The sequence below is a fragment of the Kribbella sp. WER1 genome, assembly GCF_054189145.1.
The window spans coordinates 1-54,670 of sequence record NZ_JBSZTA010000002.1 but is presented as its reverse complement, the minus strand read 5'-3'; the positions used below and the strand labels follow the sequence as shown (position 1 = coordinate 54,670).

The following is a 54,670-nucleotide window of genomic DNA, read 5'->3' as shown; positions in this document are numbered from 1 at the left end:
GCAACGGTCCGCCAGTTCGGCAACCACCAGCAGAAGGTCCAGATCAAGCACGTCGAGTGGTCGCCGCCGGTCGAGCTGTACGCGTGGCTGCGGACCGACGGCGAGTGGTACGGCCTGGTGTGTGACGCCGCCGGCCGAATGACCTTCGTGCCAGGCAGCGAGCTGCGACCAAACGAGTCCTAGCCCGTCGTCCGCCTGTCCCCCACTCCCTCGTGCGCCGGCCCGCCGTACCTGACGAGACGACCCGCCGCGGCCGCCGGAGACTGTCGCCGGGAGCGACTACGGTTCGACCTGAAGCGATTACAGGGAGGGATGAGCGTGACGGTACGTGAAGACGTTGTGGTGTCGGCCGCGGTCCGCGCCAAGCTCGGGTCGGTTGTGGAGCAGGTCCTCGACAGCCTGTGGGTCATCGACTGTCAGACCTGCAACCAGCCGCTGCCCGGCCGCAGGCCTGCGCTCAGCGTCGACGACCTGATCAGCTTCGCCAGCGCGAGCCTGCACCACCAGCACTGCCGACCGTCGACCTGGAACGACGATCACCAGATCAGTGCGGCCCAAGGCGCGACGCTGACGCATCACACCGAATGCGTCCTCCTCCCGGTGACGGTCGGCGACGACTCCGAAGAGATCAAGCCGTTCGTGCTGATCAACCCCGGGCTGGAGATGATCTACCTCATGCGCGGCCCGATCGGGCAATGGAAGGTCGAGCCCAACGGGGCGTTCACGGGAGCGGGCTTCGCTCCCCCGCCGTTCACCTGGTCGCCGGTGGCCGGCGCAGTTGCCCAGCTTCGGGGCAACCAGCTGAGCGTCATCTTCAAGAGTCAGTTGATCGGTCCGTACGACGTGACCTTGAACGACCGGGCACGGAAGCTGGTCGAGGCCGACGGCGGCCTGGTGGTCGTGATGACCCATGCGGTCGATCCGCACGAGGTGGCGGCCGATCCCGCACAGCTGGAGCCGGTGCTGCTCGGCGACCGGACCGTGATGGGCTACACCCAGCTCGACCGGCGGGTCGGATAGCCCGGCGGCCGGGAGATCGCGATGACGTACCAGCTGAACCGCTGGCAGGAGTACGGGCACGACCGGCTCTACGTGAACTCCGGTTCACGCAAGGTCGGGTGGATCGACCTGAAGACAGGCCGCTCGACGTCGACCACGGACACCGGCTGGCCCCACCCCGTCGAGGGGATGGTGAAGCACTGGCTGGCGAACAACGGCCTCGAGGACCTGCAGGTCCAGCTCGCGCCGCGAAGGTTCGGTGACGAAGTCACCACGCAGGAGTTCCTGGCGCGCCTGGATCAATCCCGCAACCCCGCGCCGGCGGACAACGTACGCGGACGGGCCACGTCGTCGGGTGCCCGGGGCACCGAAGGTACTCAGCAACCCGATCCCGCCGGCCAGGGATGGGATCTGGCGAAGAATCGGCCGGGCAGCTCGGCTCAGGCCGCCGCCCGCAAGCACACGACCTGGTGGCGCCAGCTCGGACGTGCGCTGGGCTTTCGGACCAAGGACCAGGCCTGGCGGATCGGCGCCGAGGGTGAACAGCTCGTCGCCCAGACTCTTCGCTGGGCACGGCTGCGCGGCTGGCGGATCTTGCACGCCGTACCGGTCGGGACGCGGGGCGCGGACATCGACCACGTGCTCATCGGCCCAGGCGGCGTGATCACGATCAACACCAAGCACCACCCTGGCAAGAAGGTCCGGGCCAAACCCGACGTCGTGTTCGTCGGCAAGGACGCGAAGAAGTACGGGCAGATCTCCCAGCACGAGGCGACCCGTGCAGCCCGGCTGCTGACCGCTGCCGCCGACCGGCCGGTATCGGTTCGGGCTGCTGTGGTGGTCGTGGGTGCGAAGAGTGTCCGGGGATCTCGCAGCGCCGGCACCGAGGTCATGCCGAGGTCGCATCTGCTGGTGTGGCTGCTGTTCCAGCGCCGGGTCCTCGGTCGGACCGAGGTCGCCCGGCTGTACGAGATCGCCCGCCGCAGCACGACCTGGACGCCCGGCTGACGCCGTGCGTCTGACCGTTGCTCTCGGCTACCAGTCCTCGGACGTGATGTCGCTGTTCAGCGACTCCCAGACCGCGTCGTCGATCTCGGGGTCGTCGCTGAACAGGTGCTCGGCCGCGGTGTCCTCGCTGCTCGCGGGCTCGTCGGCAGGTTGGCTCATGCGTCCCATTGCACCGCGGAACCCCGGGTGCCGCACCTCTGCGCCAGGTTCAACGCGGCGTGCGATCCCCGCGGCCGGGCCACGGCGACCTGCGCGAGGCTGTACCCGGTGGTCCGTCGGATCTGGAACGGGGTCAGCACCCCTTCGTCGTACGCGGCCCGCGCCGCCGCGATCAGCTGACGGCGGGCAGCCTCGAAGCCGTCGTAGCTCGGCGGGAAGTTGGCCGGGGAGAACGTCAACGCCCGGACCCTGCGGTACTCAGCCATCACCGCCTCCAGCTCGACGAGCTGCGGCGCCGGCGTACCGGCCGGATCAGTGGGACCGAGGTGCCAGGCCCGGGGCTCCGCGAGCTGAAGGTGCACAGGGAGCGCGTCGGCGGTGAGCACGTAGCACTCCTGCAACCAGTCGTCGCTGTGATCGTGGACCTCGTGGGGATCCTCGCCGGGCATCACCCGGACCCCGTACAGACGATCTGGATCGAGCTGGTCCCGGGCAACGAACAAGTGAGTTGCTCCATCCTGCTGGGCCGACAGCACCATGTTGGTGATCGCGTGGCGCTTGATCATGACGAGAACCTCCGGCGTGGGTTTGTGGTGGCCGTTTAGGGGTCGGCAGGCGTTGTGTGCCTGCCGGCAACTGCCGGGGGTTTGTGCCGCTGGAGGCTCGGGGTCAAGGGCGGCCGCTCGCGGACGTCGCCGAAGGCGATGCGGAGCTTGCGGAGCACCCTTGACGTCGAGTGGCGGCATGGTACCCAGGTCACCACCCGGCGCCGGAGGCGCCGATTGCAGGGCGGCGGAGCCGCTCGATTCAGTCCCTTGCGGCCCTCGGGCCTTGGTGTCGACGATGATGTGGGCATGCCCTACCCCGAACGGCCACGGCACCAGCCGCTGCCGCAGTTCAAGGGCACAGCCGGCCAGTGGCTGCCACCAGGCCGGGCCGCCGAACTGAGGGAGTTCGTCGTCGCGAAGTACGACGAAGGGCTCTCGCTGCGCGAGCTCGGCGAGCTCACGGACCGGTCCTGGCGCGAGATCAAGAACGTCCTGGACGAGGCCGGCGTACCGCTACGGCCGCGCGGGGCGCCCGTCGTGCCGGGTAGCAGACGGCACCCGGCGAACTGATCCGCGCGCTCCCGGTCACGCACTGGGGCAGGCCTCTCGCCGGCGCTGGATTCATGTGCACAGCCGCGCCGCCAGCGGCGGCCGCCGTAGATTGTCGGAGGCCGTGTCCACAATGGATGCGCCTGGGGACGACATCGAACAAAGGGGGCCCGTGGCTACCGAGATCGAAACCCACGCCAGCAACCTGCTCGAGGCGCTCTACGAGGCCCATCGAGCCAACGCCGACCAGGACGCCGCGACCGCCAGCTACCTCGAATCGGCCGGCCTCGACCCCGTCCAGGACGGGTTCGCACTGGTCGACTTCCTCGCCGAGCGTGGCCTGGTCGATGCGAACCACACGGCTGGGACCCCGCGGGGTTGGATCACTCCTGAAGGGATGCACGCTGTTCAAGGTTTGTACGCCAAGCGCGCGGATCCTAAGGCCCGGGCTGCGCTGCTGCGGACCGAGATGCTTCGGTGGCTCGACAGGCAGGAGGACGAAGGCCTCCAGCCGGCTAGCTTCGACGAGTTCGTCGACGCCCTCACTGAAGACAGCGAGGTGTTCAGTGAGCGCGAGCTGCGAGGCGCTGCGGAGTACCTTCACCGCAACGAACTTGTCGAAGCAGTGCACGTCGAGGAGTCAACCGATGGATGGATCCATCCTCGCCTGACTCCCGAGGGCCGCGAATGCATTACGGACCATGGTGGTGATGTGGCCGAGTTCCTCCGGGAGCGGCGCGGCGGACCATCGACCACTCATCACAGCACGACCGTTCACGTCAGCGACAACAACGGCAACCTCGTCATCCACGGTGAGAAGTTCACGCAGAACTACAACGCCGGCATCAACGTCGAAGACTTGGTCACGTTCGCCGGTGGCGTCCGCCAGATGCTTCCAGTGCTCGGGGTCGACCCGGCGGCGCAGGACGAACTTGCCGAGGTCGCCGACGACCTGCACGCCGAAGCGACCGCGCCTGTCCCCGACCGAGGTCGGCTTCGCCAGCTGGTCAATCGACTGCTGGCGGGTGTCAACGCCGCCGCCGAAACGGTCGCCAAGACCATGCTGCTCGCAGCTGGCGAAGCTGCTCGAAAGGCAATCACGGGTGGCTGACCGCGTGCGCCCGGCCAGCCAGGAGGTAGTGCGAGCGCACGAGGCGCTCGCCCAGATCGCGGCCGCCGCAGGCGGCGAAATCCCTCGGCTGAAGGTTCCGCGCCGGGGCGTCGACCGACATGTACGAGCCCGAGTCGAGCGAAACTTCGACGGAACCTTGCAGGTCGTCATCGCAGCTAACCAGATCCGGCAGGCGAGCGACAAGCAGCTGCTCGGCGTACTCGCGCACGAGTATGCCCACGTCGAGTACGACGACCCGGAACCAACCGGGCCACGGTGGCGAGCAGTGCTCTTTGTCGCCGTGCAGGTGGGCTTCCTCTTCCTCGTGATGATTGCCGGCGCCGGTGTCGGCGGCATCCTTTTCGGCTCGGCCGGGAAGCTGGTCGGGCTGCTGTTCGGCGTTGTCTTCGGGATCAGTGGATTCCTGCTGACCGAGTCCTACAGCAGGCGGAACCGGTACGAACGCACCGGTCGTGACGGCCCTCTGCGCGAGTTACGCGCCGATCTGCGCGCTGTGCAGCTGGTCGGCCGCGACGCGGTACTGGCCATGCTCGACGGTCATCCCGTCGCGAATCAGCTCGATCAGCGACTCCACGACATCGCACCGACTCACCCCACGCCCCGGCTGCGGCGCGCGGTCACGAGCAACTACGAGCCGACCGATGCCCCCCTCGAGGCCGCCCGGGCTCTGCGTCAGCAGTACAGCGCCTCGTAGACCATCCTGTCGGGGTCGACGGCGGAGCCGCATCCCCTTACCGACATGATCCGGCCGGCCTGCGGCCGATGAAGGAGCCGACTTCGTCGGCGCTGTGAAATGCGTTGTTCTCCCCCTCCTGGCGCTCCATTCTGACCCGACACGCCTGCTCCGCAACCTCCAGCTGCCCGGGCGCGTGTTCTCCGCTGCGCTCCGCCCACGCGCGCAGCTGGAGGTTGCTCCGCAGTCGCTTACGGGTCCGAAGTTCCGTCGCCAGGAGGGGGCGAACGACAGTCGGCCAAACCAAGAGCTGACCGCCCACCACCCGGCAGAACGGAGCTCCAGCATGACCATCGAGCAGACCGCTTCCAGCGCCGACGAGACCACCTTGCGCAACCAGGACCTCCGGAGCCTGGTGACGATGCTGCAGCATCAGCAGGTGCAGAAGTCCGACTTCATCGCACCCGCTGGGGCCATTCGTGCCGAGGAGGGAACGATCGTGGTCACCGGCGTCGAGGCCAAGCTCTCGGAGGACGGGGTCACCCAGGTCGACGGCGAGTACCGCCCGACCTACACATTCCTGGCCGGCTTGGCCAACAAGCTCGACATCCCGGTGGGCTACCTGAAGCGCATGCACCAGCAGCGCCCGGACCTGTTCGACGCCAACGTCAACGGGTGGCTGCACGGCCGCCCGGCCTTCGACCGGACCGCGGACGGCCGGATCGAGTTGAACCACGGCGAGGTACCGGGCATGCAGCGGTCGTTCATGATGCGGACGTTCCGCGGCGAGGACGGTCCCGGTCTCGGGCGGGCGCTGCTGTCGGACAAGTACAAGCGGATCGACAACCTCGACGCGCTGTTCGCGACCCTCGACGGCATCAAGGCCGCCGACGTACCGATCGACGTCCGAGGCTGCGACCTGACCGAGTCGCGCATGTATGTGCGGATCCAGGCCGAAGGCATCAAGGCCTATGCGCCGCAGCTTCTGAAGGACTACCGCAGCCCGTTCAGCGGCAAGACCGGCACCGAGAACCCGACCGTCTTCGCCGGGGTGCTGGTGTCCAACAGCGAGGTCGGAGCCGGCGCGTTCACGATCACCCCGCAGCTCGTCGTCGAGGTCTGCGACAACGGCATGACGATCAACCTCGATGTCGTGAAGGCCGTGCACGTCGGCAGCCGGATCGCGGACGGCGTCATCGACTGGTCCGATGAGGCCCGCCAGAAGGAGGTCGAGCTGATGCGGGTCAAGGCGCGGGACGCCGTTCGGACCTTCCTGAACGTCGACTACGTCAACCGGACGATCGCGCGCCTGGAGGTCGCCGCCGGCGCGCCGGTCAGCCGCGCAGACAAGGTCGTGCGGTCGGTCGGGAAAAAGCTCTCCTTCTCGGAGGAGCAGATCGAGGGCATCCTTGACCACTTCATCAAGGGTGGTCAGACCACGGCCGGGGGCGTCATGCAGGCGGTGACCTCGTACGCGCAGACGATCCCGAACGCCGACGTCGCCAACGAGGTCGAGTCGCAGGGCGTCGAGGCCATGATGCTGGCTGCCGCCGCGAAGTAACCAGTAGGCGTCACATGCAAGACAGCGGGCCGGGACATCCGAAGTGTCCCGGCCCGCGATCTGTAGCGCTGGGAACGGCGGTGCCGCGTTCTCGGGCATCGAGCCCTCGACCGCGGTGCTGTCGCGCGTGGGTCCGGGTGGCCTGATGATCTACCGGCCTGTCGTAGGAGCCGGGCCGGATGATCTACCGGTAGTTGGGGTTGCCGGTCAGCTGCGGGTTCAGGGACATGATCCGAGCCGGCCTGCGGCCGATGAAGGAGCCGACTTCGTCGGCGCTGTGAAATGCGTTGTTCTCCCCCTCCTGGCGCTCCATTCTGACCCGACACGCCTGCTCCGCAACCTCCAGCTGCCCGGGCGCGTGTTCTCCGCTGCGCTCCGCCCACGCGCGCAGCTGGAGGTTGCTCCGCAGTCGCTTACGGGTCCGAAGTTCCGTCGCCAGGAGGGGGCGAACAACGGTCGGCCGGACGAGGCTGACGGCCCCTGAGCTGGCGGAACGGAGCACGTTTTCATGACCTCGGCCGAAATTGCCCAGATCGCCCCGCTGTCCCGCGATCAATCCACCAGACTGGTGGACCTCAGCCTTGCGGCTGCGTTCACCTACGGACTCAACGTCAGCTATGACGGAGGTGTCGCACTCGTATCGGCCGACAGCTCGGGCGCTCGCCTAGGCCTGAGCAATCTGGCCCGGACCGTGGCCCGGTACGACATGAACGAATGGCCCGGGATGATCAGCGATCACTTCGCCCACCTGATCGGGCAACTGCGTCAAGGGCCGCCCGCGCGCCCGGCTGACCCGGCCAACCAGCTGGTCCAACGGCTCGTCCCCCGCGACGCACTCCCCGCCGACTGGACCGCCGATCGCCCCGACTTCCTGCCCGGGCTGGTGTCGGTCCCGGCGACCATCAACAACGGCATCGTGACGATGTACCTGGAACCGGCTGACCTCGGTCTCACCTGGTCGGCCGCCGAGAGCTTCGGACTGGCCAACCTGCGGAAACTCTCCGCCGAGGTCGACCACGACGACTACGACGGCGTACGGATCTCGTTCGTCACCGCGCAAGGCTTCGCCGCATCCAAGGCGCTCGTGCTGGACACGGTCCTTCGCGACTGCCTGCACGTCGACGCCACGGAGCACGGCGTCCTCGTGGCTCTGCCCGCCCGTGATGTTCTGGTGCTCCACGTCGTCGAGGACCTGTCCGTCATCCCCGCCTTGGGGCGTCTGCTGAACCTCGCGGCCAGATTCCACGCAACCGGTCAAGGCCCGCTGACCCCGACCGTCTTCTGGGTCGCCCCGGACCAGACATGGCACCCGGCGACCGCCGCTGCCGACTGGCCGACGCTCCGCCTGTCCGCGCACGTCGAGGCCCTCACCCGGGACCTCGCCGCGCGTGAGGAGAGCAGCAGGTGACCCCGGCCCTCGACACGCTCCGCAAGTCGGTGCTCAGGGGATCGGCCCTCGCGAACATGGTCAAGAACCCGCGGGGGTACCCGGCATGGGTCCTGCGCCTAGCCCTGGAAGAACTGACCGACAGGCGGGCGGCCGCCCAGAAGGCCGCCGCCGCGCCGCCGGAAGTGCTGATCATGGTCAACGAGGACCCGGACACCGTGCTGCTGGTGTGCCCTCGGCCGGAATGCCTGGCCGAGAACGAGATCTGCGAACTGGCCACGGGCGTCCAGTGGAACGAGCTGACCTGGTACGCCGACACCGACGAGGTCGGCGCTGCAGTACACAAGGGAGTCGACTTCCACCGCTCAGGATTCGCCTGCCGCAACTGCCGCTGGAACGTGTCAGTGCCCAGCTGGCTCACGATCGTCGGGTACGACTGACCGCCAAGAGATAGACCCAGAGGGCCGGGACATCCGAAGTGTTCCGGCCCCTTGTGGGTTGTCGCCGGCGGGTTCGCGGCCGAGGGGGCATCGAGCCCCTCGACCGCGCCGTGTCGAATCTTCGGGGCATTGAGCCCCTCAGCTTCGATGCTGTCGCGCGGGGGCCGGCCTGGTTGGACAACCAGCCCCTCGAAGAAGGTCGGCGAAACATTGAAGGGCTGTTGCCCGATACAACCAGCTGGGGGAGGAGCTGGTGGAGATATGTGAGACCCATCTGCGGTTGCTGGCACTGTGCCGGATGCTCGAGGGACCGGCCGCGCCGTTCGGCACGACCGGTACCGATGCAGCACTAGACGCCTGGTTCGGCGCGCGCTCGCCGATCTTTCCCGGCCTGCCTCGCGCCGGACACAACACACAGCCCTGCCGCCAGCGCGGCGAGGTGAGCTGAGTACGGCGTACGGATCCGTACCCGAGTCGACCGCGGTCGACGTGTGGCTGTCGTCACGCTCGTACCGTCCAGTTCCGGACGGTACGGCGATGCGGATCCCGACACGCTGGACTGACCGAGCTCGTCCCCGTCGACCTGGAGGTCCACGCCGTGCACACCGACCGCTCCTACTCCCCCATCTGGGCGCTTGCTCTCTTCGGAGCCCTGCACGCGGTGTGGTCCGACGTACACCCGGTCTGCGACCAGATCGTCCAGCGCGGCCACGACGCGCAGACTAAGGGCGAACCGGGCCCGGCAGGCCGCGCGGCCGCGGCACGGCACGTCGCCAGCTACACGCTCGTCCAGGCAATCGCGGCCGAACTGGTCACCCGCGGACTCGGCTACCGAGTCCCCGCACGGGCGATGCTCGTCGGGCACGCAATCAATGCCGTCACGCACTACGTGATCGACCGCCGCAGGCCCCTGCTGAAGGTTCTGCGAACCAGGCTCCTCGACAAGACCGACTACCTAGAGCACGCCACCGTGCAACGCCGACCCGGCGTCATCGACGCTGGCGGCCCCGGCACCGCGCTCTACGAAATCGACCAAGCCGCCCACCGAATCGTCGGGGTCACCGCCTCAGCGGTCACGACATGGCTCGCCGTACGTACGCAGTCGCAGATCTGAGGCGAACGGAGACACCGGACGCGCCCGGGCGCATCCTGGTAGCTGTGACCGGGCACTGGCACTGCGGCAAATGCGAAGGGGCGGACGTCCCCGAGCATCACCGGTTCTGCCCGCAGCGCGACCCGGCGCTGAAGGTCGAGAAGGTGGTCGTGGTGGTCTGGCCGCCGTTCGGCCACCGCCGGCACCTGCGACCGCGGGGACAGGATGAGCCCGGCAGGCCGGCGTACTGACGGCCCAGTAGCGATCCCGGCCGGCCTGCGAGGCCCGGTCGATGTCGCCCTGGCCAAGACCGCCGAGCAGATCCCTGGCCCGCACGACCTGGTCGGCGGCACCCGGTACGAGCCCAAGTGGGACGGATTCCGCGCCGTCCTGGTCCGCACCGGAGACGAGGCCCGGCTGTGGTCCCGCAACGGCAATGACCTCACCACCAGCTTCACCGACGTCGCCGCAGCCGCCGTACAGCAGGTGCCCGAAGGCGTCGTACTGGACGGCGAGCTCGTCGTCTACGTCGACGGCCGGCTCAGCTTCGACGAGCTGCAGCACCGCCTCGCGACAGGCCGCCGCACGGGGCGGCGGGGGGTCGCCGGACGGCCGGCGTCGTACGTCGCGTTCGACGTCCTCGCGGTCGCAGGCGTCGACCTGCGGACCCAGCGCTGGACGGTACGACGGCAACGCCTCGAGCAGCTCGCCACCAGCTGGCGGCCACCGCTGCAACTAACTCCCGTCACCGCGGACCCAGACGAAGCGCGACTGTGGTTCGACACCCTCGCCACGATGGGCATCGAAGGACTCGTGGCGAAGGGCGCCGGCACCAGGTACGTCGGCGGCCGCCGCGACTGGCAAAAGACCCGACACCGCCACAGCAGGGAGATTGTCGTGGGGGGCGTAGTCGGCCCGATCACGCAACCGGAGGTAGTGATCGCCGGCCAGTACGACGAGGACGGCGAGCTGATCATCGTCGGCCGCACAGGAGCCCTCTCCCCCGCCCAATCGGCCCAGCTCGCGCCGCACCTCTCTCCCGCTGGCGCAGACCACCCCTGGCCTGACGAGATCTCGGCGTACCCGTGGGGCGGCCGCGACGCGGCCAAGCCCCTCACGAAAGTCGAGCCGGACATCGTGGCGGAGGTAGCCGTCGACACCGCAACCCAGGGACGTCAGTCACGTCACCTGATGCGATTCCTCCGCATCCGATCCGACCTCTCTCCCGACGACGTCGACCAGCTCCAACAGAGAAGTCCGCACTAGCCGGCGCGCGGAGCAAAGAGGATGCCCGCACCCCCGGAGTCTTGGGAGTGCGGGCATCGGTGACGGACCTCCGCGGCGAGCGACAGCTCGGTGGGAACGTCAGGAGCACCGAGCTTGCACCCACTGGGCCTGATCGCTGAGGCGATCAGGCATCAGGGGCGGTAGGCCCGTCGCTCCGCGCCGGTTCGCCCCGACGCCGACGCGTCAGGAGACTGGCCATGCGGCGCCAGGCGGCGCGGAAAGCGCGGAACGTGGTTCGTCGCTGGCGGCTGTCGAACTCGCCGAGTTTGACGCCGGCGATGAACGCTTCCCACTCAGTCATCGTGTACTGCAGGACTGGCCCGGTGCCGCCCTGCTTGCTGTCGCGGACCGCGAACCCGCCGTTGGATAGATGGGCGACCTCGACGCAGTTCTGTGTGTTGTTGCTGCGGGAAGACTTGCGCCAGACGGCTTTGGCGAGGTCAGTCATCGGTTTCCTTTCGCTCACGCTCTGCTCCATGGCCTGATCGGCGGGCTGTCAGGCCGTAGGTCGTCCCCCACTCCCCTGGCGGTGTGGGGGACGACGTGGCCCCTCGGCGGGATCCCGCCCGATCCCGGGGTGGAACGGCGGACGACCGCACCTGCTGATTCAGGCCCGCGCCGCCCGCCGGCTTGGAGGTCTGTCGTCCCGTCCGTGCGCCCGACAGGGGAAGCGGGCGCACGGACGGGACCGTGGAGAGACGGGTCCGGGTGCCCATCCCGCAGTCGTGAGGTCGGCCGCGGGCTGAGGAGAACAGGGACTCCCGAACCCGCCGTTCATGGGGACGGATCAGCGATCAGCACGGTCACTCCGGCCGTGCCGAGCTGTTCACGATGGTGGGGCTGCAAGGCGTCGGCGCCGAGGCACACGACCGCGGCCACTGGCGTGCTGTTGACGACTGCGAGCAGGCTCCTGAAGGCGGCGGGCGATGTGGGCAGATCTTCGACGAAGATCTGCGGCATGTCGTACCCGTTGCTGTCGGCAAAGGCGAGCAGCTGCCTCCGCGCCTGGTCCTTCTGTGCGGGAGTCATCAGGAAGATCTCGACGAAGTAGCCCAGCCCGATCGGTTTCACTGCTGCCACAGCGGTGTCCTTGCCTCGGTGTCGTTCGACTCCTCCCAGGCGGAAACGGGATCGATCGTCGTACGCAGCCCGAAGCGGCGCAGGGTGGCCGCCGCGTACCGTTCGGCCAGGTCGCTCGCCACCAGATAGTCCGCGATCGGCGTATCGCCGAACCAGGCCCGCACCCTCTTCCGCTGCGGGGCGGTGATGACCGTGCTGGTGACCGTCATCAGCCACGGACCTCCCGCGCGATGTCTCGCACGATCGCGACGTACGCGCAGGCCGCCAGGAGGACCAGGCAGTACTGCACCGTCTGTGCCGGCGACGCGGGCTGGGCCGACGGCGCTGCGAAGAGCCAGTAGCTGATCACGATTCATCTCCCCGTCTTGATCCTTCGGCCTCGGCTGGGGCGCGGTGAGGTTCGCACCCCAGTCCGAGGAGGTAGCGATTCGTCGCGCTACGTCATCGAGTCTGGGAGTGCGGTTTCGGGCGAGTCGAGATCGTTGCTGCCGACAAAAAATCTGTCGGCAGCTGTCCAGACCATCTCTGCCGACAAAAACTTTGTCGGCACTGATTCCGTGCGACGATGGATCATCGGCCACGATCCGTGACACGACGGTGACGGGCGCAGCTGGCGTGAGGGGAAAGGGCGAGTGGCTCAGAAGACGGGGCACATCGCGGCGCTGGAAGCAGAGCGTCAGCTGTTCGCTGCCGAGATGCGGTTCTGGCGTGGCGTGCGCGGCCTGTCGCAACGGCAGTTGGCCGCCCGGACCCACGATTCGAACTCGCTCATCGGCCGGGTCGAGACCGCCGAGCGTTCGCCCAGCCGCGAGCTTGCTCAGCGTCTCGACGCGGTGCTCGAGACCGACGGAGCGTTCGTCAGGATCTGGCAGCGGATCGAGCGCGAGCTCGAGGCGCAGGCCGATCAGGTCGGCGTCGATCCCCAGCTGGGCCTCGTGTGGGGCCGTACCCCTGCTTCGACCGTCGAGACGGTGTCGCACCTGTGGAGAGCCGACATGGACAGGCGCCAGATCATCATCGGGTCCGCCTGGGCGGCGGCAGCCTTTGTCGATCCGTCCCGGCGGTGGTTCGCGGACGCGATCGACACCGACACGTCCCATTCCGGCGTACGCCGGATCGGGAGCAGCGAGGTCGAGGTGATGTGGTCGATGGCGAAGGCCTTTGCCGACGCCGACCACCACCTCGGCGGAGGCTACGCCCGCCGCACGCTCCTGGACTTCATGAACACCACCGTGGCACCGATCCTGAACGGCACGTATGACACCCGGACTGGGCGCGAGCTACTCACCGCCGCTGCCCGGCTCACGGGGCTCGGCGCGTTCATGTGCTTCGACAGCGCACACCAAGGTCTGGCCCAGCGCTACTACATCCAGGCGCTGCGCATGGCGAAAGCTGCCGGCGCCCGGGCGCTCGGCGCGCACATCCTCGCCGACATGTCGATGCAGGCCTACGAGCTGCAGCAGCCCGGCGAGGCGCTCGCGCTGGCTGAAGCTGGGCACCGCGCTGCCCGCGACTGCGGGTCACCGTCGACCGCCGCTCGGTGCAGCATGCTCAGCGCCCGAGCACACGGCCTGGGCGGCGACTCCGCGGCCGCGGCGCACGCCATCAGCCAGGCCGAGCGCGAACTCACTCACGCTGACCTGCCCGACGAGCCGTTCTGGATCAGGTTCTTCAACGAGGAGCAACTCGCTGCAGAGCTGATGTACACCGCCCACGACCTTGGCCAGGCCGTCCAGGTCCAGCAGCACGCTCCGATCGTGTTGAAGAGTGCTGCGGGGATGCAGCGCCGTGAGGTGCTCGCTGCAACCACGCTGGCCGCCTCGTACCTGCCCGGCGATCGCGGCCGCGACGTCGAGGTCGATGTCGACCTGGCCTGCAAGATCCTCGGCGACGCGCTTCCGGCCGCAGCAGGACTCACCAGTGCCCGCGGCCTCGCCTCGATCAATGCCGTACGCCGCCGCTTGGCCGACTACAGCGACCGGCCTGCCGTGCAGCAGGTCGAGTCCGACTTCCGGGAGTTCGCGGGAGCCACCGCCTAGCTAGGGTGGTGCGCCGTGCCCACTCCCCTGGCCGACGCCCTCACAATCGCCTGCCGCCGCAACGGCCTGGACGCCGCCGGCGCCCAGCTGATCCACCACTACAGCAACGCTGTGTACGTGCTGCCCGCCGTACCCGCCATCGCCCGCATCGCGGTCGACGCCGACGCGGCGAGACTCCGCATCACCCAGAAGGTGACCGCCTGGCTCGACGCCGAGGGCTTCGCGGCCACCACTCCCCTGCCCCACGCCGAGCTCGTCGATGTCGACGAACTCACCTGCGTCACTTTCTGGACCTACTACCCGCAGCCCGATCCGGATCGCCACGAGCCGTTCACGTCCGCACATCTCGGCGCGCTGATCAAGGCACTGCACAGAACCGGTGCACCGCCGGCCGAGCTCGCCGACTGGATTCCCCTGGAGACCCTGGGCCGGGTGCTTCAAACGCCCGCTGCCGCGGCTGCGCTCAGCGCCGACGACCGCGACTGGCTGATCCACCGCCTCGACGATCTACGCGTCGAGCTGCGCGAACTCAGCTGGCCCCTCGGTCGCGGCCTCATTCACGGCGACGCCTGGGCCGGCAACTTGCTGTGGAACACCACAAACCACCCAGCAACGCCGCTCCTCGGCGATTGGGACAGTGTCAGTCGCGGACCCCGCGAAGTCGATCTCATCCCGACCTGGCACGCCGCAACCCGCTACGGACGCGACGAAGCCTGGATCAAGGCCTTCGTCGAACAGTACGGCTACGATCTGCGCGACGGGCCCGGGTACAACCTACTGCTGACGATGAGGGACCTCGCTCAGCTCCCTGGACCGATCCGGCGAGTGAGCAGCCCGCCCTACGCCGCCGTCCTTCGCCAGCGCCTCGGAGCGATCCGGGCCGGCGATCGTACGAGCTCCTGGGTTGCCCTGTGACCCACCGTCGTGCAGAGCTGATCAGGTCAGCTGCTGCAGCTCGGCAAGCTTCTGCTCGATGAAGTCGGCCGACTGCCTGGGATCAAGGGCGGTCTCTCGCAGATTCGCGCGGGCCGTGCGGTGCAGCGCGACCTCTTCGGCCTTGTCCGACCAGAAGAAGCCGAGGTGGCCGTCGACGTAGATCAGTGATGGTTCGATCAACGGTCCGCTCGGCGGAAAGTCCAGCAGGCAGAACGGCCCGGTAGCCAATCCGGCGTGCTCCCGCTCGATCGGCATGACCTGGATCTCGATCCCCGGCCGCTTTGCCATCTCCGCGAGATGCCTCAGCTGGCCGGCCATCACCGCCGGTCCCCCGATACGTCGCCGTAGCACGGTCTCGCTGAGCACAACTGAGAACTCGGGCGCGCCGCTCTCGCGGTCGAGGATGCGCTGACGATTCAGTCGGATCTCAACCCGCCGCGTCAGCGCATCCGGGTCCAGTTCGGCCCCGGTCAAGCGCTCCGCGCGCATCAGGTTGTACGCGTAGTCACGCGTCTGGAGCAGACCCGGAACGTAGTCGACCTCGTACCACGTTAGCGCCGACGCGGCTGCCTCGAGCTCGACGAACAGCGCGAAGTTGTCGCTCATCACGTCCGCATAGGAGCTCAGCCAGTTCTTGGCGGCCTTCGATCGTCTGGTCGCGCTCGCCAGATCCGTGAGCGCCCTGATCTGATCGGCGTCAGTGACGTCGTACACCTCAAAGGCCAACTTGAGGTCAGCGTCCTGAACCGGTGCCTCGCCGTTCTCCATCCGCGAGATCTGCGACTGAGCAACCGACAGCCGGCGGCTGGCCTCCCGCAGAGACAGCCCAGCGTGCTCGCGAAGGGTGCGCATCCGTCGGCCGAGCAGGTACCTGGACGCCGCCGAGCCGATGGCTGAATCCGTCGTCATCTGACCTCGTTTCTGAGCGACCAAACATAGCAACGGCGGGCTCCCCGGCAGCGCCGTACAAAGCCAGCGAGTTCCACGGTAGGCCCAAACACGCCGAACCGGAACGTTCCATTGCAATCCGGAACGTTCCAGTGTTCACTGTGGTGCGACACCACACAGTGATGGAGCCGACCACCATGGGTGACAAGCCGGGAGTCCTGGGCGGACGCGCCGCCGCATCCCCTGACGGCCCAGCGAGCCCTCCCCTCCCCCTTGGGCAAGCACAGGACTCCCCTTCGATGGGTGGCCGCGCAAACCACCGCCGCGGCCACCCATCCGGCTCCTTCACCCGACCGGAGGGCCGATCCTGATGCCCCTCGACGCCGCCGAGCTCGCCGCACGCGCCCCGATCCTCGCGAAAAACCTGGAACGGGCGAACATCGCCCGGGTCTGGAACTTCGTCAGTGGCGGCAAGGACAACTTCTACCGCGACCGCGACCTCGCGCGCCTCATCGCCGAGCAGTTCCCGAACCTGCCCAGCATGGCGTACGCCAACCATCAGTTTCTGCTCCGCGCTTCGGCGTACCTGGCGAGAGAGCAACGCATCGAGCAGTTCCTCGTGCTCGGCCCTGGTCTCCCAGCCGATGGCATCTGCCTCCACGACACGATTCAGGCCTTCAACCCCATGACGCGGGTGCTCTACGTCGACAACGACCCTGTCGTCTTGGCCCATGCTCGGCACGGGGTGTCGACGGCCCGACGCGCGCTCGTCGTGGAGGCCGACATTTTTGACCCGAAAGCGCTCCTCGACCAGCGCGAGGTGACAACGTTCCTCGACTGGTCCTCGCCGATCGCGATCATCTGCACCGCGGCACTGCACTACCACCCCGGCGACGCAGATGTCGCCGGCGTCATGCGGACCTACATCGACGCCGCGGCCGCGGGATCCTGCACCGCGATCTCGCACTTCCTCGATCCCGGTCGCGAGGATCTCGACGTGCGGAGGTTCGAGACCCTCTTCAGCACAGGGCTCGAGGTGCCTGTCCACTTCCGCACCCTCGACCAGATCGAAGGGCTCTTCCCGGGTCAAGACCTGCTCGCCCCCGGCGTCGTGCCCTGCCTGTACTGGCCAGAGGCGGACGACGACGCACCCAGCGTGCTCTTCACCTGCATTGCGGGCGGCATCGGCAAGAAGCCGAAGGACTAACAGACAGAACCCGGCCCTCCAGCAACGGCAAGTGCCGTTTCTGGAGGTGGGTCTCCCGTCGGTCAGGTGCCCTCCGGGAGCCGCGCCGGACGTGGTCTGTCCTGTTGCCCGTAGGGCCGAGCGTAGCGAGTCTGGACAGGCCGCGGCCGGGGTGGTTGGCTCTGCCCACCTGATCGGCGGGAGACCCACCTCCACCAGCACAATCCGACGGGACTCCCGGAGGGAAGGGCGGGGGTCCGGGGGCGGAGCCCCTGGCACTCTTTCCTCAACTGATCGCGCACTCAGCTGTTCAGCGTCCGGCCGCGGCCAGGTTCCAGGACATGATCCGGCCGGCCTGCGGCCGCTTGAGGAGCCGACTTCGTCGGCGCTGAATTGGTGTTTCCTCCCCCTCCCTGGCGTCTCCAGTCTGGCCCGACACGTCTGCTCCACAACTGCCGTCTTGGCCGGCGGGTGCGCGTGTTCTCCGCTGCGCTCCGCCCACGCACATCCGCCTGACGGCAGTTGTTCCACAGCCGCTTACGGGCCTGACGTTCCGTCGCCAGGGAGGGGGAGGAAAACGGTCGGGCCAACCAGGGCGCGGCGACCTCTCGTACTGGCAGGAACGGAGTTCTTGTGCCGAACGAGGAACCCGCAGTGCTGCACATCTTCAGCGACGACCAGGACGGAGCGTTCCTGACCGGCTGGGGGTCGCCGGACCGGCGCGTGCCCCAGCTGGCCCGGTGGATCGAGCAGTGCCGCAGCGAGAAGGTCATCCCGACCGCCGCGAACTACACCGAGTTCGCGGCGGCCGAGCCGGACGGCGACCACTTCCACCACCCGTACGAGCTGGAGGACAGCGACCCCAACAACGCGGCGTACCGGTACGTCGTACGCACCGGTGCCTACGGCGACGGCTGGACCGGGGACCTGACTATCTGGAAGGCCTCACCGCGCCCAGACCGCGAGCCGATGCTAACCGTGTTCCACCAGGCCCGGTTCACCAACGCCGACATCCGCCCGTTGCACCAGCTGGCATACCACGGCCTGCGCGACGTGATCCGGACCGTGGTGTCGATGAAGATGCCCGAGCAGACCGCTCCTGCCCTCCGGGACTGGAGCGCGCGAGCCAACTGGCACCTCACGAAGGCGAGCGCCGCATGATCGAGAAGGTGTACTTCGCGAATCTCGTAGAGCTCGTGCGCGAACGGGGCGTGTGGGCCGAGATCCGAATGGCTGGCGGCATCTCCACTATCCTGGCCGGAGCCGAGCACATCGACTTCTACGGCAACAAGGCGCGCGAGGCATTCGCCGGGCCAGGCGACTGGCGCAGCGACGACCTAAGCGTGGGTGAACTCGCCGAGCTCCAGATCGGAGCCGATGACTTCTGTACGACGCTGCCCATCGAATGCAGCACGCTCACAATCACGGCCCTCGGGCAGATCGCAGACCTGATCGTCGCCCAGACCCAGCTGCCGTACGGGCAGGCGCTTACCCCGGCAGACGCCGAACTGGTCCTGCAAGGCCAGCCGGTGCCCGGTCGGCCGGACGCCGCCATGGCCTGTTCTCCGACGTGCCACTGCCGTCAGACCGGGGACGGCAAGGACTGATCGAGCCAACAACCAGTCCCCCGGGACGGCCCTGTCCGAAGCACGGCCGCCCCGGGGAACCTCCATTTTGGACTGTCGGCCGGGTTCCGCGTTCTCGGGCATCGAGCCCTCGACCGCGGCGCTGCCGCGCGTGGGCACAGTTGGCCTGATGACGTATCGGCCTGTCGTAGGAACAGACCGGATGATCATCGGTGGCTCCGGCCCAGGTGGGAACGCGCGGGTTGAGGGACATGATCCGGCCGGCCTGCGGCCGCTTGAGGAGCCGACTTCGTCGGCGCTGTTGAAGTGCGTGTTCTCCCCCTCCCTGGTACTCCATTCTGACCCGACACGTCTGCTCCACAACTGCCGTCTTGGCCGGCGGGTGCGCGTGTTCTCCGCTGCGCTCCGCCCACGCACATCCGCCTGACGGCAGTTGTTCCGCAGCCGCTTACGGGTCCGAAGTTCCGTACCAGGGAGGGGGCGAACAACGGTCGGCCGGACAAGGCTGACGGCCCACCTCAGCTGGCGGAACGGAGTACGTTTTCATGACCGAGGCAACAACCCGCACCGTCGAAGAGCACGACCCGCGCACACTCCTGCTCAACAAGAACTCCCGCGACGCCAAGCCGAACAAGCAGCTGGTTGCCAGCATCAAGGACATCGGGGTGCTGCAGCCGATCACCGCCGTCCGCACCGCCGACGGAAGGCTTCGGGTCGAGTTCGGTCACCGGCGCACCCTGGCCGCGATCGCCGCCAAGCGGCCGACCGTTCCGGTAGAGGTCATCGGTGACGAAGGCACCGAGACTGCCGACGACATCGAGCGCCTGGTCCGGCAGCATGCGGAGAACACCCACCGCATCGGGTACACCGTGAGCGAAGACGCGGCGCTGGTCGAGCAACTCGCGCTGTACGGGGTCACCGAAGACAAGATCGCCAAGCGGCTGCAGATGGACCCGGCCGACGTGAAAGCCGCCCGCGCCATTGCTGCGTCGCCCCTCGCCCAGGCCGCCGGTGACAAGTACGAGCTGGACATCACCCAAGCCGCCGCCGTGGCTGAGTTCTCGAACGACACGGAGCGTGTCAAAGCACTCGTGGTCGCGGCCAAGTCCGGCCAGTTCGAGCACGTCCTGTCGCGATTTCGGCTGGACGACGAGCGCGCGGCCACCCGGCAGGAGGCGCTCGAAGCCCTTGCCGCTGCCGGGATCAAGGTGATCGACCGGCCCAGCTGGAACGCGCCCGCGAAGCGACTGAACGAGATCCCGGGACACTACGCGGCACCGCTGGACCCCGAAGCCCACAAGGCCTGCCCGGCGCACGCTGTCTACCTCGAAGAGGACTACGTCTGGGTAGCCGCCGACGGCACCGAGATCGATGAAGACGCCGAACTGCCCGAAGGCGTCGAGGAAATCCAGGAGATCGCCAAGGAGAAGTTCAGCTACCTCCCTGTGGTGGTCTGCGAGGACCCGTCGCGTCACCCGCGTCCGACCGTCGCCGAGGACGGAGCCGTGCTCCCCTCCCCCGAAGACGAGGCGGAACGTGAGTCAGCGCTCGCCGCTCAGAAGGAGGCCAACCGGGTCGAGCGCGCCCGGGTGGTCGAGGGCAACAAGGAGTGGGATGCGGCTGTATCGGTTCGGAGGAAGTGGCTGCGGGATGAGTTCCTCTCGCGCAAGAGCACGCCGAAGGCGGCGCTCAGCTTCATCGCGGAGGAACTCCTCCGGGCCCCGCACCACCTGTACAAGGCCCTGGAACGCCGCCACCCAGCTGCAGCGGACCTGTTCGGCATCACGGACAAGGCCAGCGGCCCGATGGGCAGCATGTATGGCAACACTGAAACCCTGCTCAAGCTGATCGAAGGAGCTAGCGACAGGCGTCGCACCATGGTGATGCTCGGGCTGCTGCTGGCGGCCAACGAGAACAGCCTCAACAGAATGTCCTGGCGAGGCGACGGCGGCTGTGCCGAACGGCGGTATCTGCAGTTCATCATCGACCAGGGATACAAGGCCTGCGGAGTTGAGCGGCTGGCCGCTGGACTCCCCGTGAAGCCCGAAGAGGCGGCCAGCGACAGCCCCACTGAGGACGGCGGGGACGACGTAGCCGCCGCGTAGCGGTCGAAAGCACAGGAGTGGCCGGGACTTCCGAAGTGTCCCGGCCACTCTGCCGATCATGTCACCACCAACCCGTTCGCACCGATCACCCCTGCCGGGCAGGCGGCGGTACCGCGGTCGAGGGGGCATCGAGCCCCTCGACCGCGCGGTGTCGAATCTTCGGGGCATTGAGCCCCTCAGCTTCGATGCTGTCGCGCGGTGGCTGGCCTGGTCGCAGACCTGGCCCCTCGTAGGAGCAGAGCCAGGTAGGAGAAGGGGAGGGAGCACGAGGGCTGTAGCCCCGTGCGATCAGCGCACGCCCTGCCCACGGCGCAGTGCACCGAAGAGCCCGGAACCGCGGCGGGCCGGCGCCAGCCCTGCGTCCGCCGGACCAGCCGCCGCCGTCGACGGACGATCCCTCCACTGCTCCCGGCGCTTCCACTCGGCCACAGCGCGATCAGCCGACGTCGACCAAGAACTCTTCGTCTCGGCGTGCACCTGATCGTTGGTCAGATCGACCCAGCCCACCTTGCCGTCAGGCCCGTGCACGTACAGCCGGTCGTGTCCATTCTTCTGCCAGCGCACAGCCCAGTGATCAGACACGGCCTCTCCTCCCCAACGGTCGATGCAGAACAGCTCCTGTCAACGAGCATAGGGGCTGCTCGCAGCGCGCCGCTGTGGGTTTCGCGGGTCCCCTGGGGGGACCTCCGATCCCCCGTCGACGACCTCACGAGCAGAGCGACACCCGGCACCGCCGCGATCAGGCTCGGCGGCGGCCCGGCGCGGACGCATCGCCCAGGCATATTCGCCTGCGGTAATGCTGGCGGTTTTGGTGGCATACTCGCTGGCGGGTTACCTCCACTATCCAGAGGATGCGCGCGTGACTATCTCAACTGACCTAGGTTTGTGGGACCTCCTGAGCAAGCAGCTGAAAGAGCCCGTCGAGCTGGTCTGGCGAGCCAAACGCCCGGTGATCCTGGTCATCGACAGCGAGAAGGGCGGCGTCGGTAAGACGGCACTGGCTAACGGCCTCATCGCCGTCGCCGCCGCGGGCGGGCTTCGCGTATGGGCCACCGACCTGGATCCGCGGGCAACCTTGACCAAGGAACTAGGCGCGGATCACTCCGACGGTTTCGGCGTCAACGAGCTGCTCTACGTCGATCCTGAGGCGAACCCCGACGAGCTCCCCGACATCCGCGGACTCGCGTCGGAAGTGCTGCGACCCGCCGGCGAGGAGTGGGGGCCCAACGTCCAGGTAATGGCCGCTGTCCGAGGACTCGCACACCGCGAGACCGATCTCACTCCCGGACTCGAGCATCGGCTGCGGCTCGCCTTCGAGGGCATCCTCGAAGGGAACGTAGATCTCGTCGTCATCGATCTGCCACCCCGCGCTGGCGGAAAGCTCGTTGCCTCTGGTCTGCTCGCGGCTACGCACGTGCTCTACACGGGAACCCTCGACGCCGACGGCCTCGACGGCATCCTCGAAGCGCGACGCACCTACAAATTCATCACGCAGACCAGCCCTACTCCCCCGGTTCAGGTCGGCGTGCTGCGAAATCGCGTCGGCCCGCGAACCAACCTCGCCGAGCACTTCGACGGCCGCTTCGCTGAGGAGTTCGGCGACGCAGTCCTCCCCTTCGTAGTCCCGCAGCGGGTCTTGAGACTGGAGTCACGTGGTGCATGCGTCCCGATCACCACCGCTAACAGCCCCGATGCCCGCGATCTCATCAACGGATACACACGAGTGCTCAACGCAGTAGGAGGTGCAGCCTGATGTCGACCCTCATGGGAAAGGGGCGTCTGCAGAAAGCGAAAGACGCCGAGGTCGACCCCGCAGCCGTGGTGTCGACGGCGCCGGGCAGCGGATCAGCTGCTGAGAACGCTGGCGGATCGGCCAGCACAGCGGCCAGCGGTAAGGTCAGCGAATCCGCAGGCGGTAACGACAGCAGGACGGGCAGCAAAACGGCTGGCGAAAAAGGCAGCGGTAAGAATGGTGGAGCTGGCAGCCATGCGGCCAGCTCGTCGGCTGCCAGTAACGCCAGCGAGTCTGCCAGCCCCGCAGCTGGCGGTTTGGCTGACGGAAGTGCAAGCGACAATGGCAGCCAGACTGCTGCCGAAATGGGCAGCCTGGCAGCCAGCCCCGGCGACAGCGGAAGCGCTGGCGGATCGGCCAGCACAGCGGCCAGCGGTAAGGTCAGCGAATCCGCAGGCGGTAACGACAGCAGGACGGGCAGCAAAACGGCTGGCGAAAAAGGCAGCGGTAAGAATGGTGGAGCTGGCAGCCATGCGGCCAGCTCGTCGGCTGCCAGTAACGCCAGCGAGTCTGCCAGCCCCGCAGCTGGCGGTTTGGCTGACGGAAGTGCAAGCGACAATGGCAGCCAGACTGCTGCCGAAATGGGCAGCCTGGCAGCCAGCCCCGGCGACAGCGGGAGCGCTGGCAGCCGCGCTGGCGCAAATGGCAGCCAGGCAGACGCCGAAAAGGCCAGCAAAAAAGGCAGCAAATCCGCTGGCGGAAATAGAGGGGGAGCCGGCGCAGCGAGCAGCTCTCCGGTCAAGGCTCGGCGGCTCGGCCGCCCGCGCGGCCCGGACCGGACAAGGATCACGGTCCGGATCCTGAGCGAGATCGACGAAGCGCTGACCGCCGCCGTGGACGACACTGAACTGTCGCCGCAGTACATCGCCGATGCGGCGCTCAGCGAGTGGCTGGTGAACCACGGCTATCTGTCCGAGGAGATCCGTCAACGCGTCGACGCCTGATCCCGGCACAGACCCCCTGCGGGACTCTGCCCCGCCTCGAATTGGCCAGCATTTGCGACAGCGCAAATGCTGGCCAATTTCGTTCTGGCCCCATGAACGACCTCCAGGGCGTTGGGCAGGCCGGTGGCGGGGCCTACGAGCGCCCAGAAGACCGCTCTGAGCCTGCTCTGAGGCGCTCTGAACTTTTGTTACGGAACCCGGCGCGTCGCCATCACTTCTGTTCCGAAATGCACGATGCTGACCGGCATGGCGTCAGCAAAGTTCGGCCGACCGGCCGGTAGCCCGACTAGGGGAGCGTTCGCGGACTTCCTCGCAGATCCGACGACGCCTCGTCGGGTTGCCACCAGCCTGGAGCCGGAAGTCCTGCTGAAGCTCATTGCTCAGACCACCGCTATGGACGTCTCCGTGGCGTGGTGGCTCAAGGAGGTCGTTGAGCGCGTGCTCAGCGACTTCGATCCCGAGAACCCGATCCCGGACTGGTTTGAAGGAGCTCGGCTTGTCGAGTTCCGGCCGGCTGCCTACAGCCAGGCCGTCAGCCAGCTGGCTGCCACTGGCAGCACCGAGTCGTCGAACTACGCGAAGGAGGCTGGCCAGCTCAAGCCCACTGGCTGACAACAACATAGGGGCGGCTGCTTGATGGCAGCCGCCCCGCATGAAGTCCGAGAACGAGGTTGAGTTTCGCAGCCCTGCCTCGCTCGGTTCCACCGCTCGACCCCCCTGAAGGAGGGCCGTTGTGCTGCCGCCTGCGCAGGCGGCTGCGGTTTCAGTGTCTCACGAGACTCTGAAACCGCAAGCTCCGGACGCCGACGTGTCGGCTGCTCTGGCGCTTGATCGCCTGCTTTTCCGAACCCCAGTGCGCCTGATCGACTCGACAAACGAGTTTGTGGCCACCATTCGAACGTTTGACGCAGCAGAGAAGGCGTTGGCTGCCGGGCTCGGCGCGTCGTACTTCGCCGAGCTGGCGCCAGGCGTGGCTGCCGTCGACGTCGACCTCGACGACGACGAGGCTGCTGGCGCCCTCCTCTACCACCTGGCCCAGTGGTGCGACGACCACTCGGTCTGGTGGTGCTCCCGCCCCTCGGGCGGCGGACCGGGGCGCTGGCACCTGCTCGCTGTCGCCGGCGAACTGCTGCCAGTCCTGCGGAACCAGGTACTCGAGCTCCGCCGGGAGTGGAGCCTGTCGGCCACTCAGCTCGACTGGCGATCGACGCTCCGGCCGCTGTCGGCACCTCACCGGACGACCGGCCAGGTACACCTTCCAGCGGAGGTCAGCGAGCTGCTCGCTGACCTACAGCGTGGTGGCCGGGGTAGCCGCCGGCTCGGCGTGCCCACGCCTCGTCGAGCTCGGCCCGCCGCCACGGCCGCCGGCATCGAGCAGGTGGGGGAGCCCCTCGCACTCTCTCCGGCGTTCTGGCACAGCCTGCGCAACCCCGGACCGACGTACCAGACCGACCGCTCAGCCAGTGAGCTCGTCGCGACTGCTCGGCTCAAGGCCGCCGGGTACAGCGCGGGGGAGGCCTGGAAGGTTCTGGCTGACCCGCTGCACGTCGTTGGCAGCCGCGCCCGCGGCAAGGGACAGGGCTGGTGGGAGACCTACATCTGGTCGGCTGCCACGGCAGCCACTCAGGCCGCTGCTGGCAGCCAACCGCGCCTTCCGAGGACGTTTACAGAGGGTTACGACTGGCATTGGCTGACGTTGCCGTTGGCCGGCGCGGTCCGGGAGGCGTGGGGGAGCTGGTCGACGAGGGAGCGGCACAGCGCTGAGCACGTAGCGGCGGTGGTCAGCGAGTACCTGACCGTCGGCGGCGAGCACGGGCGGCCCACGCTGGCCGCTGTGCCGGCCGCGGAGCGGTCGGTGTCCGAGGACACCGGGCTCGACCGGAAGACCTGCAGAGAGGCCCTCAGACGGCTGTGCAGTGCCGGTGTGCTGGTCCTGGTCGACCGCTTCGCGTACGGCCAGGAGGAGGGGCAGGGGAGTGGGGCGAACACCTACGCGCCGAACTTACTGGCGCTCAACTTCGCCACGGGGTCACTAACTCCCCCACCGAGCAGTCACACCCCCTCCCCCGCGCACCCCCTCTGGGTCGGCCTCCCCGCCGGCAGCCTGAGCCTGTGGACAAGTGCCGTCCTCGAAGGACCGTCACCACTGGCAGACCTTCGCCGAGCAGCCGGATACCAGGAACCCAAGAACGGCCACCTGAGCACCCGGCAAAGCCAGTCACTGACCTGCCGGATGGAGGAGCTGAACCGCCGCGGTCTGCTGACTCACCGCCGCGGCCGATGGGAGCTGAACGCCTCGAGGAGGACCCCGGCGGCACCTGCAGCCGGCTGGTCCGAGTGGCGCCGCCGGCGGCGGGAGTACGCCGTCGAGCGGACCCAGTTCCGGGCCGAGCGGGCGGCCGACCGGATCCGCTTCCGGGCCAACTGGGAGGTCGGCCGCGAGCGCTGCGCGCTGCAACGAGCATCGGCCGACCGGGAGCGGCGGGCGCGCTGGTGGCACAGCCTGAGTGAGGCTGACCGGACCCTGAGAAGACGGGTGTGGAAGTCGATCTACAACGACCTCACGCCCTGGGACCGGCACCGTCGCAGGCAGCTCCTGCGCGACCGCTGGGCCGAAGCAGAGCTGTACGACCGCGAGGTGATGCTCGCGGCCTAGAAACACGCGCCAATCGGCGCGTCAAAACGATCAGAAACAGCCCGTGACCACAGGTCCCGGGCTGCTGTAGGGTGTTCCTAGAGCGTTCCTGGGGTGTTCCTCTGACCCACACCCACCCCCCTTTCTACCTGCGGCAAACCTTGTTCCAGACCGACACCTCCCTCCTCCAACGACAAGGACGGAGGTGTCGGTCTGGAACAAGGAGAAAGGGGGGTGGGTGTGGGTCAGAGGAACTGTGTGTTGTGAAAGTTGAAGTTGGTCTGGATTGAGTGAACAGGAATGAAAGCAAAGGGAAAGCAAAGGGAAGGAAAGATAAGGGAAGGAAAGCAAGGGAAGGAAGGAAAGATAAGGGAAAGATGAAAGAATTTGAGTGAGTCGGGCGGATGGCCGGGATCGGCTGGAGAGGTCAGGTGAGACGGTGGCCGGGATACAGGGCGCGGTGAAGCGTTGGCAGGTCACGCAGCGGGACGTCGAGTGGCTGGCGTGGCTCGGCCGCTGGCGCGGAGCCACTGCGCCGCAGGTCGCCGAGGAGTTCACCGCGCGTGGGCGGTCGGCGCCGCTCAAGGTCGTTGAGCGGCGCCTGCGCGGACTTCGCGAGATCGGCCTGCTGACCTCCGACCGGATGGTCCACGACCTTCCCAGCTCCTGGGCCCTGACCCGGGAAGGAATGACAGTCGCCGGCATCGGCGGGCGCGTCGTCAGACCCCGCCTCGCCGACTTCCGACACGACCATGAGATGGTCGCGATCGCCCGCGCGGTGGCTGTGGATAAACCCAACCTCCAGATCCTCACGGAACGGGAGATCCGCCACCTCGAAACGCCCGACAACGCGAAGCCGAAGGACCCGAAGTACTCGGTCCGGCTGATGGGCACGGGCCGGTCGCTGCGGTGGCTGTACCCGGACATGGTCACGGTCTCGCCCGCGGGCCAGACCTGGGCCCACGAGCTCGAGGCCTCCAGGAAGGACAGTCGCCGACTGGTCCGGCTGATGATGGCCTACATCTACGCTGACCACATCACGGGCGTGCGGTACTACACCGTGCCCCAGGTCGCGGCCACCGTTCGGGCCGCGGCCGACGAGGCGAATGAGGCGGCCGCCGAGATCGGGCGGCCCCGGAAAATCACGGTCCAGCAGTGGCGCGACATCTCTCCTCGTTCTGCGACCTCCACCTCGTCGGGACGGGCTCTACCACCAGAGGATGCCTACAGTGAGTGATCAAGTGCGGGGGCAGGTTGAGAACCGGCCGAGGCTGCCACGCCGCGGCACCCTGGTTGACCAGGAGACGACTGAGCTCGAGGCGATCCGGCGTGGTGTCTTCACCGTGCTGGCGCTGCTCAACCCGGTAGCCGGGATCCTGACAGTGGCAGCCGTTGTGGCTGCCAACCGCGTTCCAGCCCTCCGAGCCCTGCCGGCTCGCAGGTGGTTCCTGTGGTCCCTCGTGCCGACGACACTCGTCGTCGTCGGCACGGTGATCCGGCTGTACGCCCAGCCGTGGATCGAGGCCTGGGGCAGCTTCTCCGGCCCGGTCGCTGCCGGGAACCGGCTGGACGCGCTGCGTGCGACGGCCGCCGATCGGTGGCCGTGGTGGATCCTGCAGCAGCTGCCCGTCGCGATCTGCGCGGCGGCGACGATCGCACTGTTCGTGCTTTGGCGACGTCAGCGCTACAACGCCGACTTCCGGGAGGTGACGCCGATCGCCGACCCGGCCGACGTGGCAGCCACTGTGGCTGCCATCGACCGGCCCGATCCGGAGACGGCTGCCGTACCGGCGCCGGCGCGGAGCACGGCGGAGCTGCGGCTCCGGATCGGCGCGCGGATCTCCGATGCAGCCGTGTTCGAGCTGGCCGGCGCCGCCGTCCAGCTGCACCTGCTTGTCATCGGCCCGACCGGGTTCGGGAAGACGACCACGATCAACCGGCTCACCTGGGTCCTGACCGGTGCCGAGTCCGCTCGGCACCTGGCCAATTCGCACATCATGTTCGACCTCAAGGGCGACGTCGACGTGATCGAGGACCGCCGCCGGATGGCGGCGGCCGCCGGCAAGCGGCTCCACGTCATCACGCTGGACGGCCGCAACGCGACCAGCACCTACAACCCCCTGAAGCACGGCACCGCCGACGAGATCAGCAACAAGCTGATCCAGTCGGAAGACGCCTCAGCCGACGGCGGATTCTCCGAGCCGTACTACCGGGCCGTCGGGACCCGGTGGCTCCAGCTCGCCTGCCGCGCGCTGGTCGACCTGGTCGACAACGAGGTCCAGCTGATCGACGGCGGCCACCGCCGCCGCTGGCGACGTGACCTGCCCGACCTGGTCCGGCTTCTCCATCCGAACCGGATGGAGCGGATCATCGCCGAACTGTCCCCGCGGACCGCCGAGCTGATCAACAACTTCGTCGTCGTCGAGGGCGCCGACGACAAGAACTTCGTCCAGTCGCTCAGCGGCATCTACCACCGCTACGCCGCGATCTCCGAAAGCGCTGCGGGTGCCGTCCTGGTCGACCAGCCGAACGGCCTCGACCTGTACGAGGCGATCATGGCCGGCGACTACGTCGTGTTCAGCCTCGACGCGGCGACCGACAAGGCCGCCGCGCGGCGGATCGGGAACCTCGCCCTCCAGGACCTGACCGGTATCGGCGGTCGGCTGCAGGCCGAGAGGTTCCGCTACACCGGCCGCAGCTGCTTCGTCGTCGTCGACGAGTTCTCCGCCCTCGGCGGCGCGGCGCTCGAGGCGTTCTACGCCCGAGCCAGGGGAGCGGGCATCATCGCCGCGATCTCCACGCAGAGCGTCGCCGACCTGCGCGTGGTGTCGCCCGAGTTCGAGGAAGCCGTCAAGACCAACGGCAACGTCATCATCCTCCACCAGCAGAAAGGCCAGGCGGCCGACGACTGGGCCAAGTGGATCGGGACCCGGCAGGTCTACAAGGAGACCCTCCAGGTCTCCGACGACGCCGACGTACTCGGCACCAAAACCGCTGCCACCGGCGTCGGCAGCCTGCGCGCCGTCGACGAGTTCGTGGTCCACCCGAACGAGATCAAGGCCCTCGTTCAGGGCCGAGCGATCGTCGTCCTGGGCCACCCGGCCAAGGCCGAGGCGCTCGTGGACATCGCGCCGGCACCGCAACTGCCGCCAGCACCCGCGGACCAGATCCCGTCCCGGCAGCCGGTAAGGCCGGTCGACGTACCGCGGTCCGACCCAGCGATGCTGCCGATTCCGGATCCGGAACCGGCCACTACGTCGACTGCCCGGCCGCCCGAGACCGCGCCGGCGGAGCGCGCCGGTGGCCGGCATGTCGACCATGATGACAACGAGCCAACCGCACAAGAGCTCGCCGAACTGTTCGGCGACGTCGTCCAGGCCGACGACGACGGACCAACCCAACCACCCAGCTAGCCACCAGCTCCAGGCGCCGGCGGCGACCACACGGACGCCGCCGGGCCGGGGCTGGCTGCACGCGTACGGCGCCGGGCCGGCGCTGGTACGGCGAACTACTCGGGGCTCTGCCCCGGACCCCGCCCTAACCTGCTGAGAGCCGGGGAAGTGCCGGTGTGTCTCTCGCCGATCAGGTGGACGAAGTCGAGCACACCGAGCGGCCACCCTCCAAGGGTCGAGCTGCGCTCGATCCCTCCTCCGTCGGGCACACCCTTTCCGGGCGACCACTCGGCGCGCTCCCCAGGGGGCACCTGACCAACGAGAGACACCCCTTCAAACTGGCAGGCCCCTGTCACGAAAAACCACCGTGACTAACATCACTTCAATCTTTTAAGCTTGCTTAAAAAGATTAAGTGCAGTAAACTTTCAGTATGAGCACAGAGCAGAGCAACGACGAGATCGAGCGCCGGGTCACCGACCTCGTGTCTGCCGCCGACCGGCTGGTCAACTACGACGCCGAGGTACTGGAAGACGCGGACAATCCCGCGGGCGCGGCACGGGTCCGCGAGAGGGCCCAAGAGCTGTACCGGGAGGCCGAGCAGCTGGTACGCGAGGCCGGATTGGACTGGTTCGACGACGACAGCGAAGAGCGGGGCGATCGGTGAAGATCCAGGTACGCGCCCAGCAACTCCTGTCGCCCGACCTCGAAACCGAGCTGTGGCAGGTCAGCAACGATCAGCGCGAGGTGATCAGCGACGCCGCTGCCGTCACCATCGCCAGCTGGTACCAGGCGCCCGGGGGAGTGGGGGCGACGTTCGCCGCCTTCGTTTCCGGTTGCGAGGTCGACGCCTCCGACCTCATGGACGCGATCCGCCGGACCACCAGCCAGAGCCCCGAGCTCAGCCACCTTGCGGCCTGGGTGTTCATCACCGTCGAGACCCAGCCCGCGAACGACGGCGGCGAGGCCGGCCGCCAGAACCCCGGGACCGTGACCAGCAGCGAGGAGAACGCGAAATGACCACCGACCAGGCCCGCGCCCACGAACGCGCGCTCGACCTCGCCAGCGCAGACGGCCGCGCCGCCGGACACCACCAGGCCCGCACGACCAACGCAACGTTCGTCGAACCGCCGTTGCCCAACGGCGAAAAGCGGCAGTACCAGACCGACACGGTCGAGGGCGCGTTCCGTGCCGCGTTCGATGCGGGATACGAGACCTGGGTGAACCACTGCACAGGAACCCCGGCACCGTTGACGGCCCCCTTCCAGCCGTATGACGCGGCGGCGCTTGCCCAGTGCCTGAGGAACTATGACGCCCTGCAACGCGAGTCCGCGAAGGTCGCCGAGCTATTCGCCAAGGCCGAGCAGGACCGCACGCGCTACGCCGAGGCCGACGAACAAGGCCACTGGCACGACATCGACGCCCGGCTACTACTCGACGACATGGCCGCCGCGATCCAAGGCCCGCCCAGGACCCAGCGTGTCCACTACAGCGAACTCAACGCGGGCGACATCGTCACCGACCACGGAACACAGTTCAAGGTGATCGCACGCGGGGAGTGCATGCGAGGCCGCCATGTCGCGCAGTGGGTCAGCACCGAAGCCGTCACCCAGCCCAGCAGTCAGCTGCACCCCTTCGTAACGGAGATCGGCGACACCTGGCGACTGCAGGCCCGCGAAGATCTCGCCTACGCCCACCGAATCACCCCCGCAAACCCCTTGACTCATTAAGAGACAAAAGAGATAATAAGAGACAAGAGAGACAAACTAAAGGAGATGCCGACCATGCCGCAGACCATCACCGCCCCGGCGGCCGCGAGCACCGAAGAGGCCCGCGCCGAGGCTCACGCCCACGGCATCAATACCGGGTGGCTGGACGCGAACATGTCTGCCGCCGAAGGCAGCAACTACGGCGCAGAGACGTTCGTACGGTCTGCGGCCCGGCAGGCCGCGGAGCGGTACAGCGAGGGCTCGCCCTCGCAGCGGTACGGCACCGGCTCGGCTGAGTTCTGGGGATTCGTCCACGGCTACGCCGAAGGCGTCGAGCGCCACCAGGCCGACCAGTGGCAGGACGGCACGCCGCGCCACATCGAGCCGGAAGAGGTCCAGGCGTGAGGCGGCCGGGGTGGTTGTTGCCCCGGAGGAGCGCGGCCGAACGGCGGCTCGCGAAGGCCGAACGAGCGCTCAAGCGCACGCGCAAGGGCATGCGGAAGCACGCGCACTGTACGCCGCGCGGCGAAGTGCTGGCGTATCGGGAATACCTGCAGCTGGGCCAGGTCCGGAGGGCACGCGAAGCGGTCACCGACGAACTCATCAACGGGAATTAAGAGACAAGAGAGACAAAGGGAATGGCTGTCACGATGACGAAGACCCGCCGCAAGGCCCGCAGGACCTCGACCCCTGAGCAGCGCGAGGCCGCGCAGCAGCGCGACGCCGCTCTAGCCGCGGATGCCGATGCGGCTCTGAGGGATCCCGAGCTCGGCGCGCGGGTCGCGGCCCTGATCGGCGGCGGCAGCCGCCTGCTGTCCTACAGCCTGCGCAATCAGGGGTTGCTGATGAAGCAGGCCGCCGAGCGGGGGATGCCCCTGCACGAGGTCGACAGCTACCGAGGCTGGCAGGCCCGAGGGCGGCAAGTCCGCGACGGCGAGAAGAGTCTGAAGATCGTGAAGCCGGTCGGCCGCGACAGCGCGAAGGAGTCGGCCGACGACGTGGAAGCGATCGTGCTTCCCCGCGATGACGCCGCCGAACAAGAGGACGGCGGGAAAACCCGCTTCCGGATCACGTCGGTTTTCGAGATCTCCCAGACCGACGGCCCGGAAGAGTTCGACGCGATCACCGACGAGGACGGCGCAGCGATGCTGCTGCAGAACCTCGCGGAGCAGGCCGACCGGTACGGCTACAACGTGAGCGTCTGGGCCGAGGACGTGTTCCCGGTCGCCGGGGTCGAGGTCGACCACGAGGCCGCGAGCATCGCGGTATCCGAGGACGCCGACCCGGCCGAGGTGCTGGCGCAGCTCGCGCAGGAGATCGCCGCTATCGCGGTCGTGAAGTCCGCCGAAGGCACGGCCCGCCGAGCCGCCCGGAAGTCCAGCAAGGACCCGGCCGACGAGGTCCCGACCATCACTGTCCGCTGACTGAGGCGCGCCCGGTCACGGGGCCGGGCGCGCCAACCCCCACACGCTGAGAGGAACAGACCGTGGAGCGCGTGAACATCGCAGCCGCCGACGTCGGCGTCATCCGGGCGAAGTTCGCCCATGACTGGCGGTACGGCGTCACCACGTACGAAGTGGAGGCCTCCCGCGTGGCCGGTGTGTTCGTGCTAGGCGTCGAGCCACTCGTCGGGGAACGGGATGGAGTCATAGACCAGGACTCGGACCGGCTGCGGGTCGAGTTCGGACGCCGGGCCGGTGGAGATCCGTACTACAGCGAGTGGAAGCCGCGCGATGACCTGCCGTGCGTGAACGGCGTGCAGCTCATCGGGACCGTGGGCGTAAGCCTGGCGCAGCTGCGCCGCGAACGCCTGACCGGCCGCAGGATGTACGTACGGCGGATCAACCCGCGCGGGACCGCCCCCGACGCGACGGCCGAGCGAACCGCGCTCGTGGTGGACGCGCTCGCCTATCACTGGCTGAGCTGTCCGGAGAACTACGAGCTGCGGCTGACTGCCGCGCAGGCGGCGATCAAGGCGGTCACGTCGTCCCGTGCCGCGACTATCCGGGCGGCCCGCAAGGACATTTCCCGGGCACAAGGCCAGATCGCCACCGCAAGGGCCGAGATCAGGGCTGCACGGGTGTTCGCGGCGATCGACCCCAGGCAAGAAGGTGCGGCGTGAGGAGGGCGCAGAACGGCACCCGGCGCGGCGGTAGTCGAATCTTCGGGGCATTGAGCCCCTCAGCTCCGATGCTGTCGCGCGGTGGCCGGCCTGGCTGGAAAACCAGCCAGTCGAAGAACACCCGCCCGGAAGGAGAAGAACCCTTCAGGGTCGGTCCGCGGGTGGCCGGCGACGTCGGGCGGCTGACCCCATGCACGGGGGACCGGGGCAGCGGTGACGTAGCCTCCCGCGCCCCTGCCACTACCACCGGCGACGCGACTGAGCCAGAGCGCGACCCGTTGCAACAACATGCAATTTCGACCGAAAACCGCGACCAGGACCTGGCGCACCAGCTAGCGTCCCACCTTGGATCGGAGACAAGAGAGACAATGGAGACTAGTGAAGACCGAGCGCCGGGAGGCGCTCCACCTAGAGAGACCCACCGCCTTGAGCGACCACTCCGAGAACCCGCCCGCCAAGAAGCCACGCGAGAAGTGGCGGATCCAGGCCTGGATCTACGACGAGGACGAGGACTCACGCATCCGGAACTGCGAGTTCCACGTCGGCCGGCAAGAGGGGTACGCCGACCTGAGCGATTTCATCCTGCGGCCTGTGCTGGAGAACGTGGCCCGGCTCGAGGAGAAGTACAACAACGGCCGGCCGTTCCCACCGCCGCCGGAATCGGCCCGCGGCCGGGGACGAGGGCGACCGGCCCGACCCGGCAAGGCAGTGGAGTAGCAGCCTGCCGGATCCGCACGGATCACCTCGGAGCTACTCGCGGCCACCGCACCACCCCACATCACCAGCTAGCGAGCTACTCCGAGAGGACTTCGTCATGACCGATCACACCTTCATCGGCAACATCGCCGGGGCGCCCGAGATGCGTTCCACGACCACCGACAAGACCGTCACCGAGTTCCGGATCGCCGTGAGCGACCGCTACCGCGATGGCAACGGCGCCTGGCAGAGCACCGACCCAGTGTTCTGGCCGGTGCAGATCTGGGGCGAGCAGGCGAAGGCCGTTGCGGCCGAGGTTCGCGCTGGCGCGAAGGTGATCGTCGTCGGAGAGATCCGCAACCACGAGTGGGTCGACCAGGCATCCCAGGAGAAGAAGAGCCGGCGACTGATCCAGGCGCGGTACGTCGGGCTCGCCCTCGGCGACCAGCCCCGCAGCCACACGCAGTCCCGCAGCGTCACGCAGCCGGCGGATCCGCAGTGGGAAGACCAAAACTAGCCCCGCGGAGCCGGTTCCGCCCCTTCACCCGAGCGAGACGAGGACAGTTCATGACCCAGGCCGATCTTTCCATCGTGCCTGAACCCGGTACGAAGAACCCCGACGCGATGACCACCGCCGAGCTCCAGGAGGCCGCCTACCGCTGGGTCCTCGAGTACAACCAGAACAACAAGCATCTGCCGACGCAGCAGGAGGTCGGCGACCAGTTCGGCAAGTCCCGGGGCTGGGGCCGCGACCGCATGAAAGAGATGCGGCTCCAGGGATGGATTGCCGACGACGGCGCCGGCGAGACCGTCGACACCGTCGGCGAGCTCACCGCTGACCTCGAGCGAGCCGAACAGGCGCGGGGGCTGGCTGTGGAGGCCCAGCGGGCGGCCGAGGCTAACGCGGCCCGGATCGAGCAGTGGGCGAACCAGACCATCGCGGACGCCCGGGCCGAAGCGGACCGGCGTGTGGCTGCGGTAGAAGGAGCCACCGCGGAACGGCTCAAGGGAGCCCAGCGCCAATCCACAGCTCAGGTGGAGCAGGTGCAGGCTGACTACGAACGGCAGATCAGCGAGATCCGCGCGGCTGCCGACGCTCAGGTACTGCAGGCGCGCAGCGAAGCGGCGGCCGCGAAGGCCGAGGCCACCAGGCAGCTGGCCGGCCTCGAGGGTGCCTCGGCCGAGCGGGAACGGCTGAGTGAGGAGCAGGCCGCGGTAGAGCTCGCCCAGCTGAAGGCCGCGCATGAGGGCCAGGTCCAGGAGCTGAAGGAGCAGGCCGAAGCCCAGCTGCAGCAGGCTCGCGCCGAGCTCGAACGGGTGCAGGTCGACGCAGACCAGCGGGTCGCAGCCGCGATCGAGTCCGCGCCGTCGATTCGGCGAGCGGCCGAGAATCAGGAAGCGGCCGAAGTGCTGGCGTCGACTGTGACCGAGAAGCACCACGAGACCCTGCGGAACCTGATGTACGGGTTCTACATCGTCGCGGCCGCAGGCGCACTCACCGGGCAGGTTTGGGCCGGGGTCGAGCACATCCCGTTCCCCGACAACTGGCCGGTCTGGGGAATGGCCGCAGTGGTGGCTCCCGCGTTCGCTGTGCTCGAGTTCGGAGGTGTGGTCACCGCGTACGCGGCGGATCTGCGGCGTCGGCTGGGGGAGCGGGCGACCGGCTTCCGTATCATGTCGTTCGCCGCGGCTACGGTCGCGGCCGGGTTCAACCTGGTCGGGCACTGGGGCGACTGGACGCCGGCGATCGGCTTCACCGGTCTGTCCGTGTTCGCCTACCTGCTCTGGCTGCTGTACTCCGAAGCGCGCCGACGCGACGTACTGCGCAACGCTGGCATGATGTCCCGCCCGGCACCCGTGTACGGGCTGATGCAGTGGCTGCGCGAACCCAAGGTCACGGCGCAGGCGCGCCGCCTGGCCGTCGAACACGGCTACGGCATGCACGAATCCCTGCGGATCGTCCGCGAGGACAACAAGGCCGCCGCCGAACAGCGGGCCGAGGACGAGCTGCGAGCCAAGCGCCGCGCAGCGATCGCCGCCACCATCGAGCGCCGCGTGCGTGCCGAGGCCGGCGACGACATCGGCGCCGACATCGCAGTGACCACGATCCCGCTCGACCTGGTCGCCGACGAGGTCACTCGCCGCGTCGACGTCGGGCTATGGGGCGACCTCATCGAGCACGACATCCGGCCCACCAGGAAGCCCCGCCCGGCGGAGGCCACATGAACGGCGGCAGCGGCCCAGCTGACCGGACCCCAAGAAATCATCCGGGCAGTGTCGACGCGGTCACATATGGTCAGCGTCGTACGACGGTTGACGAAGGCAACAACGGGGAAGCCGTCGCAGGTCCTCACCGGGTGCGCGAAGCAGCCGAGGGGAGCGGCGGCCGGCTACGACGGGATCGCCTCCCCGCGCAGTTTCCAGGAACCCGGACCCATCCGGGAAGCCGCCGCTACCAGCGGCATGCGACGAGCAAGGAGGACGGGCAGGTGAAGGCGTTCCGGAAGTTGTTGGCGCTGCCGCCGACCGGGTGGAGCTGGAAGGCCTACGAGGCCGAGCAGCAGGCCGGAGACGCGGCCGCGGATGAGGCCCCTGCAGGCGAGGCCGCCGTGGAGGTGTACCTGCACGGAGAACACCCGCGGATGGAGATCGCCGGCACCACCTACGTCCTGGAGGGTGCCGACGTCGACGCGCGCCGGGCCAATGCCATCCAGCAGGTGACGGAGCGCGCCCGCAACCTCGGCCAGCCGGTCCGCGTGAATGCTCACGAGCCGATCGGCAGTGGGGCCGTGACTTTCCACCCCGACGGCACGGTCGAGGAGCACCCGGAGCCCTTTGAGAGCCGGCGTGTCTCCGAGGCGGACACGGGAACGCGGAGCCGCCCAAGCGGATTGCGGCAGGAACGACCCGTCTTCACGGTCGTCGACGAGAAGCCGACCAGCATCGTGGCCAGAGCCCTGCGTTACCTGTTGCTCGCCCTCGTGGTGCTGCTGTGCATCATCGGGGTGCGCTCCATTATCTGGCCGTACGGTCTCGACGGCCCGCAGGTCGTCCAAGGTGCCACCACCACCTTTCCCACCGGTGAGGCGACACAGGTCGCGGCCCGGTTCACCACGTCGTACCTGACGTGGGACGAGCGAGCCCGCGACGCCCGCGCGAAGGCCACAGCGCTCGACTTGGCCGCCGGCCTTGACGCCTCGAGCGGCTGGAACGGGCAAGGCGTACAGACTGTCGCAGCCGTCTATCCCGGCCAGGTGGAGGTCACCAGCAGCCAGCAGGCGCACGTGATCGTGCTGGCCAGAATCACGCCGTTCAAGGGCTCCGGACAGAAGTGGACTGCGTCGGGCTCGGTGTGGCGGCGGCTGTCCGTCCCGGTCGAGGTCGGCGCAGCACGAGTGGTGGTGTCCGGTGCGCCGGCGTTCGTCGCCGAAGCCTCGGCCGCGGGAGCGACCAGCAAGACGGCGACTGCCGAACCCGACCCGGATCTGACCGCGTCGACCGAATCGGACGCGCGAGCGTTCTTCGGCGCGTACGGCACCAGCGACGAGGCAACAGCTGCGATCGCCGCGCCGAGCTCGGGGATCCAGAGCCTCGGCGGCCAGGTGGAGCTGGAAGAGCTCAAGACCTGGACCGTTGAGACCGGCAACAGTGATCGCCGGACCGCCCTCGCGACCGTGACGTGGAAGTTGCCGGGGACCGGAACCCAGCTGAACCAGGACTACCGGCTGACCCTGCTGCGTTCGACGGCCGCAGATGGAACACAGCGCTGGCAAGTCGCCGAGATCGCTAACAACTAACGGAGGAACAGATAACAATGCTTGCCCAACTGGTGGTCATGGCCGCGCCGACCGGCGCGGACGCCAAGGACTACGTCCTGTTCGTCTGCGGCAACCTCTTCATCGCCATCATGGCGGTCCGCTCGATCCAGTACTACGCCAAGCGGGAGTGGGGCACTCTGTTCGGGCACCTCGCCGCCGGCGTGCTCGTGTTCGGGATCGTCTACGCCAACAACGTGTTCCTGCAGATCCTGCGGTCGTTCTGGGACCTGATCGCAGGGACGAGCTGACGATGCGCCAGGGAAGGACGCTCACCAAGCACCTCAGCCTGGAGACACGTCAGTACGACCTGTTCGACATCGATCTCGGCGAAGGGGCCCCGCGCAAGCAACTCGGCCTGACCATCGTCGCGTTCATCGTGTGGATCGCTGTGCTGGCACCCTTCCTGGGGTTCCCGAACAAGTACGAGGCTCTCGTCTACCTACTGCCGCCCGGCGTTTTCGCCTGGGTCGCGTGGCAGGACAGCCCGAGTCACGCCGGCCGCCGGAGGCGGATCACCGAGTGGCTGATCCAGCTGCGCTACGCGCTGGCCGGTCACCGACCAGTGATCTCACTCGGCGCCCGAGCCGCGACCCGCGAAGAGATGATCCCGCTGCGGGAACGGCTCCCGATCGAGGCGGTCTGGGATTTCCTGGACTTCCGCCAGGACCCCCGGACGCCGTGGGACCGGACCCGGAACCGCTCGGACCGGCAACGACTGCCCGCCGCGGCGCCGATCGAGTTCGACCAGCGGGTCCGGCTGTTTGACGCCGACCAGATCGCCGCCGCCCGGGCCCGATTCGCCCGCCGTACATCGCAAGGAGCCCGATCATGAACCGCCTGCTGAACAGAGGACTGGCGAGCCTGGGCCTGGGCAAAGACCGGGTGCAGCCGCCACCGAAGCTGGTCGCCGCCGCCGACGGCCTGCTGATCAGCGAACACCGCGCCGAAGCGTGGTACCTGATCCCGACCAAGAACAGCGACATGTCGACCGACGGGATGCGGGACTCAGAGCTGGACGACGTCGTCCGGTTCGCCATGCGCTACCTCGCCGAGCGCGAGTGTCATCTGAAGGTCGTCTGGGGCCGGGTGTCCGGCCTTGGCTACGCCGAAGAGGTGTCCCCGTCGTTCGTCAACGGCGATGGTGAGGCCTGGGCGGATCTTCGAGGCGCGCGCATCGACGCCGACGAGCTCCCGCAGCGCTACGTGCTGCTCGGGGTGAAGATCGCCGACCGCAAGCCGCGCACATCGGCGGTACTGCCGGGCGTGGTGACAGAGGCTCTCGCGACCAACACCCGCCAGGTGTCGAGGGAAGAGCTGAATCACCTGAGCGGCAGCGTGATCAAGATCGGTCAGGCGCTGGCCAAATCGCCCTGGCAGGCCAGGCTCGCCAGCGTCGAGGAGATCTCCTGGATGATCGCCCGGGAGATGCACCGCGACGCGGTGGCGGTGCCGAAGGCCGGCACCGTCGCCGGGGCGCCGCTGGCGCGGCTGGCGGCCGGCAAGACGCTTCCGTACAGCGACCACCTGGAGATCTTCGACGTCGAAGACCAGGTCGTCGCCTACACCTGCGTTCTGACCATGGACGAGTTCGACGAGGTCCTCGAGGTACCCGGTCCGGGCGAATGGCTCAAAACGCTGTCCGATGTGACGTACATCGATGGCGAGGGTGGCGAGCACTCCGTGAACGTGGACGCGTCGGTGCGGTTCACCGTGCTGCGGCCGAAGACGGCCGGCAAGCTGGTCAACGACGCCAAGCAGTCAGCCAAGGAGCAGGCGCGCAGCGCCGCACAGGGCTCGGCCGGAGTGCCGTCGGAAGAGATCACCGAGACCGAAGACGTGATGAGCCAGATCCAGCGCGACATCAGGCGCGACGGCATCACCTTGGTGGAAGACCACCCGCGGCTGATCGTGACGGCCACGAACCGGGCTGAGCTCGAGGTCCACGTCGACGCCGTGATTCAGCACTTCGCCGAGCGGGGTATCACGGTCAACGTCGGCGCCAACGAGCAGCGGGACTTGTGGCTGGAGAGCATTGCCGGCGATCGGCTGCGGATCACCGATCTCGGCCACGTCCGCGAGGCGGCCGCGTTCTTCGGGTCATCGTTTTGGTGCGGATCCCGAGTTGGTGACAATGACGGCCCGGCGATCGGCGTCCTGACCGGCAGCACTCCCGGGATCGTACGCAACGACGTGGCCGCCGGATCCGCCCGAGGTGATGCGACCACCACCGTGATGATCGGCCGATCGGGCCGCGGCAAGTCGACGGCGATCATGCTGTCGTCCCTGGACGCCGCGATGATGTCGGCGTGGACGGTCGTGTTCGACCTCAAGGGCGACCTTGCCGGCGTTGTCGACGCCGCCCGCGACTACCGCATTCCCTCCAACGTCACCCGGATCTCACCGAAGCACTCCGGGGCCGCCGACCTGTTCCGGTTCCTGCCACCGGACGAGGCGATTCTCCACGTCCCGGCGCAGCTGACCCTGATCGCTCCGCGTGAGCTGCGCAACGGCGCCGAGTCGCTGCTGGTGGAAGCCGTGCGGGCCGAGTCCGCCGCCGAGCAGTACCCCACATCCTGGGGCGTCATCCAGCGCCTAAAGAACAACACCGAAGACCCAGCCGCCGCGCGGCTGGGCCGGGCGTTGCACGCCCTCACCCAAGACGGTCTGGGCAGCATCGTCGCCGGTCCGGTCACCGAGGCTGCGCCGCTGACTACCGACCCGGGCCTGTGGCTCGTTCAGATGCCCGGACTCACCCTGCCCGACCCGGAGAGCAACCCCGAGCAGTGGAGCGCGCTCGAGCGGGTCAGCATGGCCGCGTTGCGGGGAGTGCTCACCTGGATGGTGAGCACGAGCGGCAGCCAGGTCTTCCGCCGGCGGCCGAAGGTCATCTGCATTCCCGAGGTGCACCTGCTCGCCCGGACCTCCGACGGTGCCGCGTTCCTGAACAACATCGCGCGGATGGGCCGGGCCTTCGGCACCAGCCTGGTCCTCGACACCCAAGACGCCGTGACGATCACCAACAACCCCGGCCTCGTCGAGCAGGTCACCACCGTATTCGTGTTCTCGCTGCGCTCCCCTGCCCAGCAGGCCGGCGCCGCCGAGCTGCTCGGGCTGCCCAACAACGCGAGCACCCGTGAACTGATCGGCAGTATCAACTCCAACCCTGATCGCTCGATCCGGCACGGGCACTGCCTGATGCGCGACCGGCACGACGAGGTCGCCACGATCCAGTGGGAGTACCCCGACGCCACCATCGCGGCGCAGCTCAACACCAACCCCGACACCGGACAGGGCGACTTCGACGAGGACCAGGACTACGACGAGGAAGGCGGAGCAGCGTGAACGCTGAGTCTCCCGCGTATGCGGACCCAGCCGCAGGCCGTCGCCGGCGACTGCTCCTGCTGGTCGTGCTGCCCATCGTCTTGTTCGTGGGCACCGGGCTGTTGGTGTTCTTTCTCCTCACGAACAGGGCCGAGCAGCACACCGTCGACCGTCGCGACGAGACCGCCATCGCCTACGTGAACGCGATCAACGTCGGCGACCCGGCGACCGTGTGCCGACTGGAGACAGAGCGGCAGCGCGACGCCAGCCAAGAGGCCTGCGAGAAGGACCGGGCGTACCTGAAGGACCGCAACGTCAAGGCCGACGAACCGAAGGTCGTGACGACGAAGGACTTCGCCGAAGGCGTCGGCGTCCTGGTCGAGTACCACCTGACCACCGGCGGATCCACGCCGAGCAGAGACGCGCTGCGGATGATGAAGCAGCCCGACGGCTCGTGGCTGGTCGACCAGGCCGAGGACGCCAACTCCGACGACATGGCCACCGGAGACCCGCTCGGTACGACGCTCGGTGAAAGACGAGGTGCCTCATGAACCGCCGACGCCTGGCTCTCGGCGTCCTGCTGATCGCCACTATCGCCTCAGCTGGGACCGCGTTCGCGGCCTCCACCGCGGACCCCACACCGACCACACCGACCGGCGTCGGTGACCTCATGCCCACGCCGGACCTGACCCACGGCGACACACGCAATCTGTTCGAGGCCTACAGCGCCATGGCGTACCACCTCGACCAGGACGACGGCCGGTTCTCATCGCTCAGCTATAAGAGCCTGCTGAACTCCTACGCGAACATGATCATGCTGGCCATCATCGCGATCACCCGGGGCGCGATCTCGGTCGGCTGGTGGCTGTTCAGCATCACCGACATCAAATCGGTCTCCGACGCGACCACCGGCATCATCACCGCCGCGAGCGGCGCCCTGACCAGCTGGCTTCTTCCCGCTGCGCTGGCGCTGGGCGCGGTCATCGCCTACGCCCGTCAGCGAGGCGGTCGCTCCGGAGGCGGGACGAGCCAGGTGATGTGGGTGGTCGCCGCCGGCGTCCTGGCGGTGAGTTTCACCTCCGGCGCGGGACTGTGGGTCAACGGGATCGATTCGGTCCGCCAGGTCGGCGCAACCGCCGTCATGGACGCATCGACCCGAGCGATCAACACCACCGACAACACGGTGCCCTTCGAGATGCCGGCCCCGGCCTACAACACCGGCAACGCCCGCGACAAACTGCTGCGGCAATCGGCTGACGCCACCTGGCGTGCGTTCGCCGCGACACCGTGGTGCCTGGCCGAGTTCGGTTCGCTCGACGCGTGCAAGCGCTACGGCAAAGCGATCCTCGACCGCGGGATGGACGACGACACCCGCATGAAGTACATCGACGGGGAACTGAAGAGGATGGAAGGTGGGGGCGACGCCCCCACCGTGAAGTGGACCAAGGGTGAGAACCCTGTCGGTCGGCTCGGCATCCTCGTCTTGGGTTTCCTCGCCGCGGTCGTCTTCGCTGCGCTGACCATCACACTGGCCTTCGCCGCTGCGATGGCCTTCATCGGGGCCCTCCTGATGCTCGTTGCAGGAGTGTTCTTCGCGTGCTTGTGGGTGATACCCGGCCGCCCGCGTCAGTGGGGGATGAACTGGTTCGAGATCCTGCTCGGCCTTGTCCTGCAGTCGGTCCTGGCCCTGCTGGTCTTCGGGACCGCACTGTCCCTCGTGACCGCGGTCTACTCGCTGGCGGGCAACATGGGATGGCTGCCGGTCAACGGCCTGGCTCTGTCGGTGCTGTTCGCAGCGTTCCGGCTGCGGCGGATGCTCGAGAGCGTCACCCAGATGATGCGGCCCGGCATGGCCAGCAGCGGGCTGATGGGTGCCCTGGCGCTGCGGCAGACCATGAAGATGCTCGGTGGCCTGAGCAAGTTCGGCCGCTCCAGGCGCCGTACGACCACCAGCAGCACCAAGCCGCCGCGGAACCCCAAACCGCTACCCGACCCGAATCCCGGACCGGACGGCGACGACCGGATCAAGCCGCGGCCGCCCCGGCCGTCGACGCCACCACCGACCTCACCGCAGCCCAGTACACCGGGTGGGCCCCAGGGCACCGGTCCGGGCGGGTCACGCCCAGGCGGCGGCCCGGGCCACCTGCCTGGCCGGACCGCGGAGCCGCCCGAGACGCCGACCGCGCCCGGGGACGAGATCTCCGCGCCGCGGCCGCGCACGATCAAGGTGGATCCTGCAGCGAAGGACCCGCGCAAGGTCGACGTCAGCGATCCGGACAAGATCAGCGCCGCCGGCAGCAGCCGCCCCATCGGCGGACACACCCCCGGAGGGCCAACCGGCGCGGGGAAGGGCTCTGCGGGGAGCGCCGCTGAAGCGACGACAGAGCCCGCCGACAAGAGCAGCGAGCGGCTGTCGAGTGGCAACGTGCCGCGCAAGGTCGACGCTGCACCCGGTCGGCCCAGTACCGAACCGAAGCACACCGCGCCCCGCGCCTACCGGCCCGGGAAGGCGACCAACCGCTACGAGTCGGTCCGGCCCAGTACGCCGACGCTGCGAGAAGGCCCGCCGCCGCCCGGGGCGCGCACGCCGCGGCCGCCCAGGAGCCAGCCGCGGAAGTTCCGCACATACCACCAAACCCCGGCCCAGGTGCCGCCACGATCCAGGCCTGAACGGATCCCGGAGAGGACGCGATGACCGAGAAGCCCGAGCCGCCCTCGGACTGGCGGGATCTGACCAGGAACGACTACGACTACCCCGAGGAGATCCTCGAGCTCGACTCCGGCCGGGAGCGCCGCCGCGGGAAGCGGCGGTGGCGCAAGGCCGACCGGGCGGCGCGCGTCGAGTGGATGCGTGAGCAGCGCCGCGACCAGGAACCCGTCAGCCCCGGTGCCGTGCTCGTCGTCGTGGTGGTGATCGTGCTCGTGCTGGCAGGTGTCGGGTACGTCGTACCGAAGTGGATCGGGAAGGACTCACAGGCCGGCGGTAACGACGGCGGGGGAGTGACCATTCTCAAACCCACCGAGGGTGCCCGGGGACCGGCCGCGACAACGTCGACGACGTCGCCGAGCGCGTCGGGCAGTGCGAGCCCGACGCCGGTGGCACCGGCCCGGCTGAACCCGGTGCTGGTCAACGGTGTCATCCAGGCGTGGGCGCAGGCCTTCTACACCCGGACGCCGTCGACCGAGACCTACGCCCAGCTGGTCGACCGGATGGAGCCGTACCTGACCGACGACGTACGGGAGTCGCTCAAAGCCGACGACGACCTCACCTACGAAGCGCTGGCGGCTGACGGCGGTGCGTCCCAGGTGGGCAAGGTGACGATCACGGTACCGCCGAGCGGTGGGGGAGCGCCGGCGGACACCACGACGAGAGTGACGCGGCTGCTGATTGCCCGAATCACCGTGACCGGTCCGAAGCCTGACCAGTTCGATCTTCGCGAGCTGGTGACGGTGGTGCCTGACCGTGGGACGTGGCGTGTCAGCGCCATCGCGGGGGAGTCCGGCTGATGTACGACGAGAGCGACGTCGCCCGGGCCGGCGCTGCCGGGGCGTCGATCCTGTCCCGGGGACTGCTCGTCAAGGTGACCGGCGTCCTGGTCCTGCTGGTCATCGTCTCGATGATGCTGCTGGGAGGTGCCGCGAACACCAAGAGCGTCGCCGCCGGCTGCGACGTCGTGATACCCGGCGGCGGCACCGATCAGCCCGAAGAGAACGGGCCACTGCGCGCTCAGCAGATCGTGTACGCCAAGATGTTTGACCGCATCGCGATCGAAAACGGGCTGCCCGGCCGCGCGACGCTGGTCGCGCTGATGACCGCGCTGCAGGAGTCCCAGATCCAGAACCTGGCCTACGGAGACGCCGATTCGCTGGGCATCTTCCAGCAGCGGCCGTCGGCCGGCTGGGGGACGCCGGCGCAGCTGCAGAACGAGGAGTACGCCACCCGCGCGTTCTTCGGCGTCGGGCCCGAGGATCCGCCGCCGCCGGGACTGAGCCAGATCGACGGCTGGTACGACATGCCGCTCACCGAGGCTGCCCAAGCCGTCCAGGTGTCGAAGTACCCCGACGCCTACGCCCGGCAGGAGAAGACCGCTCGCGAGATCGCCGCACAGGCCGGTCTCGACCTCGAGCGGCCGGGAGATCCGTACGGCGGCCGGCCAGTGCGGCCGGGCGCCACGGTTGGCCCAACCTCAGACCCGCTCGGATCCTGCACGGACGTGCCAGGCAAGGGCAAGATCAACGGCGATTGGCAGCCCGAGGACTGCAGCGTCCGCCCGGACCCCAGCAACGGAGGGCTCTGCGTCACCCCGCGGACGGCGGCCTGGATCGGTGCAGCGAAGGCGGCACTGCCGGGGCAGGCGATCAGCTGCTGGGACGCGCATGCCTGGAATCCGACCAGTGATCACCCCAAGGGCCGCGCCTGCGACCTGATGATCGGCAAGGACAGCCGCAAGAACGCCGCGGAGAAGGCCAGAGGTGACGCCGTCGCACAGTGGGTGCTCAGCGGCGCCGGTCAGTACGGTGTGCACTATGTGATCTGGTCGGGCCAGATCTGGTCAGCCAGGACAGGGCAGTGGAAGCCGTACAACGGGGGAGGGGTCTACGACACCGGTGACGCGACCGGTGGCCACTTCGACCACGTCCACGTCTCGCTGTACTGACCACCCCAGAGCGTGGGCCGGGATACTTCGGATCTCTCGGCCCACACGAAAAGCGAGGGTCCCCGGCCATCTGGCCGGGGACCCTCGTCTGTGGTGGTGAGCTACTTGCCGTGGATCTCGGCGGGCAGCATGCACCCGGCCAGCACGCCGGCGTTGATCGCGCGGCTGATTCGCTCGTAGTCGATGCCCGCGGTCCAGTGCTGCACCGACAAGCGGCCCGCGTACACGGCCACCTCGCCTTCGTTGAGCACGAGCTGCATCCACAAGGGGTGCACGAGCAGGTCCAGGTCGGCCATCACCTGCGTGCTGGTACCGATGAGGAGTCGCCCTGCGATGTACGGCTCTTCCACCCCGGAGGCAGTGAAGCTGACCCGGGTCTCACTTCGTGCGATCGGGTTGCTGTCGATCTGCATGACCATCTCCCAGCCGGCGGCGAACAGCTCCGCCGTCGAGGCGTCGACGGCGCCCTGCTCGGTGATGGTCGTCAGCTCACCGTGGTTCGAGACGAACAGGACCGGGCGAACAGGGCCGCCCGGTGCCTGCAGGGCTCCACTCATTGCGCTGACCGACCCGATCGGGTGCCCTGCGCTGAACAGGTAGCTCTCGATCTCGTCCCGAGGCATCTGCCGGACCTCGGAGGGGGAGCAGGCGGCGTGAGTCAGCGCGAGCGTCATGAACTTCCCGGGCTCGGTATCGGGGGAGGAGACCAGCAGCACCAGGGACGAGGGTTCCTGGGCAACATCGACCGACCGGGAGCAGTCGCGGCACGAGCCGATGCCGATCGCCGCCTCGGTCAGGTACCGGTCGGCGTCGTCGCCGAGCTGCTCGGCGACCTCAGGGGCCATTGCTGGTTGCATCACGCACGTCCGTTCTGCTGGTGGTCAGCGGTGGTGGTGTCGCGGCGGACTCGCTGTGCAAGCTCGCCGAGCAGGATAGTGGCGATCGCCTCCCGGTCATCAGCGGTCACCAGGGACCGCAGCTCGGCAGGCAGCTCGGCGACGGTGAAGTCCGGGTCGGCGCGGAGCTCGAGGGCCAGGTCCAGCGCCGTACCGCGATCATCGGCCATCAGTGTCCTCAGCTCCGTCGGCCGGCGAAGGCGGGACATCCTCCCCGAACGCGGCCTGCCATCGATCGAACCGGGTGAGCCACTCGTTCACGGATCGGGACTCGACGCCCTGGTTGGCGATCAGATCGCGCAGCAGCGCAGACGCCGACATAGCGAGAGCGACGCCCGGCGCGGCGCGCGGCGGTACGCCGAAGTCCAGCAACTCACTGAGCTCGACGTCGATCTCTGCCAAGTGGACCCCGTGCACTCGGTACGCACCGACCCGATCCTCCGCGGCCTCGAACCCGGCCTGTGTCCGCCGGACCGAGGCCCTTTCTCGCCACAGCTCGAGTACGCGAACTCCGGCCGAGCCACGGGTGCCCGCGGCAATCTTCCGGCCGCGGTCCAGCCTCTCACCGAGCTCCCGAGTGACCTGCCGGATCTCGTCACTGGGCTGCATCTGGTTCATAGAAGTCGTACCTCTCGTTGTCTCATGCAGAGGGCGGCCGCGCGCCGCGTTGCTGGCGTCGCGGCCGCCCTCGGTCAGTAGCGGGTTGTCGTACCGGCGGGCGGGTCAAGTTCCTTGTGCACCTCGTACAGGCAGTTGCCGGCGTGCTCGAGGGCACCGATCGCCTCGGCCATCTCGTGCGGTTGTGCGTTGAACTGCTCGACCTCGTCGGCGACGAGCTCGGCGACCTGGTGGGTGGCAGCAAGTACCTTGCTGACCGCGTCGACGACCTTGCCCAAGCCGCCCCGCCGAAGCTGCCCGAGCTCGGCCGCCAGGGCGGTGCCGTCGAGTTGCTCGATCAGGTTCTCCCAGGTCGCGCAAGCCATCAGAAGTTCGTCGACCGGCCCCAGTGCCGTCGTCTCGGTCATTGCGCACTCCTGTTCATCGTGGACTTCGGGATGCCGAACGGCGGCTCAACGTCAGCGAGGCGCCGACGGTGCGGCCGGGTCACCACTTGGACCCGCGGACCGTGTACCGGCGCGTGGTCCGCCGGGCGGGCCGCTGGCATGAGCCGGCGGCGAGATGCTCGTTGAGGTACGTCCACGCGCCCAGCGCCAGTGCGTACGCCTCGCTGCCGAACTCGGCCTGCTCCAGCCTCTTCTGCCAGGTCTGTCGGTAGCGGCGAAGCTGAGGCCGGGTGTGGCCGGCCAGCATCTGCTCCAGCCGGCTGTAGCTGTAAGCGAATGCGCGGCGATTCCGGGCACGGCTCAGCTGAGTGTTCGCGGTCGATGACATGATGGTGTGCTCCTGCCTCGTGTGGTGGGATCTGGTGGCCGGGCCCGGGTCTGCAAAATCGGGGTCCGGTCACCGCTATGTGTGGTGCGGTGAGTAGGTGAGCTACTGCGGCGGTTCCGGTGGCTGATGCTCGGCCAGCCAGGCGTGCCATTCGTCGCGAGGGGAGACCCCGCCGGCGCGATCCGCGTCCCACCACGGCCGGACGGCCTTCTTGATGATCTGCGAAACCCAGCTGTCCGACACCTTGATGGACAAGGCGATCTGGCGCTGCTTCACGCCCTCGACCGCGGCCGCGCGGATCGCGGACAGCAGCAGGGCGAAGAGTTGTTTCTCCTCGGCCTGGACCTCCTTGTGCCGCTCGTAGAGCAGCCTGACGTCGCGCAGGACCTCGGCCTGCCGCTCGGTGAGCTCTTTACCCATACCCAGACTTTACCGCACTTAAGTTTTTTAAGCAACGTAAAAGATCGGGTGATCCGGAGTCTCTCGTCGATCAGGCGCCCGCAGGGTGCTCGCAGTGGGAGCGGCTTGTCCAGTTGCCCCGGGCCGAGCGGAGCGAGTCTTGACACGCCGTCTCCGCCGCTGCGTGCAGGCTCTGCCCGTCTGATTGATGAGAGACCTTCCCGTCGACGTCTCTCGGAGGGATGGCCGGGGGAGCGGGGGCAGGACCCCCGCATGTCCTGTTGCCCCGGGCAAGCTGTCCGGGAGACGAGCGGCAACGTGGAGCCCCGGCACCAAGGGTCCGGGGCCCCGAACGGTTAGCGGCCGAAGACGCCGTCAGGGTCGTAGTCGTAGCGTTCGGCGTTGGCGGCGTGCATCCAGGTCAGGACGCGGACCAGGTGGTCAGCGCGGGTGTAATTGGAGCCCGGGTCGACACGGGAGTGCTGACGCTGAACGAAGTTCTCTTTGCCGAGTTCATCGCGGATCTGCGCGGCGCTACGGCCATGCAGGGAGCGGGCCAGGCGGTCAGGGACGCGGACGCCTACCGGCGCCGCGACCACGGTGGCCTCCGCATCGTCCAGGCTGTCACGTACGGCGGACAAAGCCGAGGCCAGCTGGTTCGTGCGCCCGCCGTCAGGGTGCTCAGGACCGACGGCGGCGAGCAGCTGCTCAGCGGCGGCGTTGAACCGGTCGGCGTCGACGCCGGTAAGGATGCTTGCGTCGATCCGCGACCGGATCTCGGTGCACAGCGTGGAGGCGACACCGCTGAACGTTTGGGCGAGTTCGACCAGGCCGTCGACGGCCGCGGCCAGGTCGGCCGGGGAGTCACCGGCGCGGTCCATCCAGCCTGCCGAGTAGGCGGACAGCGCGCGGTGGGCGTTCCAGATCGGCTCCGCCGGCGTCCCCGGTACGACGTCGCCAGCGGGCACGACGTCGCGGCCGCGAGCGTAGGCCCGCAGCCGGGACCGGCCCGGTTTTCCTCGCAGCAGGGTCCGGACCCGTTTCTGGCTGGACGGCTCCGGCTCGCCTGGCCGCTCGCCAGGCTGGGGCAGCGTCCCGGCCGGGGACTGGCACCACTGCCGAGGGTCCGGGTACAGCTGGTCGGCGGCGGCTTTGGCTGCTTGGTCGCCGAGCTCGTGCGGCCGTGCCGTGACCGCGCCTGAGGCGACCGCCGTCGCGCCGGCCCAGTCCATCAGATCCCAGATCGCTTTCGTGGTGGACGTCATCACCCCGGCCAGCAACGACGGCTCCTTGTCGCCCAGCCGAGGGCTAGCGACCGGTACGCCGTGCTGTTCAGCGAGATGCCTTGCGGCCAGCAGGTGCTGCCAGGCGGCCCGCAGCTGGCGGGCCACCATCACCGCCACCGGCACCGGCAGCACGGCCGCCGGCTGATCGGCGGCCTTCACGAGGTCCGGCGTACCGCCGGTCCGTGAACGCTCGATCTCGCGGGCGGCTCTCATGTACGGCTCTCCCGTGGCGGTTGCTCGTGCGCGGGCTTCGCGTTTGCGCTTGTCGACCATGTCGGTGTCCTCTCCAACCGGGTCCCACGCTTCCCGGCTGCGACATCACGATGGTCGGCACGACGGGTTGCGGCACGTGAGGCGGAGCCTCTTGTCCTCGTTGCCACCAGCGGGCGCGGCGTGGGCGCGCAGAGTGCGGGGCTCGGATTCAGGCCGACGTGACGGCCACCAGCAAACGGTAGCGGCAGCCGCCGACAGAACCAGACAAGGAACCTTCGGGGTGCATACCCGCGCGCGGGTACGGCGTACCAGGCTCGCCGAGGACGGGCGGCGGACCCACGGCCCCTTCCTCCAAATCGGTTCTAGCAGTCCCGCCGACGGTGCGTCGCCGTCAAGATTCCTAGTTTCGTAGCTTTAGTTTCGCAACTAAGGATGCTAAAGTCACTAAAGAGACGATAGTGACTTTAGCTACTAAAGCGGCTAGAATCTGGGGTATGACGACCGACGAGACCGCGGTACCTGGCGCCGAAGACGAACAGTCCGGCCTCTGTCTGTTCCCGGGGCCGCAGTGCCCTCGGCCGCGCCGGGAGGATCCGGGGACCGGGCGGCCGACGAAGTACTGCGAGCAGGCCGACGCGCCCGGCGAGCAGATCCACAACAAGGCGAACGCGTGGAAGGAACGCCGCCGACTCGAGAAGCTGGCGATGGCCGGCGGCGGGTCCGGCGGACCGTCGGTGCCGGACGATGCGGAGGACCTGCTCGGGACTCGCCCGGTGACGATCGCCAGGGCGACAGTCTCCGAGCAGATCGCCCAGCTCCCGGGCCAGCTGGGTGCCGTGACGGAACTACTGCAGAACCTGATGGGAAGCCTGAAGGAGCTGACCGACCCCGACGCGGCGGCCGCGGAGGTCGAGCAGGCACACGCCGAGGCTCTGGCGCAGGTGGCCGAGGCCGAACGGATCCGGGGTGAAGCCGAGCGCCGGATGCGGGCGGCGGAGAAGCGCGCCGAGCAGCAGACCGAGGCTCGCGATGACGCCGACGCGGCCGCGGAGGAAGCGGTAGCTGAGGCCGAACGGCTGCGGGTCGAGACCGCCGAGCAGATCACCCAGGCGCAGGACGCCGCCGCCGAACAGGTCGCGCAGGCTCAGGCTGAGGCCGCGGAACTGGTTGAGGCCGCCGAGCAGCGCGCCGCGGCCGCGGTTGCCACCGAGGCGGAAGCTCGCGCCGAACTGGAGCGGGTCCGCGCAGATGCGGCCGAGCAGGTCACAGCAGCCCGGGCCGACGCCCGCCGCGTGATCGCCGCCGCCGAGCAGGACGCCGCCCGGGCGGCCACCGAGCTGCAGGCCGAGACCGAGCGCCGGATCGCCGAGGCGATCGCGGCGGCCGACGAGCGCGTTGCGGCGGCGGCCGTCGAACGCGACGAGGCCCGCACCGCACGGACCCGGGCAGAAACCGAGCGCGATACGGCGCAGGCCGCGGCGCTCGACGATCGGGCGACCGTCGAGCAGTTGCGCGCCGAGCTCGCCGAGACCCGGCAGCAGCAGCACAACGAGCTCGAGGCGATCCGCGAGGACGCCCGGGCCAGCCGTACGGAGACGCGCGCGGACCACCAGGCCCAGCTCGCCGAGCTGAAGGAGGCGCACGCCGAGCGGATCGCCACCCTGAACGACGCCCTGACCAGCGCTCAGGAGACCATCGCCGAGCTGCGCCAGCGCGACGCGCAGGGCACCTCACCGGAGACCCCGGCGTCCCCGAGCAAGAGGCCCGGGGGTCGGCGAGCCAAGGAGCAACCGGAATGATCACTCGCGGCCGCCCTACGCGCAGCACGCACGGCGTACGCCGTACCGCCCGCCCGCCGCGACCTCGATGTCCGACGTGCGGCTGGGAACCGGACGCCCAGGCTGACCAGGTTCGGCTGTCGGAGGACCTGAAGACCGTGTGGTGGTCGGCCGATCCGGATCACGCCCGCGGGATTCGCGACAGCCGGCACTGCGTGCGGTGCCAGCCGCACGAGGCTGGCCCCGTGGCGTGCCGGTGGTGTGGCGACGGGCCGATCCTCACCGGCGTACTGGTGTCGGCCGACGTCGACGGACTGCTGCCGGCGGTGACCGCCGAGCTGGAGCGGATGGGCTGGAGACCAGCGCTCGACGGCGCTGGTTGGGTCTGCTGCGGCTGACCCCATCTAGCGGCTGGCTTGGGGCAGTCCCGGTGCCGGCACAGATGGCCGCAGTTGACTGCACCCCGACCGCGGTACGACGCTCTGCCGGTGATGACCTATCGAGTGCCTGTCGACCTCGCGGCACCTCCGGCGCCGCCGCAGTTCGTGGACGTGAAGGACTTCTGGGACAAGATGATCGATGCCCTCGGCATCTATGCCCGGCGGTCAGTGACGATCACCGCTGCCGGCGGCGCGACCGTACGACGCGTGACCGAGCTGCGGCACAACTTCTACGTCGTACTGCCCGCCCCCGGCGCACCGCCGTCGACCGGCGCGGCGCCCGCCGACGAGGCGACCGCGGCCGTCGATCGAGCCATGCGGCAGATCGGCCTCACCGAGCAACAGGCCGTGGTCGACGTCGCGGCCGTCGAGGAACTGACCGACCCCGCTGGAGACTGACGGGCAATGACTGAGCCGCTGATCTACACCGCGTACCCGAGCGGACCCACCGGCGAGTGGACCGTCTGGGATCACCTACGCGACCAGGCCGTCACCACCGGCGAACCGGAGGCAGCGGCCGTCCAGCTGGCTGACGAGCTGGAACAGGCGTACAGGGCGCAGTGAACCGCCCGGACCGGAACTGACAGCACTGCCTGGTGTCGCAGGTCTGGTCATGGGTGAGAGTGCCGGGCTACCTCTGTGAGAGGTCCGTACTCGTCGAGCAGGAACGGCCACAGGCGCACGCCTTCGACGTCCTCGGTGCTGTCGGCGTTCCGGGCACGATCGCGTGCGGACATCCGGTAGCAGCCGCGGCCGGCGTCCTGATGCTCCCAGAGATCGCCGTCGAGGTCACGGACCGACGAAGGCGGCGGATCAGGCAGGCTGTCGCCGCGCCCGAACGTCCGCAGCGTCCGCAGCGCCTCGTTGCGCACGTCGGCGACGAGCTGCCGCGCGAGGCGCTCTGCGGCCGGCCCTTCCAGTCCCGCGGTCCGTAACCGGCCAAGCATCAGCGCCCACAGCCGCGCATCGTTGAACTTCGTCATCCTCGGTCGGGCTCCTTTGGTGTCGTCACCTGCTCGGCTTTCTCCAGCGCGGTGATCGCGAGGTTGATCGCCGACCGTGCGGCGCGCAGCTCGGCGAGGACGTCGACCGTCCGCGGTAGCGGGTCGGTGCGGAGCACGAAGACGCCAACGCCTTGGCGGGTTTCGACCAGGCCGTCATCGACGAGCAGCTGCTGCGCCTGGCGGATGGTGTTCAGGCCTGGCACGTTGTAGTGCGCCTGCAAGGCGGCGATCGGGGGCAGCTGCTGGCCGGGGGTGAACTCGCGGGCGCCGATGCGCTGGCGGAGGTCTTCGGCGATCTCACGGTATCGAGCCATGCTGACACGCTAGCATGTCCCTATAGGTTATCCAGTGGTCTTGTGAGTACTAGTTGACATAAGGCCTGTTATCGGCGATGAAACCGTTGCCATCAGCAACTCGGCCGGGTGGCAGCTTCCCGGTTGAAGAACCGGAGCTAAGCGATCCACGGGGACCCGCGAGCATCGAGGCCGTTGCTCCCCCGTGCCATCATCGGCGTCTGGCGAGCGACGGCCCCGGGCAGCACAGAGAATTAGCACTGGCCGAGTCGCCTTGATGCCGACAAGGAACTGCGGCTCAGCTGAGCAGAAATGTGATGACCATGCCGGCTGCCGCGAGGGCCACGCCGACGATGGTCCACAGCGTCTGCCGCTTGGTCCACCGCAGCGATTGGCGAGCAACCTGGTCGTCATCGTTGCCGGCCGCCCCAGTGGTACTGGATGCGTCTCCATGTTGCGCCTGGGTGTTGTTGAGGTGGACCCTGTTGTGTTTCCCGCTCACTAGTACGTTGATCGCCTGGTCGCTCGGCATCGCAACAGGGTTCTCGGCCCGGTGCGGCGCGACCGGCCCGGCACCGTATGGCGCCGGTGGGACCCAGGTTCCGCCAGGAATTGGCACCTGCTGGGCTGCCAGTTGCCGATCGCGGGCGTCCCAGTACGCCGCAAACGTTGTGACGCCCTTGTAGAACCGGATGTCTTCGGTGACGGTGCACGTCCAGCCGCCCTCGGCCGTCGTACCGTGGTGCGACCACCAGCGCTCCTCATTGAGGAGCATCGAGGACTGTCGGCCGAGGTTCTTCTTCTCGGCCTCAGGCAGGTCGAGACCGAGATCTTCGAGTACCTGGGGGAAGGTCACCTCCGCAGGGTGGTCTGGATCGCCAGTCCGGTACGCCGCCTCGCCCAGGCGCGCGGCGGCAACGACCACCTGCAGGACTTGCTCGGTGCCCGAGCAGACGGCTGCACCGGCGATGGTCAGCGACAGCGACCCGTTCGGGTCGGGGCGCGCTCCACCGGCCGGACGGCCGCCGTGCAGGAGCTCGTTCGGGATGCGGGAGATCAGCTCCGCCAGGTCGATGTCGTCGTGGCGGCGCAACAGCGTCCGGTTGATCGCCTCGAACCTGGGCCAGTTGCCGGAGCGGTCCAGCGAGTCCCACACCAGCTGAAGAAGCTCTGTTTCGTCGGCGGCAAGCTTAGGCAGGCGTGCCGATCCGGAGTCGTTAGATGTCAC

64 protein-coding genes (1 of these 64 cut by a window edge) are annotated in these 54,670 nt (G+C 68.4%); 46 read left to right on the top strand and 18 right to left on the bottom strand.

All coding sequences use genetic code 11. The annotated features are described in order from the left end of the window. The 3 genes from ACXJJ3_RS42280 to ACXJJ3_RS42270 form a co-directional block, all read left to right on the top strand. Positions 1–183 carry the 3' portion of a hypothetical protein gene (locus ACXJJ3_RS42280; RefSeq protein WP_458172096.1) on the top strand. It extends 171 nt beyond the left edge of the window, so only the last 183 of its 354 coding nucleotides appear in the window; its start codon lies off the left edge, out of view; the stop codon is at positions 181–183. Positions 184–318: 135 nt separating this feature from the next. Beyond that, positions 319–1,020, top strand: coding sequence for a hypothetical protein (locus ACXJJ3_RS42275; protein ID WP_458172095.1), 702 nt, complete (start codon positions 319–321; stop codon positions 1,018–1,020). Positions 1,021–1,041: 21 nt separating this feature from the next. Next, the gene (locus ACXJJ3_RS42270) at positions 1,042–2,007 is read left to right on the top strand and encodes a nuclease-related domain-containing protein (protein WP_458172094.1); all 966 of its coding nucleotides are present in this window, start codon (positions 1,042–1,044) and stop codon (positions 2,005–2,007) included. A gap of 27 nt (positions 2,008–2,034) precedes the next feature. On the opposite strand, the gene ACXJJ3_RS42265 is transcribed toward ACXJJ3_RS42270, so the two are convergent. Both ACXJJ3_RS42265 and ACXJJ3_RS42260 read right to left on the bottom strand, forming a co-directional pair. Continuing rightward, positions 2,035–2,166 (bottom strand): hypothetical protein, encoded by a 132-nt coding sequence (locus tag ACXJJ3_RS42265; protein WP_458172093.1) that lies wholly within the window; start codon positions 2,164–2,166, stop codon positions 2,035–2,037. Further along, entirely contained in the window at positions 2,163–2,732 is a 570-nt protein-coding gene (locus tag ACXJJ3_RS42260) for a hypothetical protein (RefSeq protein ID WP_458172092.1), read from the bottom strand. The genes ACXJJ3_RS42265 and ACXJJ3_RS42260 overlap by 4 nt, the downstream gene beginning before the upstream one ends. Positions 2,733–3,020: 288 nt before the next feature. Between ACXJJ3_RS42260 and ACXJJ3_RS42255 the strand changes: the two genes are divergently transcribed. The 9 genes from ACXJJ3_RS42255 (at position 3,021) to ACXJJ3_RS42215 (ending at position 10,815) form a co-directional block, all read left to right on the top strand. Then, positions 3,021–3,284 (top strand): helix-turn-helix domain-containing protein, encoded by a 264-nt coding sequence (locus tag ACXJJ3_RS42255; protein WP_458172090.1) that lies wholly within the window; start codon positions 3,021–3,023, stop codon positions 3,282–3,284. A 151-nt stretch (positions 3,285–3,435) separates the two neighbouring features. Next, positions 3,436–4,374: a hypothetical protein gene (locus ACXJJ3_RS42250; RefSeq protein ID WP_458172089.1), complete on the top strand. Its 939-nt coding sequence runs from the start codon at positions 3,436–3,438 to the stop codon at positions 4,372–4,374. Continuing rightward, positions 4,367–5,089, top strand: a complete 723-nt coding sequence (locus ACXJJ3_RS42245) for a M48 family metalloprotease (protein WP_458172087.1) — start codon at positions 4,367–4,369, stop codon at positions 5,087–5,089. Before ACXJJ3_RS42250 ends, ACXJJ3_RS42245 begins: the two co-directional genes overlap by 8 nt. A 325-nt stretch (positions 5,090–5,414) precedes the next feature. Beyond that, positions 5,415–6,629, top strand: coding sequence for a hypothetical protein (locus ACXJJ3_RS42240; protein WP_458172085.1), 1,215 nt, complete (start codon positions 5,415–5,417; stop codon positions 6,627–6,629). Positions 6,630–7,137: 508 nt separating this feature from the next. Continuing rightward, positions 7,138–8,037, top strand: a complete 900-nt coding sequence (locus ACXJJ3_RS42235; protein ID WP_458172083.1) for a hypothetical protein — start codon at positions 7,138–7,140, stop codon at positions 8,035–8,037. Next, the gene (locus ACXJJ3_RS42230) at positions 8,034–8,456 is read left to right on the top strand and encodes a hypothetical protein (protein WP_458172082.1); all 423 of its coding nucleotides are present in this window, start codon (positions 8,034–8,036) and stop codon (positions 8,454–8,456) included. The genes ACXJJ3_RS42235 and ACXJJ3_RS42230 overlap by 4 nt, the downstream gene beginning before the upstream one ends. Before the next feature lie 598 nt (positions 8,457–9,054). Continuing rightward, entirely contained in the window at positions 9,055–9,570 is a 516-nt protein-coding gene (locus ACXJJ3_RS42225; RefSeq protein WP_458172081.1) for a hypothetical protein, read from the top strand. 44 nt (positions 9,571–9,614) lie between these two features. Then, a complete protein-coding gene (locus ACXJJ3_RS42220; protein ID WP_458172080.1) occupies positions 9,615–9,800 on the top strand; it encodes a hypothetical protein in 186 nt (61 codons plus the stop codon). After that, a complete protein-coding gene (locus ACXJJ3_RS42215; RefSeq protein ID WP_458172078.1) occupies positions 9,775–10,815 on the top strand; it encodes an ATP-dependent DNA ligase in 1,041 nt (346 codons plus the stop codon). The genes ACXJJ3_RS42220 and ACXJJ3_RS42215 overlap by 26 nt, the downstream gene beginning before the upstream one ends. A 145-nt stretch (positions 10,816–10,960) precedes the next feature. On the opposite strand, the gene ACXJJ3_RS42210 is transcribed toward ACXJJ3_RS42215, so the two are convergent. From ACXJJ3_RS42210 to ACXJJ3_RS42195, 4 genes are all read right to left on the bottom strand, one after another. Then, positions 10,961–11,284: a DUF397 domain-containing protein gene (locus ACXJJ3_RS42210; protein ID WP_458172077.1), complete on the bottom strand. Its 324-nt coding sequence runs from the start codon at positions 11,282–11,284 to the stop codon at positions 10,961–10,963. Between the two features lie 326 nt (positions 11,285–11,610). Next, the gene (locus ACXJJ3_RS42205) at positions 11,611–11,907 is read right to left on the bottom strand and encodes a hypothetical protein (protein WP_458172075.1); all 297 of its coding nucleotides are present in this window, start codon (positions 11,905–11,907) and stop codon (positions 11,611–11,613) included. Continuing rightward, positions 11,904–12,125 (bottom strand): hypothetical protein, encoded by a 222-nt coding sequence (locus ACXJJ3_RS42200; RefSeq protein WP_458172074.1) that lies wholly within the window; start codon positions 12,123–12,125, stop codon positions 11,904–11,906. Before ACXJJ3_RS42200 ends, ACXJJ3_RS42205 begins: the two co-directional genes overlap by 4 nt. Next, positions 12,125–12,265: a hypothetical protein gene (locus ACXJJ3_RS42195; RefSeq protein WP_458172073.1), complete on the bottom strand. Its 141-nt coding sequence runs from the start codon at positions 12,263–12,265 to the stop codon at positions 12,125–12,127. The genes ACXJJ3_RS42200 and ACXJJ3_RS42195 overlap by 1 nt, the downstream gene beginning before the upstream one ends. Positions 12,266–12,548: 283 nt before the next feature. Here ACXJJ3_RS42195 and ACXJJ3_RS42190 point away from each other — a divergent pair, with 283 nt between their 5' ends. Further along, entirely contained in the window at positions 12,549–13,955 is a 1,407-nt protein-coding gene (locus ACXJJ3_RS42190) for a helix-turn-helix domain-containing protein (protein WP_458172072.1), read from the top strand. Positions 13,956–13,970: 15 nt separating this feature from the next. After that, positions 13,971–14,870 carry a phosphotransferase gene (locus tag ACXJJ3_RS42185; RefSeq protein ID WP_458172071.1) on the top strand — a complete coding sequence of 300 codons (900 nt, stop codon included), beginning with the start codon at positions 13,971–13,973 and terminating at the stop codon, positions 14,868–14,870. A 21-nt stretch (positions 14,871–14,891) separates the two neighbouring features. Here the strand turns inward: ACXJJ3_RS42185 and ACXJJ3_RS42180 are convergent, their stop codons facing one another. After that, positions 14,892–15,800 carry a helix-turn-helix domain-containing protein gene (locus ACXJJ3_RS42180; protein ID WP_458172070.1) on the bottom strand — a complete coding sequence of 303 codons (909 nt, stop codon included), beginning with the start codon at positions 15,798–15,800 and terminating at the stop codon, positions 14,892–14,894. 349 nt (positions 15,801–16,149) lie between these two features. Here ACXJJ3_RS42180 and ACXJJ3_RS42175 point away from each other — a divergent pair, with 349 nt between their 5' ends. From ACXJJ3_RS42175 to ACXJJ3_RS42160, 4 genes are all read left to right on the top strand, one after another. Next, positions 16,150–16,986, top strand: coding sequence for an SAM-dependent methyltransferase (locus ACXJJ3_RS42175; RefSeq protein ID WP_458172069.1), 837 nt, complete (start codon positions 16,150–16,152; stop codon positions 16,984–16,986). Between the two features lie 612 nt (positions 16,987–17,598). Continuing rightward, complete coding sequence (locus tag ACXJJ3_RS42170) at positions 17,599–18,126, top strand: hypothetical protein (RefSeq protein ID WP_458172068.1); 528 nt, start codon at positions 17,599–17,601, stop codon at positions 18,124–18,126. Further along, positions 18,123–18,572 (top strand): hypothetical protein, encoded by a 450-nt coding sequence (locus ACXJJ3_RS42165; protein ID WP_458172067.1) that lies wholly within the window; start codon positions 18,123–18,125, stop codon positions 18,570–18,572. The genes ACXJJ3_RS42170 and ACXJJ3_RS42165 overlap by 4 nt, the downstream gene beginning before the upstream one ends. Before the next feature lie 644 nt (positions 18,573–19,216). After that, complete coding sequence (locus ACXJJ3_RS42160) at positions 19,217–20,656, top strand: ParB/RepB/Spo0J family partition protein (RefSeq protein ID WP_458172066.1); 1,440 nt, start codon at positions 19,217–19,219, stop codon at positions 20,654–20,656. A 288-nt stretch (positions 20,657–20,944) separates the two neighbouring features. Here ACXJJ3_RS42160 and ACXJJ3_RS42155 read toward each other — a convergent pair whose 3' ends face one another. Continuing rightward, entirely contained in the window at positions 20,945–21,238 is a 294-nt protein-coding gene (locus ACXJJ3_RS42155) for a hypothetical protein (protein WP_458172065.1), read from the bottom strand. A 214-nt stretch (positions 21,239–21,452) separates the two neighbouring features. On the opposite strand from ACXJJ3_RS42155, the gene ACXJJ3_RS42150 reads away from it, so the two are divergent. The 24 genes from ACXJJ3_RS42150 (at position 21,453) to ACXJJ3_RS42035 (ending at position 45,741) form a co-directional block, all read left to right on the top strand. Continuing rightward, a complete protein-coding gene (locus tag ACXJJ3_RS42150; protein ID WP_458172064.1) occupies positions 21,453–22,409 on the top strand; it encodes a ParA family protein in 957 nt (318 codons plus the stop codon). Beyond that, positions 22,409–23,392, top strand: coding sequence for a hypothetical protein (locus tag ACXJJ3_RS42145; protein ID WP_458172062.1), 984 nt, complete (start codon positions 22,409–22,411; stop codon positions 23,390–23,392). Before ACXJJ3_RS42150 ends, ACXJJ3_RS42145 begins: the two co-directional genes overlap by 1 nt. A 246-nt stretch (positions 23,393–23,638) precedes the next feature. Beyond that, positions 23,639–24,004 carry a hypothetical protein gene (locus ACXJJ3_RS42140; RefSeq protein ID WP_458172142.1) on the top strand — a complete coding sequence of 122 codons (366 nt, stop codon included), beginning with the start codon at positions 23,639–23,641 and terminating at the stop codon, positions 24,002–24,004. Between the two features lie 271 nt (positions 24,005–24,275). Beyond that, positions 24,276–26,048 (top strand): hypothetical protein, encoded by a 1,773-nt coding sequence (locus ACXJJ3_RS42135; protein WP_458172141.1) that lies wholly within the window; start codon positions 24,276–24,278, stop codon positions 26,046–26,048. Positions 26,049–26,466: 418 nt separating this feature from the next. After that, complete coding sequence (locus ACXJJ3_RS42130) at positions 26,467–27,264, top strand: hypothetical protein (protein WP_458172140.1); 798 nt, start codon at positions 26,467–26,469, stop codon at positions 27,262–27,264. Beyond that, positions 27,257–29,440, top strand: a complete 2,184-nt coding sequence (locus ACXJJ3_RS42125) for a type IV secretory system conjugative DNA transfer family protein (protein WP_458172139.1) — start codon at positions 27,257–27,259, stop codon at positions 29,438–29,440. The genes ACXJJ3_RS42130 and ACXJJ3_RS42125 overlap by 8 nt, the downstream gene beginning before the upstream one ends. Before the next feature lie 410 nt (positions 29,441–29,850). Further along, positions 29,851–30,084 (top strand): hypothetical protein, encoded by a 234-nt coding sequence (locus ACXJJ3_RS42120; RefSeq protein ID WP_458172138.1) that lies wholly within the window; start codon positions 29,851–29,853, stop codon positions 30,082–30,084. Further along, positions 30,081–30,437, top strand: a complete 357-nt coding sequence (locus tag ACXJJ3_RS42115) for a hypothetical protein (RefSeq protein WP_458172137.1) — start codon at positions 30,081–30,083, stop codon at positions 30,435–30,437. The genes ACXJJ3_RS42120 and ACXJJ3_RS42115 overlap by 4 nt, the downstream gene beginning before the upstream one ends. Beyond that, positions 30,434–31,147 carry a hypothetical protein gene (locus ACXJJ3_RS42110; protein WP_458172136.1) on the top strand — a complete coding sequence of 238 codons (714 nt, stop codon included), beginning with the start codon at positions 30,434–30,436 and terminating at the stop codon, positions 31,145–31,147. The genes ACXJJ3_RS42115 and ACXJJ3_RS42110 overlap by 4 nt, the downstream gene beginning before the upstream one ends. A gap of 45 nt (positions 31,148–31,192) precedes the next feature. Beyond that, the gene (locus ACXJJ3_RS42105; protein ID WP_458172135.1) at positions 31,193–31,531 is read left to right on the top strand and encodes a hypothetical protein; all 339 of its coding nucleotides are present in this window, start codon (positions 31,193–31,195) and stop codon (positions 31,529–31,531) included. Continuing rightward, a complete protein-coding gene (locus ACXJJ3_RS42100) occupies positions 31,528–31,743 on the top strand; it encodes a hypothetical protein (protein WP_458172134.1) in 216 nt (71 codons plus the stop codon). The genes ACXJJ3_RS42105 and ACXJJ3_RS42100 overlap by 4 nt, the downstream gene beginning before the upstream one ends. A gap of 33 nt (positions 31,744–31,776) precedes the next feature. Further along, positions 31,777–32,550: an ArdC family protein gene (locus tag ACXJJ3_RS42095; protein ID WP_458172133.1), complete on the top strand. Its 774-nt coding sequence runs from the start codon at positions 31,777–31,779 to the stop codon at positions 32,548–32,550. Positions 32,551–32,621: 71 nt separating this feature from the next. Continuing rightward, complete coding sequence (locus ACXJJ3_RS42090; protein ID WP_458172132.1) at positions 32,622–33,248, top strand: hypothetical protein; 627 nt, start codon at positions 32,622–32,624, stop codon at positions 33,246–33,248. A gap of 426 nt (positions 33,249–33,674) precedes the next feature. Continuing rightward, positions 33,675–33,965: a ParB family protein gene (locus ACXJJ3_RS42085; protein WP_458172131.1), complete on the top strand. Its 291-nt coding sequence runs from the start codon at positions 33,675–33,677 to the stop codon at positions 33,963–33,965. 97 nt (positions 33,966–34,062) lie between these two features. Next, complete coding sequence (locus ACXJJ3_RS42080; RefSeq protein WP_458172130.1) at positions 34,063–34,461, top strand: single-stranded DNA-binding protein; 399 nt, start codon at positions 34,063–34,065, stop codon at positions 34,459–34,461. 74 nt (positions 34,462–34,535) lie between these two features. Beyond that, positions 34,536–36,170: a hypothetical protein gene (locus ACXJJ3_RS42075; RefSeq protein WP_458172129.1), complete on the top strand. Its 1,635-nt coding sequence runs from the start codon at positions 34,536–34,538 to the stop codon at positions 36,168–36,170. A 263-nt stretch (positions 36,171–36,433) separates the two neighbouring features. Continuing rightward, positions 36,434–37,741 (top strand): conjugal transfer protein, encoded by a 1,308-nt coding sequence (locus ACXJJ3_RS42070; RefSeq protein ID WP_458172128.1) that lies wholly within the window; start codon positions 36,434–36,436, stop codon positions 37,739–37,741. Between the two features lie 17 nt (positions 37,742–37,758). Beyond that, entirely contained in the window at positions 37,759–38,010 is a 252-nt protein-coding gene (locus tag ACXJJ3_RS42065; protein WP_458172127.1) for a hypothetical protein, read from the top strand. Positions 38,011–38,012: 2 nt separating this feature from the next. Then, the gene (locus ACXJJ3_RS42060) at positions 38,013–38,594 is read left to right on the top strand and encodes a hypothetical protein (protein ID WP_458172126.1); all 582 of its coding nucleotides are present in this window, start codon (positions 38,013–38,015) and stop codon (positions 38,592–38,594) included. Next, complete coding sequence (locus tag ACXJJ3_RS42055; RefSeq protein ID WP_458172125.1) at positions 38,591–41,104, top strand: ATP-binding protein; 2,514 nt, start codon at positions 38,591–38,593, stop codon at positions 41,102–41,104. Before ACXJJ3_RS42060 ends, ACXJJ3_RS42055 begins: the two co-directional genes overlap by 4 nt. Continuing rightward, the gene (locus tag ACXJJ3_RS42050) at positions 41,101–41,634 is read left to right on the top strand and encodes a hypothetical protein (protein ID WP_458172124.1); all 534 of its coding nucleotides are present in this window, start codon (positions 41,101–41,103) and stop codon (positions 41,632–41,634) included. Before ACXJJ3_RS42055 ends, ACXJJ3_RS42050 begins: the two co-directional genes overlap by 4 nt. A 119-nt stretch (positions 41,635–41,753) precedes the next feature. Then, on the top strand, positions 41,754–43,778 hold the full coding sequence (locus ACXJJ3_RS42045) for a hypothetical protein (protein WP_458172123.1): 2,025 nt from the start codon (positions 41,754–41,756) through the stop codon (positions 43,776–43,778). Next, entirely contained in the window at positions 43,775–44,590 is an 816-nt protein-coding gene (locus ACXJJ3_RS42040) for a hypothetical protein (RefSeq protein ID WP_458172122.1), read from the top strand. Before ACXJJ3_RS42045 ends, ACXJJ3_RS42040 begins: the two co-directional genes overlap by 4 nt. Next, the gene (locus ACXJJ3_RS42035) at positions 44,590–45,741 is read left to right on the top strand and encodes a hypothetical protein (RefSeq protein ID WP_458172121.1); all 1,152 of its coding nucleotides are present in this window, start codon (positions 44,590–44,592) and stop codon (positions 45,739–45,741) included. Before ACXJJ3_RS42040 ends, ACXJJ3_RS42035 begins: the two co-directional genes overlap by 1 nt. Before the next feature lie 101 nt (positions 45,742–45,842). Here ACXJJ3_RS42035 and ACXJJ3_RS42030 read toward each other — a convergent pair whose 3' ends face one another. The 7 genes from ACXJJ3_RS42030 to ACXJJ3_RS42000 form a co-directional block, all read right to left on the bottom strand. Next, positions 45,843–46,598 (bottom strand): hypothetical protein, encoded by a 756-nt coding sequence (locus ACXJJ3_RS42030; protein WP_458172119.1) that lies wholly within the window; start codon positions 46,596–46,598, stop codon positions 45,843–45,845. After that, positions 46,598–46,807 (bottom strand): hypothetical protein, encoded by a 210-nt coding sequence (locus ACXJJ3_RS42025; RefSeq protein ID WP_458172118.1) that lies wholly within the window; start codon positions 46,805–46,807, stop codon positions 46,598–46,600. Before ACXJJ3_RS42025 ends, ACXJJ3_RS42030 begins: the two co-directional genes overlap by 1 nt. Continuing rightward, positions 46,797–47,255 (bottom strand): hypothetical protein, encoded by a 459-nt coding sequence (locus tag ACXJJ3_RS42020; protein ID WP_458172116.1) that lies wholly within the window; start codon positions 47,253–47,255, stop codon positions 46,797–46,799. Before ACXJJ3_RS42020 ends, ACXJJ3_RS42025 begins: the two co-directional genes overlap by 11 nt. 74 nt (positions 47,256–47,329) lie before the next feature. Further along, on the bottom strand, positions 47,330–47,662 hold the full coding sequence (locus ACXJJ3_RS42015; RefSeq protein WP_458172115.1) for a hypothetical protein: 333 nt from the start codon (positions 47,660–47,662) through the stop codon (positions 47,330–47,332). Between the two features lie 79 nt (positions 47,663–47,741). After that, positions 47,742–48,029 carry a hypothetical protein gene (locus tag ACXJJ3_RS42010; protein ID WP_458172114.1) on the bottom strand — a complete coding sequence of 96 codons (288 nt, stop codon included), beginning with the start codon at positions 48,027–48,029 and terminating at the stop codon, positions 47,742–47,744. A 102-nt stretch (positions 48,030–48,131) separates the two neighbouring features. Next, positions 48,132–48,449 carry a hypothetical protein gene (locus ACXJJ3_RS42005; RefSeq protein WP_458172113.1) on the bottom strand — a complete coding sequence of 106 codons (318 nt, stop codon included), beginning with the start codon at positions 48,447–48,449 and terminating at the stop codon, positions 48,132–48,134. A 335-nt stretch (positions 48,450–48,784) separates the two neighbouring features. Next, complete coding sequence (locus tag ACXJJ3_RS42000) at positions 48,785–49,987, bottom strand: hypothetical protein (protein WP_458172112.1); 1,203 nt, start codon at positions 49,985–49,987, stop codon at positions 48,785–48,787. A 434-nt stretch (positions 49,988–50,421) separates the two neighbouring features. Between ACXJJ3_RS42000 and ACXJJ3_RS41995 the strand changes: the two genes are divergently transcribed. The 4 genes from ACXJJ3_RS41995 (at position 50,422) to ACXJJ3_RS41980 (ending at position 52,709) form a co-directional block, all read left to right on the top strand. Then, positions 50,422–51,726: a hypothetical protein gene (locus ACXJJ3_RS41995; protein ID WP_458172111.1), complete on the top strand. Its 1,305-nt coding sequence runs from the start codon at positions 50,422–50,424 to the stop codon at positions 51,724–51,726. Between the two features lie 224 nt (positions 51,727–51,950). Next, a complete protein-coding gene (locus ACXJJ3_RS41990) occupies positions 51,951–52,103 on the top strand; it encodes a hypothetical protein (RefSeq protein ID WP_458172110.1) in 153 nt (50 codons plus the stop codon). Between the two features lie 90 nt (positions 52,104–52,193). Beyond that, positions 52,194–52,544, top strand: coding sequence for a hypothetical protein (locus ACXJJ3_RS41985; protein WP_458172109.1), 351 nt, complete (start codon positions 52,194–52,196; stop codon positions 52,542–52,544). Between the two features lie 6 nt (positions 52,545–52,550). Next, positions 52,551–52,709, top strand: a complete 159-nt coding sequence (locus ACXJJ3_RS41980) for a hypothetical protein (RefSeq protein WP_458172108.1) — start codon at positions 52,551–52,553, stop codon at positions 52,707–52,709. A gap of 47 nt (positions 52,710–52,756) precedes the next feature. On the opposite strand, the gene ACXJJ3_RS41975 is transcribed toward ACXJJ3_RS41980, so the two are convergent. From ACXJJ3_RS41975 to ACXJJ3_RS41965, 3 genes are all read right to left on the bottom strand, one after another. After that, positions 52,757–53,128 (bottom strand): hypothetical protein, encoded by a 372-nt coding sequence (locus ACXJJ3_RS41975; protein WP_458172107.1) that lies wholly within the window; start codon positions 53,126–53,128, stop codon positions 52,757–52,759. Beyond that, positions 53,125–53,463, bottom strand: coding sequence for a GntR family transcriptional regulator (locus ACXJJ3_RS41970; protein WP_458172106.1), 339 nt, complete (start codon positions 53,461–53,463; stop codon positions 53,125–53,127). The genes ACXJJ3_RS41975 and ACXJJ3_RS41970 overlap by 4 nt, the downstream gene beginning before the upstream one ends. 277 nt (positions 53,464–53,740) lie before the next feature. Beyond that, positions 53,741–54,535 (bottom strand): hypothetical protein, encoded by a 795-nt coding sequence (locus ACXJJ3_RS41965; protein WP_458172105.1) that lies wholly within the window; start codon positions 54,533–54,535, stop codon positions 53,741–53,743. Positions 54,536–54,670: the final 135 nt, after the last annotated feature.

Bases quoted from the DNA above. Each gene is read 5' to 3' on its own strand.
- ACXJJ3_RS42270 (WP_458172094.1), top strand. From the start codon at position 1,042: ATGACGTACCAGCTGAACCGCTGGCAGGAGTACGGGCACGACCGGCTC.
- ACXJJ3_RS42265 (WP_458172093.1), bottom strand. From the start codon at position 2,166: ATGAGCCAACCTGCCGACGAGCCCGCGAGCAGCGAGGACACCGCGGCC.
- ACXJJ3_RS42260 (WP_458172092.1), bottom strand. From the start codon at position 2,732: ATGATCAAGCGCCACGCGATCACCAACATGGTGCTGTCGGCCCAGCAG.
- ACXJJ3_RS42255 (WP_458172090.1), top strand. From the start codon at position 3,021: ATGCCCTACCCCGAACGGCCACGGCACCAGCCGCTGCCGCAGTTCAAG.
- ACXJJ3_RS42240 (WP_458172085.1), top strand. From the start codon at position 5,415: ATGACCATCGAGCAGACCGCTTCCAGCGCCGACGAGACCACCTTGCGC.
- ACXJJ3_RS42235 (WP_458172083.1), top strand. From the start codon at position 7,138: ATGACCTCGGCCGAAATTGCCCAGATCGCCCCGCTGTCCCGCGATCAA.
- ACXJJ3_RS42215 (WP_458172078.1), top strand. From the start codon at position 9,775: ATGAGCCCGGCAGGCCGGCGTACTGACGGCCCAGTAGCGATCCCGGCC.
- ACXJJ3_RS42210 (WP_458172077.1), bottom strand. From the start codon at position 11,284: ATGACTGACCTCGCCAAAGCCGTCTGGCGCAAGTCTTCCCGCAGCAAC.
- ACXJJ3_RS42200 (WP_458172074.1), bottom strand. From the start codon at position 12,125: ATGACGGTCACCAGCACGGTCATCACCGCCCCGCAGCGGAAGAGGGTG.
- ACXJJ3_RS42180 (WP_458172070.1), bottom strand. From the start codon at position 15,800: ATGACGACGGATTCAGCCATCGGCTCGGCGGCGTCCAGGTACCTGCTC.
- ACXJJ3_RS42175 (WP_458172069.1), top strand. From the start codon at position 16,150: ATGCCCCTCGACGCCGCCGAGCTCGCCGCACGCGCCCCGATCCTCGCG.
- ACXJJ3_RS42165 (WP_458172067.1), top strand. From the start codon at position 18,123: ATGATCGAGAAGGTGTACTTCGCGAATCTCGTAGAGCTCGTGCGCGAA.
- ACXJJ3_RS42150 (WP_458172064.1), top strand. From the start codon at position 21,453: ATGCTGGCGGTTTTGGTGGCATACTCGCTGGCGGGTTACCTCCACTAT.
- ACXJJ3_RS42145 (WP_458172062.1), top strand. From the start codon at position 22,409: ATGTCGACCCTCATGGGAAAGGGGCGTCTGCAGAAAGCGAAAGACGCC.
- ACXJJ3_RS42140 (WP_458172142.1), top strand. From the start codon at position 23,639: ATGGCGTCAGCAAAGTTCGGCCGACCGGCCGGTAGCCCGACTAGGGGA.
- ACXJJ3_RS42120 (WP_458172138.1), top strand. From the start codon at position 29,851: ATGAGCACAGAGCAGAGCAACGACGAGATCGAGCGCCGGGTCACCGAC.
- ACXJJ3_RS42110 (WP_458172136.1), top strand. From the start codon at position 30,434: ATGACCACCGACCAGGCCCGCGCCCACGAACGCGCGCTCGACCTCGCC.
- ACXJJ3_RS42105 (WP_458172135.1), top strand. From the start codon at position 31,193: ATGCCGACCATGCCGCAGACCATCACCGCCCCGGCGGCCGCGAGCACC.
- ACXJJ3_RS42095 (WP_458172133.1), top strand. From the start codon at position 31,777: ATGACGAAGACCCGCCGCAAGGCCCGCAGGACCTCGACCCCTGAGCAG.
- ACXJJ3_RS42080 (WP_458172130.1), top strand. From the start codon at position 34,063: ATGACCGATCACACCTTCATCGGCAACATCGCCGGGGCGCCCGAGATG.
- ACXJJ3_RS42065 (WP_458172127.1), top strand. From the start codon at position 37,759: ATGCTTGCCCAACTGGTGGTCATGGCCGCGCCGACCGGCGCGGACGCC.
- ACXJJ3_RS42060 (WP_458172126.1), top strand. From the start codon at position 38,013: ATGCGCCAGGGAAGGACGCTCACCAAGCACCTCAGCCTGGAGACACGT.
- ACXJJ3_RS42055 (WP_458172125.1), top strand. From the start codon at position 38,591: ATGAACCGCCTGCTGAACAGAGGACTGGCGAGCCTGGGCCTGGGCAAA.
- ACXJJ3_RS42045 (WP_458172123.1), top strand. From the start codon at position 41,754: ATGCCCACGCCGGACCTGACCCACGGCGACACACGCAATCTGTTCGAG.
- ACXJJ3_RS42040 (WP_458172122.1), top strand. From the start codon at position 43,775: ATGACCGAGAAGCCCGAGCCGCCCTCGGACTGGCGGGATCTGACCAGG.
- ACXJJ3_RS42035 (WP_458172121.1), top strand. From the start codon at position 44,590: ATGTACGACGAGAGCGACGTCGCCCGGGCCGGCGCTGCCGGGGCGTCG.
- ACXJJ3_RS42030 (WP_458172119.1), bottom strand. From the start codon at position 46,598: ATGCAACCAGCAATGGCCCCTGAGGTCGCCGAGCAGCTCGGCGACGAC.
- ACXJJ3_RS42025 (WP_458172118.1), bottom strand. From the start codon at position 46,807: ATGGCCGATGATCGCGGTACGGCGCTGGACCTGGCCCTCGAGCTCCGC.
- ACXJJ3_RS42020 (WP_458172116.1), bottom strand. From the start codon at position 47,255: ATGAACCAGATGCAGCCCAGTGACGAGATCCGGCAGGTCACTCGGGAG.
- ACXJJ3_RS42015 (WP_458172115.1), bottom strand. From the start codon at position 47,662: ATGACCGAGACGACGGCACTGGGGCCGGTCGACGAACTTCTGATGGCT.
- ACXJJ3_RS42010 (WP_458172114.1), bottom strand. From the start codon at position 48,029: ATGTCATCGACCGCGAACACTCAGCTGAGCCGTGCCCGGAATCGCCGC.
- ACXJJ3_RS42005 (WP_458172113.1), bottom strand. From the start codon at position 48,449: ATGGGTAAAGAGCTCACCGAGCGGCAGGCCGAGGTCCTGCGCGACGTC.
- ACXJJ3_RS42000 (WP_458172112.1), bottom strand. From the start codon at position 49,987: ATGGTCGACAAGCGCAAACGCGAAGCCCGCGCACGAGCAACCGCCACG.
- ACXJJ3_RS41995 (WP_458172111.1), top strand. From the start codon at position 50,422: ATGACGACCGACGAGACCGCGGTACCTGGCGCCGAAGACGAACAGTCC.
- ACXJJ3_RS41980 (WP_458172108.1), top strand. From the start codon at position 52,551: ATGACTGAGCCGCTGATCTACACCGCGTACCCGAGCGGACCCACCGGC.
- ACXJJ3_RS41975 (WP_458172107.1), bottom strand. From the start codon at position 53,128: ATGACGAAGTTCAACGATGCGCGGCTGTGGGCGCTGATGCTTGGCCGG.
- ACXJJ3_RS41970 (WP_458172106.1), bottom strand. From the start codon at position 53,463: ATGGCTCGATACCGTGAGATCGCCGAAGACCTCCGCCAGCGCATCGGC.